This window comes from Pseudoduganella violaceinigra DSM 15887 (genome assembly GCF_000425385.1).
Taxonomy (GTDB): domain Bacteria; phylum Pseudomonadota; class Gammaproteobacteria; order Burkholderiales; family Burkholderiaceae_D; genus Rugamonas; species Rugamonas violaceinigra.
The window spans coordinates 22,579-79,318 of the sequence record NZ_KE384357.1 but is presented as its reverse complement, the minus strand read 5'-3'; the positions used below and the strand labels follow the sequence as shown (position 1 = coordinate 79,318).

Here is a 56,740-nt window from a genome sequence, read left to right as displayed (position 1 = left end):
CCAGGGCCCCGCCACGCCCGCGCTGGAGCAGCAGACCGTCGTGCTGGAACGAAGCGGCGATGCCGCGCTGGCGATCTTCATCGTGCCGCTCGGCCGCAATGGCGCCGGTGTGCAGTACCACGCAGTATTTAACAATTAAACCACCAGGAGCCCCTATGGCCGACCCATATTTGGGCGAGATCAAACTCGTCTCGTTTAACTTTCCGCCCAAAGGCTGGGCGCTGTGCAATGGGCAGTTATTGCCGATCAACCAGAACCAGGCCCTGTTCTCGCTGATGGGGACCTCGTACGGCGGCGATGGCCGGGTCACGTTCGCGCTGCCGGACCTGCGCGGCCGCACGCCGGTGCATATCGGCGACGGCATCACCCAGGGCCAGGCAGGCGGCGAGTTCGCGCACACCTTGAATGTGGCGGAAATGCCCGGCCACACCCACCGCCTGCTGGCCAGCACGGCGCTGGCGAGCAGCGGCGACCCCAACGGTGCGCTGCTGGCGCGCAAAGGCCGCCTGAGCGCCGACGCCTTCAACGGCACGCCGAACACCAGCCTGGTGGCTAACCAGGTGTCCAGCACTGGCGGTTCGCAGCCGCACGAGAACATGCAGCCCTACCTGACGCTGAATTTCGTCATCGCGCTGCAGGGTATCTTCCCTTCCCAAAATTGATCGGAGCCGTCCATGTCGCAACCTTATGTTGGTGAAATCCGCCTGTTTGGCGGCAATTTCGCGCCGGCCGGCTGGGCCATCTGCAATGGCCAGCTGCTGCCGATTTCTGAGTATGAAACCCTGTTCAACCTGATCGGCACCACCTATGGCGGCGACGGCCAGAGCACGTTCGCGCTGCCGGACCTGCAGGGCCGGGTTCCCGTCCATATGGGCACCCTGGGGGGGCGCACGTTCTCGATCGGCGAGAAAGCCGGCGTCGAAAGCGTGACCTTGACGACGCAGCAGATCCCCAACCACAGCCACGCGATCTGGGCCAGCACGGAACGCGGCAGCAGCGCCTTCAGCAACCTGACCGGCTTCCCCGCCGCGACGGTCAGCGCGGGCACCGCCGTCTACGGCAAGAGCAATAACGCGGTGCAGCCGATGGCCAGCAATGTCATCAGCGCTGCCGGCGCGTCGCTGCCGCACGAGAATATGGCGCCTTACCTCGGCGTCAATTTCATCATTTCGCTGTACGGCGTGTTCCCGAGCCAGAACTGAGGAGTATTCGATGAGTTCACCATTCGTAGCGGAAATCCGCATGTTCGCCAACACCGTCATTCCGCAGGGCTGGGCCGCCTGCGATGGGCAGCTGCTGCCAATCTCGCAGAACACGGCGCTGTTCTCCCTGTTGGGCACGATGTACGGCGGCGATGGCAAGAGCACCTTCGCCTTGCCCAACCTGAACGGCCGTACGCCGCTGCAGGCGGGCGAAGGGCAGGGCTTATCGCCGCGCCAGCTGGGCGAGGCCGGCGGCGCCGACCGCGTCACGCTGATCGAGAACGAAATGCCGCTGCATAGCCACCAGTTGCAGGCGACCACGGTGGGCGCCGACCAGCTGGTGCCCGGCCCGTCCAGCGGCTTTGCCAAGAACAGCCAGACCAACCAGGCGTTCAGCAAATCCGTGGCGACGACGCAGATGATGCGCCCGGATGTGCTGGCGGTCGCCGGCGACAGCCTGCCGCACAACAACCGCCAGCCTTACCTGGGGCTGTTGTTCTGCATCGCGCTGCAGGGCGTATTCCCGCCGCGCGGCTGATGAAGGCCGTATTGCGCGCCGAAACCGGGGCGGACGGCGCCTTCCTGCGCGCCTTGTTCGACCAGGTGCGCACGCGGGAATTGGGACTGGCCGGCATGGCGGAGGCCATGCTGCGTCCCTTGCTCGACATGCAGTTCACTGCGCAGCGGCAGTCCTACCTGCGGGACTTTCCCGGCGCCCGTTGCGACGTCGTCGAAGTCGACGGCGTGGCGGCCGGGCGGCAGCTGGTGGCGCGCGATGGGCATGCGCTGACGCTGGTCGACATCGCGCTGCTGCCGCAGTTTTGCGGGCGAGGCATCGGCAGCGCGCTGTTGCGCGGCCTGCAGCGCGAGGCGGCGGGCGCCGGCTTGCCGCTGCGCCTGCATGTAGCACTGAATAATCCGGCCGAGGCGCTGTATCGCCGCCTGGGCTTCAAAGAAAACGGGGTGTCCGGCATGTACCGGGCCATGGAATGGGAGAACGACAAATGAATGATCGAGTGACATCGCGACGCACCTTGCTGAAAGCGGGTGGCGGTTCGCTTCTGGTAGCGGGTCTGGGGCTGGCAGCGCCGGCGGTGCGCGCGCAGGCGAGCGGCAACGCCTTTGGCTGGAACCGTGCAGCGGCGGAAGGCCTGCTGGGCCAGGCTTTCTGGCTGAACCATCCGGAGTACCGCGCGCTGGAAATCCGGCTGGAAGCGGTCGAAGCGGCAAAGCTGGCGCCAGAGGGCGCCGAACAACTGCAATTTACCGTGGTGTTCTCTGCCGCCGCAACGCCTGCCATCAAGGCCGGCACTTACGAAATCGAAAATGAAGCGACGGGGCGCCAGCTGGTGTTCCTGCAGCCGGCGGCCCGCCAGGGCGCCCGCATGACGCTGCGCGCCGACTTCAACCTGCACGTTTAAGGAAACTCAATGCACAAACACGCCTCCGCCAACCGTTTTTACCGTCTTGTCTGGAGCACGGTGCACCGCTGCTGGGTCGCCGTGGCCGAAGGCACGCGCAGCCATGGCAAGGGCGCCGCCCGCCGTGCCGCCGCCGTGCTGGCGGGCAGCCTGGCCATGGCGGGAGCATCCGCCGCCGGGGCGCCGCCGCCGAACGCGCTGCCGACCGGCATGCAGCTGGTGGCGGGACAGGCCGGCGTGAATGTGCAGGGCAACAGCATGACGGTCAGCCAGGCCACGCAGCAGGCGATCATGAACTGGCAGGGCTTCAATATCGGCGCCGATGCGCAGGTTCGCTTCAACCAGCCCAACGCCTCGGCGGTGGCGCTGAACCGCGTGGTGGACGGCGAGGCCAGTGCAATCTTCGGCAAGCTGTCTTCCAATGGCAAGGTGTTCCTGGTCAACCCGCAGGGCGTTCTGTTCGGCGCCGGCGCTCAGGTGAACGTGGGCGGCCTGGTGGCTTCCAGTCTTGGCATTTCCGACCAGTCCTTCCTGTCCGGCAGTTATAGCTTCAGCGGCAAGGGAACCGGCGCTGTGCGCAACGAGGGCAGCATCAACGCCGGCGGCGGCGTGGTAGCGCTGCTGGCGCCGGCGGTGTCCAACAGCGGCAGCATCACGGCACAGGGCGGCAGCGTGGCGCTGGCGGCGGGCAATGCCGTGGGTCTGGATTTCCGCGGCGACGGCCTGATTACCGTCCGCGTGGAGCAGGGCGCGCTCGACGCGCTGGCCGAGAACAAGGGCCTGCTGCAGGCCGACGGCGGCCAGGTGCTGCTGAGCGCGAAGGCGGCCGATGCGCTGGCGCGTTCCACCGTGAACAATGCCGGCGTGGTGCAGGCGCGCGGTCTCGTGTCCGATGGCGGCGCGATCCGCCTGGTCGGCGATGGCCAGGTACAGGCGGGCCAGCTGGACGCATCCTCGTCCACAGGCCAGGGCGGCAGCGTGACAGTGCAAGGCGGCTTCGTCTCTCTGGATGGCGCGTTGCGTGCCGATGGCCTGCGCGGCGGCAGCATCGATGTCAAGGCTGGCGGCGACCTGTCGGTGGCCTCGGCGCTTTCCGCTGCGGGCAGTGCGGGGCAAGGCGGCAGTATCAAGCTCGTTTCCGGCGCCACTCTGGTGGAGAATAATGCGGCATCGGCCAGCGTGGCCGGCCCCACCGATGGCGGTACGATGTCGCTGCAGGCAGGCGGCAGCCTGCTGTCTTCCGGCCGCCATGATGCGCGCGGGATTACCGGGCAGGGCGGCCGCGTGGATATCAGCGGGGCCGACGTGCGCCTGCTTGGTGCCACCGCGAATGCCTCCGGCGCCACCCAGGGCGGCCTGGTGCGCGTGGGCGGCGCTTTCCAGGGCGGGGCCCAGCGCGAGGACGCGCCGGATGCGGACCGCTTCACCGCGCGCTGGGGCGCGACGGCGAACATCGCCAATGCCGACGCCACGTTCATCAATGACAGCACCGTGCTTGACGTCTCGGCGCGCGGCGCCGCGGGCAAGGGCGGAACGGCCATCGTCTGGTCGCAGAAGCAAACCACCATGCTCGGCGCGGTCGATGCTACCGGCGCCGTCAGCGGCGGTGCGGTGGAAATCTCTTCGCACGAGGACTTGCGGCATGTGGGCCTGGAGCGCCTTGCCATCGGCGCCGGCGGCCGGCTGTTGCTGGATCCGAAAAACATCGTGATCGGCAGCTTCCCCAATCAGTGGACTTATGAAGCCATCATCGGCAAGGGTTTCAGCGGCGGCAAAAACCGCGATGTAGCGGGACTGAAGTCGGGCGACGCCTTCGGCTACAGCGTAGCGCTGACGTCCGACGGCAAGGGCCTGGCGGTTGGCTCGCCCTACGATGACGGTACGACAGGCGCGGACGACGCGAATTATGGCGCTGTACGCTTGTTCACCTTCACCGACTCGGCCTTCAGCGGCGGCGCGTTGGTGAGCACCATCGGCCGCGGCTACACCGGCGGCAAGAACGTCGATATCTCGGCGCATCTGACGGGCGCCGACATGTTCGGCAGCTCGGTTGCCTTGAGCAAGACCGGCGACGTGCTGGCGGTGGGCGCCATCGGCAACGACCAGGTGGTGGGCAAGGTGTATGTCTTTGGTTTCGACGCCGGCGGTAGCTTCACGTCAGCGGCGCTGAATCAGACGATCAGCAGCAACTCGGCGAACTGGAATGCCTTTGGTTCGTCCGTGGCGCTGAATGGTGCCGGCGACAAGCTGGCCGTGGGCGCGCTGATGGAAAACACGGTTTCGCTGTTTTCTAAAACGAACGGCAATTTCGGCCTTGCCAGCACGATTGGCGGCGGCGCCACGTCCGACGCGCAGTTCGGCACCGCGGTTGCGCTCAGCGACGATGCTTCCCAGCTTGCCGTCGGCGCCCCCGGCGAAAATAGCGGCAAGGGCATGGTTTATTTGTACACCACGCCGTTCGGAACCCGGCAGCTGGCGGGAACCATTGGCCAGGGCGGTTCGAGCCTGAATATCAGCCTGAACGACGGCGAGCTGTTCGGCTCCTCGCTGGCGATGAACGACGCGGGCACGCGGCTGGCGGTCGGTGCGCCGGGCAATGGTGGCCTGAATAGTTCGACCACGGGCCCTGGCGCGGTGCGGGTATTCGATCACACCAATACCTTCGGCGCCATGAACCAGAGCGCGGTCATCGGCCGCGATTACACGCAGGGCGTGAATGCCAGCCTTGATCTCGACGATGTCGGTAACTTTGGCTTTGCTATCGCCATGAACGGCGCCGGCGATAGCCTGGTCGTAGCGCAGCCATTTTCCAACTCCTTCGATGGCAGCGAGGCCGCGACCGGCAGCATTGGCTTTTACCGCCTGCTGCCGGCACCGAATGCTTCGTCCCTGAGCTTTGATCAGGCTTATCCGAGCGCCAGCGTGAGCGCCTCGGTGGACGCGCAAAAGCTGGCGGCGGCGCTGAACGCTGGCACCAGCATTACGCTCCAGGCGAACAACGACATCACCTGGAATGCAGCCAACGCGATAGCCGCTGCCGGCAAGGGCAACTTGACGCTGCAGGCCGGGCGCAGCGTTGACCTCAATTCGAATATCAGCATGGGCGGTACGCTGACCGTGGTGGCCAACGCTGGCACCGGTGCCGGTGTGGTGAGCGCCCACCGCGATGCAGGCAACGCGACCATCGCCGTTGCCGGCGGCACGACCATCAGCGCCGACTATGTCAACCTGACTATCGATAACGGAGCGGGGCAGGCGCAGAAGGCCAGCGGCGATATCACGATTGCAGGTGCCGTCTCCGGGAAAAAAGTCACTGTCGTCAACCAGGGAACGTCTCCTGGCAGCGATGTCGTGATCAATTCCGGCGGCCGCCTGGTCGGTACGGGCGGCCCCGGCCAGGTGACGGTCCTGGTCGCGGCAGCGGGCAGCGGCGGCGGTACATTTATCAATAATGCCGGCGTCAGCGCACTGCAGCCAGGCTCCGGCTTTTACCATGTGTACGCCGATTCGCCGCTGAATGCGGTGGAAAACGTGACCGGCTATAACAAGCATTACGACCAATCTTATACCGCCGGCCAGACCCCTGGCTATGCGGGCAGCGGGAACTGGTTCCTGTACAAACTGGCGCCGACGCTGAATGTCAGCGCGCAAAACGTGTCCAAGGTGTATGACGGCACCGGTTCCATGCCGACACCTGTCTACAACGTTTCCGGCTACATCGACGGCGACACAGACAACTTTATCGGGTCGGTTGTCGCCACGGGGTTCAGCAAGAATGTCGGGACTTACTCGCTGGGCAAAGGGAGCCTCGCCAACGCGCAGGGCTACAAAATCAACTACACCAGCGGCGGCACGCTGACGGTGACGCCGAAATCGCTGACTGTGACCGCCACCGGCGTCAATAAGGTGTACGACGGCGTAACCACTGCCGGCGCCACCCTGGGCGACAACCGCGTGAGCGGCGACCAGTTGACCGTCAACGCTTCTTCCAGCACCTTTGGCGATAAGAATGCGGGCAACAACAAGGTCGTGAGCGTGAGCGGCATCTCCGTTTCCGGCGCCGATGCAGGCAACTACAGCCTGGCGTCCAACACGGCCAGTACCACGGCGACCATCAGCCAGCGCACCCTGAACGTGAGCGCCAGCGCCGCCAACAAGGTGTACGATGGCGGCGTATCGGCCAGCGCGACGCTGGGCGACGACCGCGTGGGCGGCGATGTTCTGTCGGTGGGCCAGGCAGGTGCGGCGTTCGCGAACCGGAACGCAGGCAACGGCAAGAGCGTGACGGTGAGCGGACTGTCCCTCTCCGGCGCGGATGCAGGCAACTACGCGCTGGCATCGGCATCTGTGTCGACAACCGCCAATATCACGCCGCGCCAGCTGACGGTCGGACTGAATGCCTCCGACAAGGTGTACGACGGTGCCTTGGCCGCAACTGGCAGCTATTCCGACGACCGCCTCAACGGCGACGTCCTGAGCGTTTCCGGCAACGCGGCCTTCGCCAACAAGAATGCGGGCAACGGCAAAACCGTGACGGCAACAGGGCTATCCCTTTCCGGCACCGATGCCGGGAATTACGCGCTGGCCTCGACGACCGCCAGCGGTACCGCTTCGATTACACCGCGCGCGCTGGCCGTGACGGCGAGCGGAAACAATAAGGTGTATGACGGATCGAATGGCGCCACCGTGAGCTTTGCCGATGACCGCCTGGCGGGCGATATCTTCGGCATCAGTGGTAGCGCGTCCTTCGGCGACAAGAACGCCGCTACCGGCAAGGCAATTTCCGTGACCGGCATCGCGCTGACGGGCGCCGATGCCGGCAACTATGCCTTGTCCGGCAACACCGCATCGGCAAGCGGCGATATTACCCAGCGTGTACTGAATGTCACCACCAGCGGCGGCAACAAGACTTATGACGGCAGCGTGGCTGCCACGGTTGGTCTGGTTGACGACCGCCTGAGCGGCGACAGCCTGTCCCTGGCCAGCGCCAGTGCCAGCTTCGCAAACAAGAATGCCGGTAGCGGAAAAGTCGTGAACGTTAGCGGCATCACGCTTGGCGGCGCCGATGCGGGCAATTACGCGCTGGCGTCGACCACTGCCACCGGCGCGGCCGATATCTCGGCGCGCAGCTTGACGGTGACCGCCGCCGGCATCGATCGGGTGTACGACGGCGGCACCATGGCCGGGGTGAACTTCGGCGACAACCGCCTGGGTGGCGACGTGCTGTCGGTCAGCGGCAGTGCCGCGTTCTCGAACAAAAACGCGGGCAACGGCAAGACCGTGAATGTCAGTGGTATCGCGATCAGCGGCGCTGATGCCGGCAACTACACGCTGACGTCCAATACCGCCAGCGCCACGGCAAATATCGGCCAGCGCACGTTGAACACGACTGCGACAGGCGTCAACAAGGTGTATGACCGAAGCACCACCGCCACCGTGAATTTTGGCGACGACCGCGTCTCCGGCGACTCGCTGGCGTATTCGTACGGCAGCGCCACGTTCGGCGACAAGAACGTCGGCAATGGCAAGGCGATCGGGGTGAGCGGGATTGCACTGTCCGGCACGGATGCTGGCAACTATGTCCTGGCTTCCACCAGCGCGACTGCCAGCGCAAACATCACGCAGCGCGCGCTGAATGTCGGTGCAAGCGCTTCCAGCAAGGTGTACGACGGTGGTTCGTCGGCGGCAGTGAGCTATTCCGACGACCGCCTGGCCGGCGACCTGCTGACGGTCAGCGGCAATGCTTCGTTTGCGAATAAGAATGCCGGCAACGGCAAGACCGTCACCGCCAACGGCCTCGCGCTCGGCGGTGCCGATGCCGGCAATTACGCCCTGGTTTCCGGCAGCGTGAGCACGACGGCCGATATCACCAAGCGCACGCTGTCTGTCACGGCCGATGGCATTAGCAAGGTGTACGACGGCAGTAAAGCCGCCACCTTGAGCTTCGGCGATGACCGCGTCGCCGGCGATACGCTGGTTCTGTCGGGTTCCGGCACCTTCTCCGATAAAAATGCGGGTACTGGCAAGACCGTGACGGTCTCCGGCATTTCCATTGGCGGTTCGGACGCCGGCAATTACCAGCTGTCGTCCACGACAGCCAGCGGCACCGGCGCCATCACGCCCCGGGCATTGACCGTGAATGTGGCCGCCAGCGACAAGGTCTACGACGGCAATACGTCGACCTCGGTGACCCTGGTCAGCGATGACCGGATTGGCGCCGACCAGCTGGTGCTGGGCGGCGGCACCGGTAGCTTCCTCGATAAGAATGCCGGTACCAACAAGGCGGTCTCCCTGACCGGCGTCAGCGTCGGCGGTGCCGATGCGGGCAACTACAGCATTTCGATCATTGCCAAATCCACCGCCAGCATTACGCCGCGCGCGCTGCACGTGAGCGCGGCGGGTATCGACAAGGTGTATGACGGCTTGCTGGGGGCGGGCGTGACCTTCGGCGACGATCGTCTTGCCGGCGACAGCTTGCAGATCAGCGGCAACGGCGCTTTCGCCGACAAGAACGTGGGCCAGGGCAAGGCTGTTTCGGTGTCCGGCATCGCCCTGAGCGGGACGGATGCCGGCAACTATTCGGTCAGCAACAGCACGGCAAATACCTTGGCGTCGATCACGCCAAAGGCCTTGACCGCCGTAATGAACGGCGCCTTGAACAAGATGTATGACGGCGGCACGTCGGCAATGGTGGATGCCGGTAAGGTCGGCCTGTCCGGCTTTGCCAGCGGAGAAGGCGCATCGGTCGGTACTTTGCAAGGCCAATACAACAGCGCCAATGTCGCAGGCGCCAATAGCGTTACCGCTCTGCTGCAAGGCGGTGCCGTGCGCGCGGACGCCGGCACGGCGCTGTCGAACTATGTGTTGCCGTCGAATGTGACGCTGCAGGGCAGCATCAATGCCCGCCAGGTATCGATCGGCGGCGCGGCAGCTGCAAGCAAGACCTACGACGGCACGACCAGTGCCAGCCTGACGAACATCGGCACGCTGTCCGGAATGGTCAACGGCGACACCTTGAACCTGCTGGCCCCCGTCAACGTGCAGTTCGATAACCGCAATGCCGGCAGCGGCAAGCAGGTGATCGCCAGCGGTTACCGCCTGGCCGACGGCAGCGGCCTGGCGTCGAATTACGTGCTCTCCAGCAGTAGCGCTACGGCCACTGGCACCATCACCGCTGCGCAGCTGGTGGTGAGGGCGGACGACAAGGTGCGCGCCGTCGGCGCCAACAATCCCGGCTTGACCTGGACCGTTACCGGCCTTGCCAGTGGCGACACGGCGGCCTTGCTGGACGGCGTGCACGCCAGTACCAATGCCAATCTGGAGTCGCCGGTCGGCGCTTACGCGATCGACATCAACGGCAACAGCCTGGCCAACTACACGGTGCGCTATGTCAATGGCGTGATGACCGTCATCCGTCCCGCCTCCCAAATTGACAACGTGATCGGCAATACCGTGCATCCGGTGCCGGCGGCGCAGCCGGGAACCGTGGGGCAAGGCGGCAATATGTGGGCGCAACTGGGCCCTGGCGAAGCCACGCTGGTCGCGATGCCGGCCCTGATTCCCCCTGTGAACGGCGCCGTCGCGCAGGTCAATATGGCCGGCTTGCTTCAGCGTGCCCAGAGCGACGCGCAGCAAGCCCAGGGCGCCAACCAGCGCCAGGGTACTGGCGAAGCGCGTGAATACATGATTGGCGGCGGCAGCCGCGTGATGGTGCGTGGCGGTGGCGTGAATTCCGTCGAAGCCCCTAACTGATTAGATGCAGGAACTAGCAAGTGCAGAAAATGAATAAAAAAAACTTGGCCCTGGCCATCCTCGGCGCTCCAGCCTTCGCCTTGGCCCAGGCGCAAACCCTGCCGGATGCCGGCCGTATCCTCGAACAGAACCGCCTGCCGGCGCTGGTGCTCCAGCCCGCAGCGAGCGCGAAAGTGGTGCCGGACGCGGCGCCCGTGCCTGGCGTGGCGCTGGAAGGCGCGCAAAAAGTAATGGTGCGCCGCTTTGTCCTGCAAGGCGTGAGCGCCTTCGCTCCGGCGCAAGTTGAGCAGGTGCTGACGCCTTACACAGGACGCGAGCTGACGTTCGCCGAACTGCAGCAGGCCTGTAATGCCGTCACCAATTACTACCGTTCCGCCGGCTACTTCGTGGCCAGCGCCATGCTGCCAGCGCAGGACGTCGGTAACGGCGAAGTGACGATCCAGGTCCTGGAGGGCCGCATCTCCCGCATCGGCATGGTGCCGGACGCGAAAGTGCGCCTGCAGGCCGATGTCGCGCGGCGCTACGTTGATGCGCTGGTGCCAGCCGGCCAGCCGGTCCAGGAAGACCGCCTCGAACGCGCGCTGCTGCTGACGCAGGATTTGCCCGGCATGGGCGCCCGCGCCGAGTTGAGCAAAGGGCAGGGCCTGGGCGAGTCCGAGCTGGCGGTGCAGCTGAATGAAGGTCCGCTGGCCAGCGGATCGGTCAGCCTGGACAATTCCAGCAACCGCTTCACCGGCGCCACGCGCCTGTCCGGCAGCGTGGCCTTGAACGACCTGGGCGGCATGGGCGGCCAGCTCTCGCTGCTGGGCGCCACCTCGGGCGACGGCTTCCGCTACGGCCGCGCGGCCTATATCGCACCGGTCGGCAGCGGCGGCCTGAAAGCCGGCGCTTCCTTCTCGCGCCTGCGCTACAAGCTGGGCGAAGAATTCGAGACGCTCCACGCGCACGGTGCCGCCAACGTCGGCCAGCTGATTGCCAGCTATCCCTTGCTGCGCACCCGCAGCACCAATATCCAGCTGCGAACCGGCTTTGACGACAAGCGCTACGAGAATTTCGCCAACGGCGCGCAGACCAGCGACAAGCATGTGAAAGTGCTGCCATTGGCGCTCACATTCAGCCGCCAGCAGGAAGACGCTTCGACCCAGGCCAGCCTGGAACTGAGCCTCGGCCATCTCGCGCTCGACGGCAATCCCGCTTCGGCGTCGGCCGATGCCGCCGGCGCCCGTACCGAAGGCCGTTTCGCCCACCTGGGCTATATGCTGGGACGCTTCCAGCGCCTGGGCGGCAATTTCGGCCTGCTGCTGAACGCCTCCGGCCAGTTCGCCTCGCGTAACCTGGAGTCCGGCGAGAAGTTTTCGCTGGGCGGTCCAGGCCGCGTGCGCGCCTATCCCGCCGGGGAAGCCAGCGGCGACGAGGGCCATGTGCTCACCTCCGAACTGCACTACGAGCTGGCGTCCGTCCGCACCGACCTGGCCGCCTTTGTCGACGTGGGCCACGTACGCCTGAACAACGGCCTGTACGCCGGCGCGCTCGCGGCCAATGGCCCCGGCAACAGCTACACGCTGAAAGGCGCCGGCCTCGGTGCAACCTGGCGCTCGGTCAATGGCGCGGCCCTGCAGGTGCAGGTGGCGCGCAAGCTCGGCAGCAATCCGGCGCCGGGCACCAAAGGCGAAGACGCGGACGGCAAGTCGTCGACAGTGCGGGCCTGGTTCAACGCCACCGTGCCGTTCTAAAGCCGTCAACCTAGTTATTTGATAGCTCGCCGTCCCTGCACTGAAGGGCTTTCCTGCCAATGTTGCCTATTTGTTCGGCAGCCGGGATACTGGAATGCTCCACAACAGGCAGGGATGGCCATGAGCAAATTTCATCATGTTACGCACTACGGTGAACTCGTCATGCCGGGCACCACGGCCCGCGGCGAACTGCCTGACGACTTCACCATGAACTCCCCGGTCGGCATCGCGCGCGACCACTACGACCACGTGTGGGTGTGCGATACCGGCAACAGCCGCCTGCTGGTCTTCACGGCGGATTTGAATACGCTGCTGCACGTGATCGATACGCCGGGCGAGGGCAGCGAGCAGGCGCGCCGTCTGCTGATGCCTTTCCATCTGTGTCCGCACCCCGAGCAGGACCTGATGTACTGCACCGACATGGGCAACGGCCGTGTGGTGGTGTTCGCGTACGACGAACATTCGATCGATTTCCAGTTCGCGTTCGGCGATGCGGCGGACGGCATCAACGGCAAGGGCTACCGTCCCTTGAGCGACCCGAACGGCATTACCATCGTGAAGGAAGCCGGCGGCCAGCATTTCGTCTACGTGTGCGATGAATTCTTCCACACGGCAGGCGATGACCGCAGCCGCTGCGTCAAGTTCACGCCGGAAGGCAAGTTCGTGCTGCAGTTCCGCACCATCGACGACGCCAATAGCGTGCACGACCTGCTATGGCCGCAGGGCCTGGCGTCCGACTCCAGGGGCAACATCTACCTGGCCAATACCGGCCACTACGAGGTGCTGAAAATCGACACCAGCTGGCCGATCAAGGACGAGCGCGTGCAGTGTCCAGGCGAGACGTCGCTGCTGCACAGCTTCGGCAACCCGGCCGGCATCGGCAAGTTCAACGTCATGCGCTCGGTCTGTGTGATCAACGACCGCATCTTCGTGCCGGGCCAGGTGGAAGACTCGATCACCGTGTACGACACCGACGGCAAGCTGCTGACGGTGGTGGAGGGCATGCTGCCCTTGTGGAACCACAAGCCGCAGGCCATGCATTCGATTTCCGACCTGGTCTACGGCGCCCTGGAAGACGCGGTCTTCGTCGGCCCTTACCAGATCTGCGCCGCGGCAGACGCCAATGTGTATTACGTGACCGAGCCGTTTGCCTCGACGGTGCTGAAGATGCGCATCGCCCCCGACCGCGACGGCGGCGACCAGAACGCCGTGCTGCTCGATGCCGTCGGCCACCGGCGCGACAGCCAGACGTCCAAGACGGCGACGTCGCAATTCAATTGCATGACGGCGGTGATCGGTGTCGATCCCAAACGCACGGGCAGCGGACACCTGCCGCAGACGAACTGGCTGGACAATTGGGCCACCGCCACCGCGAAGCTCTACCAGTACTGGTACGACCAGCTCAAGCATCATGCGCGCCTGGATCCCCTGGCGCACGCCGCCACGTCGTCCTTCAACATCGATTCCGGCAACTGGTGCATGAAGACCTTCAACACGGCGGCCGATCCGATCGCCCAGTTGCAGGACATGATGCGCGGCTTCTTCACGCCGGGCGGGCTGGCGATGGCGGTTTACTACCCATCGCAGCCGCTGCTGGGGCAGATCTGCCCGGGCACGCCGCTGGTGTTCGTCACCAACTTCAACGCCTGCACCGTATCGATGTTCCAGTTCGGTCCCGGCGGCCATTTGCTGAATTACGGCTTGCCGTTCGGCCGCGAAGGGCTGGGCGGTAATGGCACGCTGAAAGCCCCGCAGGGCCTGGAAGTGAACTGCCACGGTGAAGTCTATATCGCCGATTCGCTGAATAACCGCATCTCCATGTGGCAGCTGCAGCCGTCCGGCATGGTGTCCTTCGTCAAGAACTTCCAGTGGGTGGAAGATGGCGAACCGCTGGCCAGTTTCGCCCCGTGCGACGTGGCGATCGATGCCCAGGACCGGGTCTTCGTGTGCGACCAGTTCAACAACTGCATCCGCGTTTTCGACCGCGAAGGCAATAGCTTGTGGAGCTACGGCCGCGCGGGCTATTGCGACGATCTGGCACGGGATGCCGACAAGTTCTACCTGCCGGCCAGCTTGTGCGTGGACCAGGAAGGGCACCTGATCGTTAACGATCTGGTCAACCGGGCGCTGAAGATCTTCCGCATTGGCGAGGACACGCTAGAATACGTGACAGGGGAGCTTGTATTCAAGAAGTATCCCGAAGTTGGCGGCGTGTGGATGCCGTTCTTCATTTATGCGCGCGACCGGCGCGTGTACGTGCCCGACACCACCTTCAATGTCGTCAATATCTATGCCTACCAGCTAGAGTGACGGAGGGTTGCTATGGGGCATTCCTTGTTGGCCGTGCCGTTGGCGGCAGTGCTGTTCCTGGGCGCCGCGCAGGCGGCCGACAAGAAAACCTTCGCCGTAGGCGTCGAAGACTACAAGAACTGGCTGCCGTATTCCGAGGTGAAGAACGGGCAGTACGGGGGCTTGGGTAAGGACATCCTCGACGCCTTCGCCAAACAGATGGGCTACACCTTCATTTATGAGATATATCCGCTGAAGCGGCGCGACCACCTGTTCGTCGATGGCCAGGTCGACCTGGCCTTCCCGGACAATCCGAACTGGGTCGTGGCGATGAAGAAGGAGCTGAAAATCAGCTATGCCCCGGTATTGGAATTCACCGACGGGGTGCTGGTGCGGCCGGAAAACCTGGGCCGCGGCGTTGGCCGCTTGAAGAACCTCGGCATCCCGCTCGGTTTCACCCCTTATCCTTACCAGCAGTTGATGTCGCTCGGCGCCCTGCGTATCGAGGAAACCGCCGATTACGATGCGCTCTATGAAAAGCTGATCATGCGCCGCGTGGAGGGCGCCTACATGAATACCCGTATCGCCCGCCACTACTGGACGCGGATCCGCAAACTTCCGCAGATACCGGTGGTGTACGACCCGGACCTGCCGCATGCTTCCGGCCAGTGGTACCTGTCGTCGCACAAATATCCCAAGGTCGTTGAAGAATTCCGCCGCTTCATGCAATCCAACAAGGCGGAAGTGGAGGAGCTGAAGAAGAAGTACAACTTCGTCTCCTCGGACGACCAGTAATTACGCGGCTTTCAGGCCCAGCACCTCGATCGGTTCAATGCTGGGCGGCGCCGCGAACAGCTCCGGCGCCTGCGCCATCAGGGCCTGCGCGATCGGGCCGTTCAGGTGGCCCTGGCGCGCTTGCTCCGTTTCAAAGGCGTCGAACACGCCGAACACGCGTTCGGAAAGGCGCAGTGCGAACCAGTACTTGGTGCCGTCTTCCTGCTTGGCCAGCGCCAGGCCGGTGTGCAGGAAATCGGCAACGGCGGCTTCCTTGCCCGGTTTGGCTTCGAAACGGGCGAACAATGCGTACTTGATCATGGCTTTCTCCTTGTTGGGTTGATCGCGAAACTGCGATGGAGCTACTTTACCGGCGCTTCGAATGCCGTTAAATTGGCGAGATTGACATCTTTGGTATCAATCGCGCCATGAATATCACCGTGCTCGCTCTCGAAAGCGTGTTCGACACCGGGCTCTCGGCCGTTCTGGACGCCTTCACCACCGCCAATGAGCTGGCGCCCATGCTCGATGCGCCGCAGCCCTCATTCCAGGTCACGCTGGCAGGCTTGCGGCCAGCGGTCCGCAGCGCCCAAGGTATGCAGTTGCCGGTGAAATCGCTGGCTTGCGCGCCTGCGCCGGACCTTCTGATCCTGCCAGCCATTGGCCACAAGATGCCGGGCCCGCTGGAAGCGGCACTGGGCACGCCGGAGGTGGCCGACGCCGGCGATGCCCTGCGCGAGCTGGCAAGGGACGGCGCGCGTATTGCCGCCGCCTGCATCGGCACCTTCGTGTTGGCGGAAAGCGGTTTGCTCGATGGGCAGGAGGCGACGACGACGTGGTGGCTGACGCCCATGTTCCGGCAGCGTTACCCACTGGTGCGCCTGGACGCGCAGCGCATGGTGGTGGCGTCCGGCCAGTTCATGACGGCGGGGGCGGCGCTCAGCCACCTTGACATGTCGCTGGCCGTGATCCGGCAGGCGAGCCCGGACCTGGCGGCGATGGTGGCGCGCTACCTGGTGGTGGATACGCGGCCGGCGCAGTCGGCCTATGTGATCTCGGACCACCTGGCGCATGCTGACCCGCTGGTGGCGGGATTCGACCGCTGGGTGAGGCAAAACCTGGCGCAGGGATTCAATCTCGAGGCGGCGGCGGCTTCGCTGGCCACCAGCAAGCGCACGCTGGCGCGGCGCCTGCAGGAGGTGCTGGGCAAGACGCCCGTGAATTATGTGCAGGACCTGCGCATCGAACGCGCAGTCCACCTGCTCAAGACCAGCGACCAGAACGTCGACCGCATCGCTGAGCAGGTGGGGTATCGCGACGGCGTGACCTTGCGCACGCTGTTGCGGCGCAAGCTTGGCAAGGGCTTGCGCGAGATACGCAACTGAAACGCCTTACTGCACGTTCAGCGTGATGTCGTCCAGGATAAAGGACGTCGCCACCGTGGAGCCTTCCACGCCTTCGAAGTAGATGCGCACGGTCTGGCCCTTGTAGGCGCTCAGGTCGAAGGTGCGCTGCACGTAGCTGGTGCCCTTGTTCAGGTTCGAGTAGGTTGCCAGCGTGGACAGCACGGCGCCGCTGCTGTTGCGCACCTGGATTTTCAGCGTGTCGTAAGCCTGGGTGGTGGTGGTTTCATCGGACGGGATCTGCAGCCAGAAGCCCAGGGTGGCGCTGCTGGCGTTGGCAGGGATGGCCACCTGCTGGTACAGGGTGTCGGTGTGCGCGCTGCCATAACCGTTCAGCCATGCCTTCCAGTTGCCGCCGTGGCCGGCAACACTGGCGTCGTTGGTGATCACGCCGCTGCTGGCGCTCCAGACGGTGGCGCCCGATTCAAAGCCGCTGTTCTGCAGCAGCTGCTGCGCGGTGGCGTTGTTGACCGAGAAATTGACCGGTGCGGACAGCGTGCTGTTGCCGGCCGCGTCATAAGCCTTGGCGGTCAGAACGTGGCTGCCGTTGGCAACGGCGCTGGAGTTGAAGGCGTAGGTCCATGGCGAAGCGGTATCGGTGGCTTTCAGCGCGCCGTCCACGTAGAACTCGACCTTGGTCACGCCGACGTCGTCGCTCGCGGTGGCATTGAAGGTGACGGTGCCGCTGGTGCCGCTGCTGGAGGCGCTGACGGCTGGTGCCGTGGTATCGCCGCCACCGCCGCCCTGGGTCACCCACACCGGCGCCGACCACAGGATATTGCCGTCGTTTTGGGTGACTTTGGCGTAGTAGAAGTGGGCGCCGTCGGCTGGGGTAATGGTGGTGTTGGCGGTGTTGGACAGCAGGGTCACGGTGCCGTTGCGGCCCGGTACGCCTTCATAGACTTCCACGGTCGACACGGTCTTGCCGCTGGTGCTGCTGAAATCCGCTACCAGATTCAGCGCGCCGTTGTTGGTGAAGCGCTCGCCCATCATGTGGCCGTTGGCGGTCAACACCAGCTGCGATGTCTTGTCCATGGTGGCGAACACGCGGCGGGCGCGGATGGCGTCCATGAAGGCGGCGCTGCCCAGCGGGGTGCCGTTCGGAATCAGCACGCCGGTGCGGTTGGTGTAGGAGGCGCCCCAGTTCGCGCAGTGGTTGTCCTGGTCGGTGCTGAAGGCAACGTGGTAGCCCGCTTCCAGCGCCTTTTTGCACGCGCCTTCATAGTTGCTGCGGCTGGTTTCGGTCTCGGTGGTGTTGGTCGAGAAGGCCGAAGTATTCATCACTTCGCACAAGGCCATGGCCTCGTCGCCGTCCGCGGTGTAGCCGAGCGCGACGCCGTTGACCAGGAACTGGCCGCTCGACGACGGATGGTTGAACTGGCCCAGCCAGCCGCGCTGGCGCATCAGGGTGTACAGGCCGGCGTAGTCGTTCTTGGCGGTGTAGGTATCGGCGATCAGCTGGCCGGAGCTGTTGCTCTCCCAGCCCAGCAACTCGGTCGAGTTGAGGATGTTCATATGGCCGCCATTGTTGATGACGCCCCATTCCAGGCCGTAGATCGCCAGGAAGTTCGGGTTGGCGGCGTTGAAGTTGGCCGCCTCGCTCAGGCCGGACTGGTACAGCGCCTTGGCGGTGGCCGGGTTGGCGGAGGTGTTGGTGGAATCCGAACCGTCGTACATGTGGTTATGTTCGGACGCCATCAGGAAATCCAGGCCGTGCGACTTGGCGAAGTTGAAGGCATCGGTCGGGCCGTAAGCCGCCGATTGCGGGTTTTGCGCGCCGGTGCAGCTGGACAGGTTGCCGCCGCCGTCGCTGTGGTTGGTCTGGCTGTGCATGTTGCCGAAGTAGACGGTGTACGGCAGGGTGGCCGGCGCCGCCGCCATCATCGCCATTGGCGCAGCTGCCGCCTTGGCTTGCAACTGTTGCTGCTGGCCGACGGCGATGTCCCATTCCTGGACTTCGACGTCGCCCTTGAAGCCGTTCACGCGGCGCACCACGGCGTCGGTGCCGGAAGCGATGCTGCCGCCGGCGTTTTCGGTCATGGCACGCAGGCGCGCCTTGTAGATGCCGTTCGGCAGGGCGTTACGGCGGTTGCGGCCGGCCCAGTCGACGTTGACGGTCACCGGCTTGTCCTGCAGGCGTTCAACGCCGGCCCAGCGTTCCACCACGCTGCCGTTCGGCGCGACGACTTCGAGCACCCAGCTGACCGATTGCGCGGACAGGGTGTGCGGGAAGCTGAACTCGAGGGTGAAGCTGCGCGCTTCATTGGCGCCGGCGGCGGCGCGGTAAGGCGCGTGCAGCGTGGCTTCGAATTCCTGGTGGTCGGCGGTGGATGCCTGGGCGGCGCCGATGGCCGCGAGAGCGGCTGCCAGCGCCAGTTTGCGTAAAGCGAAAGTCATGGTTTTTCCCCGTGCAGTGATAGTTGGCGAGAATATGCAGCAGCGCGGAGAGACGGACAAATTCGGAAAACCTTGGGGATTAAGACGATCCGTTTATAAACCGGTTTGAAATGTCCTGATTTGGACAAAATGATCCTTTTGTCCAAATTCGATGAAGTAGTGTGACGGGGACGTCATAAATCTCTTGGCCTTGATGGCGCGGTTTGTGGTGATTTAACGTCAGTTTATTGCGGACGGAATACCAGTACCGGCACAGGTGTGTTAGGGAGCACGCGATGCGTTTCGCTCCCGAGCAGCATGCCGCGCACGCCTTTGTAGCCATGGCTCGCCATCGCAATCAGGTCGCAGCCATAATCGAGCGCGGTGGCGACGATGACTTCAAACGGCTGGTCCGAGCGCCGCTGCACCACATCGCATGGAACGTTGTAATCGTTGGCCGCCTCGGCTACTTCATCGAGGACCGATGCCGAGTGGACTTCGCTGTCCTTTAGGTAGACCCCACGCGTCTCTTCCAGCATGTCCGGATGGTAAGTGAAAATGTGGAAGTCCGGAATCACGTGCAAGGCCGTGACGCGCGCGCCAGCTTCCTGCGCGAACCTGATTGCGCAATGCAGTGCTTCGCTCGATGCTGGCGATCCGTCCGTGGGGAAGAGAATGTGCTTGTACATGAATGACTCCAGGGAGATTGATGCGTGCAGTCTCGTCCCCCCAGGGGCTGCGGGCCATGACATGGGTCAAGTTTGGGCCTGGAGCCGATGCTAGAATCCGCGCAGACCACTCTGGGGCATGACATGCTGAAACTCATTGGAAAAACGACGTCGATCAATGTACGCAAAGTACTTTGGACCCTGGCCGAAACCGGCTTGCCGTATGAGCGCCTTGAATGGCAGCCGGAACACGCTGCGCTGAATCCCAACGGACTGGTGCCGGTGCTGGTCGACGGCGATTTCGTGCTCTGGGAGTCGAACAGTATCTGCCGCTACCTGTGCGGCAAGGCCGGGCGCGATGATCTCTTGCCGGCCGAGCCGCAAGCCCGGGCCCGCGTCGAACAGTGGATGGACTGGCAGGCGACCGACTTGAACGCTTCCTGGCGCTACGCCTTCATGGCGCTGGTGCGGCAAAGCCCCGCCTTCGCGGATTCCGGGCAGGTCGCGGCCAGCGCGGATGCCTGGAACCGCAACGTTGGCATTCTTGACCGCCACCTTGCCGACGGCGGTCCTTTTGCCGTCGGCGGTCAGTTCACCGTGGCCGATATTGTGCTGGGTCTCTCGCTGAACCGCTGGCTGATGACGCCCATTGGGCATCCTCGCTTTGCGGCAATCGAAGCTTACGTTGAACTGCTTCTGGAACGTCCCGCTTACCGTGAGTTCGGCCGCAACGGCATCGCTTGATGCTGGATGCGTTTCACCGAAAGCGCCCACTGGATGTGCGGGCCATCAAGCTAGCCTTCTCGCAGCAGCACGCGGTATTCGCTGGGCGTTACGCCGACCGTGGCGCGGAACTGCCGGGTGAAGGCGCTGTGGTCGGCGTAGCCGCAAGCCTGCGCGATGTCCGACACGCTGGCATCGCCGGCCAGCATGCGCGAGGCGGCTTCCAGGCGCGTTTTGATGATCATCTGGCGTGGGGTGAGATGGAAGATGCGTTCGAAGTAGCGTTCGATCTGGGCCACCGACATATTGGCGGTGCGCGCCAGCTGCGGCAGCGTCAACGTCTCGCCGAACTTCTCATGGATCAATCGCACAGCGTCCGCCACCTTGTGATAGGCCGGGTTTTTGTTGTCCGCCATCGCCAGGTCGCGGGACACCCCGGCCAGGCCGACGATGGCGCCACGGGCGTCGCGCAGGGGGCGTTTTTGCGTCAGGCACCAGCCGGGATCGCGGTTGGGGTAAAGGTGCAGTTCCAGCTGGTCTTCGATCTGCACGCCTCCATCGAGCACCGACTGGTCCTGGGCCTGGAAGCGCTGGCCTAGTGGCGCGGCAAATACCTCATTTGCCGTCTTGCCCAGCAGGCCGGCCTTATCCTTCATCCCGCAGCGCCGGACCAGGGCCTGGTTGACCACCACATAGCGTCCGTCGCGGTCCTTTATAAAGAACACCACGTCCGGCAAGGCGTCGAACAGGGGCTCCGCGAAGAAGACGTCATCGATCCTGGCGCCTAGATCGCTGCGCGCTAAGGTATTTAACAGGTTTGCTGGCATGGGTCCTCCCGGTGAATATGTTAATTCTTACATGACTATGCAGATTTCGTCACCTTCAATGTGCCGGCAATGCAAGACGGAGGAAGCGCTTAGGCATAAGATGTGAAGCATGAAAACCATAGCCATTATCGATTCCCACACCGGCGGCGAACCGACCCGCCTGGTGATAGACGGCGGCCCCGACCTGGGCAGCGGCCCCCTGAATGAGCGCCTGGAGCGCTTCCGCAGCGAACACGATGGTTTCCGTTCCGGCGTGGTGTGCGAACCGCGCGGCTCGGACGTGCTGGTGGGTGCATTGTTGTGTGAACCGCACGCGCCGGATTGTGCCGCAGGCGTCATCTTCTTCAATAATGTCGGCTACCTCGGCATGTGCGGCCACGGTACCATCGGGCTGGTGGCTTCGTTGGCGTTTATGGGGCGCCTGAGCGCGGGCGTGCACCGCATCGACACGCCGGTCGGCGTGGTGGAGGCTGAGCTGCATGAAGACGGCAGCGTGACGGTCAATAATGTGCCGTCGTGGCGCAAAGCTGCTGCCGTACCGGTCGAAGTGCCGGCGTATGGCGTGGTGCGGGGCGACATTGCCTGGGGCGGCAACTGGTTCTTCCTGGTATCCGATCATGGGCGCCAGCTCGACCTCGCCAATGTGCGCGAGCTGTCGAATTACACCGCCGCCATCAAGGATGCGCTGGAAGCGCAGGGCATCACCGGCGATAACGGCGCCCTGATCGACCACATCGAACTGTTTGCCGATTCCCGCAGCGGCGCCGGCGACAGCCAGAACTTCGTGCTGTGCCCCGGCAATGCTTACGACCGCTCGCCGTGCGGCACCGGCACCAGCGCCAAGCTGGCCTGCCTGGCGGCCGACGGCAAGCTGGCCGAAGGCGAGGTATGGCGCCAGGAAAGCATCGTCGGCAGCGTATTTGAAGGCAGGTACCGCCGCGACGGCGAACGTGTGCTGCCTAGCATCCGCGGCAAGGCCTGGGTGAACGCCACCTCGACCCTGGTGCTGGACCAGAGCGATCCATTTGTCTGGGGCATTCGTTGAGCATGAAACCGGACGTCCTGATCGTCGGCGCGGGGATGATTGGCGCAGCTTGCGCCGATGCCCTGTCGGCCTGCGGCATGCGCGTGACCATCGTCGAGCGCGATGCCGTCGGCAGCGGTGCGACGGCGGCCGGCATGGGCCACCTGGTGGCGATGGACGACAACGCGGCCGAATTGGCCTTGAGCTCCCACTCGCTGGCGCTGTGGAAGGATCTGGTCGAAGGCCAGCCTCGGCGCCACGAATATAGCCGCTGCGGCACCATCTGGGTGGCGGCGGATGATGAAGAACTGGAAGCGGCGCGCGCCAAGGCTGCCACCATGTCGGCCCATGGGCTGGAATGCGGCGTGATCGGCGCGCAAGAGATGTACCAGCTGGAGCCCCAGCTGCGTCCCGGCCTTGCCGGGGGCCTGCTGGTGCAGGGCGACGGGCTGGTATATCCGCCCAAGAGCGCGCGCATTTTGCTGGCCCGCGCTGTTGCGCGCGGTGCGACGCTGGTGATGGGCGAGGTCGTCACATTGGAAGAGGGCGCTGTCCTGTTGGCCGACGGTTCGCGCCTGGGCGCCGGACAGATCGTCCTGGCGGCAGGCACGCGTTGCCTGGCGTTGGCGCCCGAATTGCCGCTGCGGCCGAAGAAAGGCCACGTCATGATCACCGACCGCTACCCGAACTTTATCCGGCACCAGCTGGTGGAATTGGGGTATATCAAGAGCGCTCACGCGTCGGACGGCGAATCGGTGGCGTTCAACCTGCAGCCGCGCCCGACCGGCCAGATCCTGATCGGTTCTTCGCGCCAGTTCGATACGACCGACCTGGAAGCCGAGCCTTCCATGATGGCGCGCATGCTGAAGCGTGCGGTGGAATACGCACCGGCGCTGGCCGGCCTGAACGTGCTGCGCTGCTGGACCGGGCTGCGGGCGGCAACGCCCGATGGCCTGCCCTTGATCGGGCCGGATCTTTCTCGCCGCAATGTGTGGCTGGCGACCGGTCACGAGGGCCTGGGCATCACGACGTCGCTTGCGACGGCGGAATTGCTGGCAGCGCAAATGGCCGGCGCGAAAGCCGGCATCGATGCGCGCCCCTACTTGCCGAACCGCTTTGAAGCGCAGGGGAGGGCTTATGGCTGAAGCGATCAAGCTGAGTATCGATGGACGCAGCATCAGCGTCGCAGCGGGCACCACGGTCGCCGCCGCCATTGCCATCGCCGCCGCGGCTGTCACGCGCCGCTCGGTCAGCGGGCAATTGCGCGCGCCCTTGTGCGGCATGGGCGTTTGCCAGGAATGCCGTGTAACGATCAATGGCCGGGCGCATGTGCTGTCCTGCCAAGCGCTTTGCCAGCCCGGCATGGACGTCATCACTGGAGCTGCGGCATGAAGGACTCTTTCGACATCCTGGTGGTCGGCGCAGGGCCGGCCGGACTGGCGGCGGCGCATGCCGCGGCGCAGGGTGGAACGCAGCAAGTCGCCATCGTCGACGATAACCCGCTGGCCGGCGGCCAGATCTGGCGCGGCGCTCCGGCCAAGCAAAAGGACCAGCGAGCCCGCCAGCTATGGCACGCGCTGGAGGACGCCGGTAACGTCAGCATTCTGCAGGGTACCCGCGTGCTGATGCAAACCCAGCCTGGCGAATTGCTGGTGCAGGACGCCCGGCAGGCGCGCACTTTGCGCTACAAGCAATTGATCCTGGCAACCGGCGCACGCGAATTGCTGCTGCCATTCCCCGGCTGGACGTTGCCCGGCGTGACCGGCGCCGGTGGCCTGCAAGCGCTGGCGAAGGGCGGCTACCCCGTGCAAGGCAAGCGCGTTGTCGTCGCCGGCACCGGCCCACTGTTGCTGGCCGTGGCCGCAACGCTGAAGGAGCGCGGCGCCATTGTCGCGGCGATCGTTGAACAGGCGGCCATGCCTGCACTGGCGCGCTTTGCCGCAGGCCTGGCGTTGACTCCGTCGAAGGCGATGCAGGCGGTGGGCCTGGCAGCGGGCTTGCGCGGCATTCCTTACTACACCAACAGCTACGTCACGATGGCGCGCGGCCAGGCGCAATTATTGTCTGTCCAGGTACAGCGCGCCGGCGACAAGCTGGATATCGACTGCGACTATCTGGCCTGCGGCTACGGCCTCCTGCCGAACACTGAATTGGCGCGTGCGCTGGGCTGCGAGATCGAACAGGGCGCGGTGAAAACGGATCCTTGGCAGCACACCAGCGTCGCCAATGTGCTGTGCGCCGGGGAAGGTACCGGCGTCGGCGGCGTCGACCTGGCCCTGGTGGAAGGCCACATCGCCGGCCTGGCCGCAAGCGGCCATACAAACGAGGCCCTGGCCTATTTTGCGGCGCGCGACAAATGGCGCGGCTTCGCCTCCAGGCTGGCGCGCGCTTTCGCACCGCGCGACGCGCTGCGCGCGCTGGTGCAGCCCGACACCATTGTCTGCCGCTGCGAGGACGTCTGCCACGACGAATTGCGCCAGCAGCCAAGCTGGCGCAGCGCCAAGCTGCACACGCGCTGCGGCATGGGGCCCTGCCAGGGCCGCATCTGCGGCAACGCAACCGATTTCCTGTATGGATGGCGTCCGGACGCCGTGCGTACACCGATCTCGCCGGCCCGTGCCGGCAGCATTATCACCCTCGAACTTCACAAGGAGACTTGAAATGGCAGCAATCAAATGGGAAGGCATCTTCCCCGCAGTAACCACCAAATTCCACGCGAATGAGGAGCTGGATCACGCGGAAATGGAGAAGCACTTCTCCTTCATGATCGACAGCGGCTGCCACGGCCTGGTCACCTGCGGTTCCCTGGGCGAAGCGAGCACCCTGTCGTTCGAAGAGAAGCTGGCCGTCGCCAGGACCGCCGTCAAGGTGGCCAACGGCCGCGTCCCGGTGCTGGCCAACGTCAGCGAAACCCGCACCGCCAACGCCGAGCGCTATGTGCAGGAAGCGCGTGACCTGGGCGTGGACGGCTTCATGGTGATGCCTTCCGTGCTGTACGCGGCCGACGCCTATGAAGCCAAGGCCAACCTGCGCGTGATCGCCAAAGCCGCCAAGCTGCCGATCATGGTGTACAACAACCCGGTCACCTACAAGGTCGACCTGACCCCGGCCGACTTCAAGGAGCTGTCGGACTGCGAAGAGCTGGAAGCGATCAAGGAATCGACCGACAACATCCGCCGCGTGACCGACCTGCGCAATGCCGTGGGCAACCGCTACGCCATCTTCATGGGCGTGGACGACCTGGCCTTCGAAGGTTTGGCGCTCGGCGCCGATGGCCTGCTGGCCGGCCTGGTGGTCGCCTTCCCGAAAGAGACTGTGGCACTGTACAACCTGGTCAAGGCCGGCCGCCTGGCTGAAGCCCTGAAACTGTATCAGTGGTTCATGCCGCTGCTGCACCTCGACGTTTCGACCAAGCTGGTGCAAAATCTGAAACTGGTGGAAGCACTGGTCGGCGTCGGCAACGAAAACGTACGCCGTCCACGCCAGCCACTGCGCGGCGCCGATCGTGAGTTCGTGGTGCAGGTGGTACAGCAGGCGCTGGCTACCCGTCCTGACGTCAGCGCTTACCTGTAACAGGTCCAAGCCATGCCGGGGACGAATGCCGATCAATTATGTAAGACGCCTCACCGGGCGGCAGCGCGCCGCCCAGGCTAATCGCCACCTCGGCATCGCCCTGGCCTTCGTGGCCGGGGCGGCCAATGCTGGCGGCTTCCTCGCCGTCAAGCAGTACACCTCCCATATGACGGGCATTGTGTCGTCGGCCGCCGATGACATTGCACTGGGCGCCTTTGACGCGGCCCTTGACTGCGCCGGTGCCTTCCTGGCCTTTCTGGCCGGCGCCGCCTGCTGCGCCATCATGGTCAATTTTGCCCGCCGCCGCCAGCTTCACAGCGAGTTCGCCCTGCCGCTGCTGCTTGAAGCGGTATTGTTGCTGGCGTTCGGCGTCATGGGCGCGCGCCTGCAGGCGATCGACGTGATCGTGCTGCCGGCCACGGTGACCCTGCTGTGCTTCATGATGGGCTTGCAGAACGCGGTGATCACCAAATTGTCCAACGCCGAAATCCGCACCACCCATATGACCGGCATCGTCACCGACCTGGGAATCGAGGCGGGCAAAGCGCTTTACTGGAACCGGGACAGCCAGGCCGTCCCGCGCGTGGCAGCGGACTGGAGGCGCATGCGCATTCTCGGTGCGCTGCTATTGTCCTTCTTTATCGGCGCGCTGGCGGGCGCATTCGGCTTCAAGCTGGTCGGCTTTGGGGCGACCTTGCCGTTGGCGGCCGTGTTGCTGTTGCTGGCCATCGTGCCAATTCTCGACGACCTGCGTTCACGCCCGCATTAATCAACCTTCACGGAATACCAGCACTGGAATCTTGCTGTGCGTGAGTACCTTCTGCGTCTGGCTCCCCAGCATCAGGCTGGCCAGGCCGCTGCGGCCGCGCGATGCCATGGCGATCAGGTCGCAGCCGCGCTGCAGGGCGGTGGCGATAATGGCGGCGTGCGGCTGGTCCGCATGCACTTCCAATGTCGTACAGTCGACGTGAAGCGTGGCGGCCTGGCGTGCGATATCGGCCAGGATTGAATTTTCTTCCGGCGTCTCCGCGGTGCTGGCCAGCGCCGGCTCTTCCGGAAGCACGTGAACCGCCGTGACACGGGCGCCGCTTTCGCGGGCCATGCGCAGGGCGGCATTGACTGCAAGTTGGGAAGCGGCGGAACCGTCGCTTGGGATCAGGATGTGGCGGAACATTTTTCGGGTTCTCCTTCAGGTGCTGCAGTCTAAAGTGTCCCGCCACATCGCCGCAACCGCTTACGCGGCGCGCAGGGCGGACGGGGTGCGGCGGGCGTCGAGGCTCAGGCTACCGGCGCCGAATGCGGCAATCTGCAGCAGGCCGCCGGCCATCGCGAAGTTCTTCATCAGGTGGATCATCTGGTTCTGGTCAGCAATCGCGCTATGGAAGATCACGCCGGTGACGACGGAGAACGCAGCCAGCGCCAATGCGACAGGACGGGTGTACAGGCCTGCCAGCAGCAGCAAGCCGCCGACTACTTCGATGCCGATGGCCGCCGCCAGCCCCAGTTCGGGGAAGGGCAGGCCCATTGCGCTGATATAGCCCATGGTGCCGGCCGGATTGGCGATCTTGCCGATGCCGCTCAGGACGAAGATCGCGGCCATCAGGATGCGGGCGGCCAGCGGCAGGGCGGAAGTGTTGGTCTGCTTGTTCATGGTATGGCTCCTTCAAGGAATGTGTTGTTGATGGAGGCATGTTATGCCGCACTGACCTATTCCGGAAGCCAATATATTTAGATGTGATGTATCTTGAATTCAGATGGATCGTTGTTCCTGTAACAGCTGCGACAGTTGCTGGCGCAGCTTGGCGCGCGAGGGTTGGCTGTGGGGATGGCTGGTGTTTTCCACGGCGACGGCCAGCGGCAAATCCATGGCGCTCAGGTGGCCGAGGAACCAGCGCGGCAGGCGTTCGAGCAAAATGCGTGCGCCAGCCGGGTTTTCCTGGGCGACCGGCAGGGCGTGCTGAAGTGCGGCAAGCGCGCGCCGGTGGGCGGCGCGGTGTTCGTGGTCGGTGGGGTAATACAGCTGGTCCATCAAGGCTTCCTCTTCCGCGAAATCCAAGGCGAGGATGTTGAGCAGTTCGGCGATGCGGATGCTCAGCGAACTATCGTCCGCGTCGATGGTTGCGTGGATGGCTTGCAGCAGGGAGCGGTGGGATGCATCCATTTCGGCCACTCCGGTTTCCAACAGTGGGCTCCACTCTAGGCGTTGCATGGCGGTCTCCTTGTCAATTCCGCCAGTTTCGCTTGGCGAGGGCGGGGAATCCATGACGCAGATCAATTGCGGGTTTACTTGCATCCTTTTCTCCTGTCGCAACGCACTTCCCCATGCACGCACGTTCCGGAAAACCCATTGATTTACTCGCGAACTCGCTCATCGAAAATTTATTGTTTCTGATCCAATGGATCTAATTGTTGGCAATCGCCGTGGCGTTTGCTTTGAAAAGGTGCTTCGGTACGAGAAAAGGCTGTGTGCGTGATGCCCGATGCAAAGTCTGGTGCACATCGGTCAATGGCGGCAACGAGAACGACTCTGCCATTTGAAACAAAGATACTGAATAACGATCCAGCGTCTTGATATTTATCAAAGAAGCAGTGCGCGTGTCCGAATGACAGACCTGACCCCGACTTTTGGCTCTAGAATCTTGGGAAATGATGGTGTCTTATTCAACCCAAATCAAACTTATGGAAAAAATCTTGATCGTGACAGGCGCCAGCCGGGGCATTGGCGCTGCTATCGCCCGCCGTGCGGCGGCGGATGGCTGGACGGTGGCGGTGAATTACCTGCGCGATGCCGATGCGGCGGCGCGTGTGGTGGCGGCTATTCAAGCGGCTGGCGGCCGGGCACTGGCGGTGCAGGCCGATGTGGCGCGCGATGAGGATATTGAGCGCCTCTTCGCCACTGTCGAACGCGAACTTGGTCCGGTGTCCGGCCTGGTGAACAATGCCGGCATCACGGGCGGATTGCGCACATTCACCGAGACCGGTCCCGCTGTCGTGGAGCAGGTGTTCCGTACCAATGTCCTGGGCCTGATGCAGGCCAGCCGCCGCGCCATGGCGGCATTCCGCGCGCACGGGCAGGGCGGGGTGATCGTCAATATCAGTTCCACCGCCGCGACGGCGGGTAGCCCGAATGAGTATGTGACTTATGCGGCCAGCAAGGCGGCGGTCGATACCTTCACCATGGGCTTGGGTAAGGAAGTGGCGGCGGAGGGCATCCGCGTGTGCGGGGTGGCGCCTGGCACGACGCAGACCGATATCCACGCAACGTCCGGCGATGCTGGCCGGCCGGCGCGTGTAGCGGCGCGCATTCCGATGCTGCGCGTGGGTGAGCCCGATGAAATTGCGGAGGCGGCGGTGTGGCTGCTGTCGCCTGCGGCGCGCTACGTCACCGGCACGACGCTGCGCGTGTCCGGCGGCGCTTGATCACCAGTCGATGGACAGGAGCCGCGACGCCATGCGCGGCCAGCACAGGGAACTGAGTTCGTCGCGCGAAGCCCAGCGGAAGCCGTCCGCTTCCGGCGTTGGTTCGCCGGTGCGCTGGTGCGGGAAGAAGCTGGTGCAGCGCAGGTGGTCCAGGCTGCACAAGTCGTCGCCGGTTTCCACTTTGAACAGGTGCAGGCGCTTGTCGGGGCGGTAGCTGAATTCACCCAGATCTTCAAAACGCCCGGCGTCGAAGTCGAGGCCCGCTTCTTCGAACAGTTCGCGCCGCGCCGATTCCAGCGGGGTTTCGCCTTCATCCTGCAGGCCTTTGGGGATGTCCCAGCTGGCGGTGCCTGTGACGTGGCATAGCAGCACCTGGCGGGCGGCGTTCAACACCAGGGTGCCGCATGAAACTTGCTGCATGTCCTTGTTTCCTTTGCTTTTATTACAGCTTTGAATATTACTAAATAGATAGAAACGGTACTCTAGGGAAACTTCTCGACAGTTTAGGCTTGCTGCTATAAAGTGTGGCAACTCCAAGGGTGGCGTCTCGACCGCCCGTTCCGCCCATTTCCACAGTCATCGCGCACGCAAGCCCTCACGGCAGGCGGCGCTATTTTATTGCCGACGTTTCTTGCCAAGAGTGCCATTATGCCAAAGCTGCACCAGACGCCTTTCCTGTTCGCCCTTGCCGCAACGCTGCTGATGCAGTCTGCGGCGCATGCGGGTGCCCAGGACCAGGAGGGGGCCTGGACTTTCGGCGGCTTTGGCACGTTGAGCGCCGTTCATTCGAGCGAGAAGCAGGCCGACTTTTCGGCCACCCCCCTGAACCCTGGTGCTGCCGGCGCTTCGAACGATTGGAGCTTTGGTGTGGATAGCCGCGTCGGCTCGCAGCTTTCTTACAACGGCGGCCACTGGTCGGCCGTGCTGCAGGTGGTGGCGGAACGCAATCTCACGCATTCGTGGAAGCCGGTGATCGAGTGGGCAAATGTGCAATACCAGGTGACGCCTGAATTGAGCCTGCGTTTCGGCCGCATCGCCTTGCCGTTGTTTCTGTCCGGCGATTACCGCAAGGCCAGCTATGCGCTGACCTGGGTGCGGACCCCGGTCGAATTGTATGGCGCGCTCCCGATCAGCAATAACGACGGCGTGGACGCCAGCTACCGCTGGAATGCCGGCGCCGTGAAGAACACCACGCAGGTGCTGTATGGCGGTACGGAGCTGCGCCTGTCCGATACGCGCCGTGCCGAGGCGCACAAGCTGGCCGGTATTTCCAACACCAGCACCGTTGGCGCCTTGACCGTGCGCGCCTCTGCCATCAAGGGCGAGCTGGAGATGAAACTGGCGGATGACCTTTTCACGGGTTTTCGCCAATTCGGCCCGCAGGGCGAGGTTGTGGCCCGCCGTTATGAAACGGACCGCAAGCAGGCCACGGTATTGAGCATTGGCGCGTCCTACGATCCGGGCAACTGGTTTGTGATGGGCGAGATCGGCCGGATCAATGCGCGTTCCTTCCTGGGCGACAAGACGGCCGGCTACATCAGCGGCGGTTACCGCCTTGGCACCTTCACGCCCTATGCCACTTTCAGCAAGGTGGCGGCCAATACGCCCACCCGTGCCGACGGGCTGGATTTGTCCAAACTGCAGCCGCCTTATCTGCAGGCCGCGCAGCGCCTGAATGCCGAACTGAATGGCCTTCTGAGCATGATCGCAGTGCAGGACAGCACCAGCATCGGTGTGCGCTGGGATGCGGCCAGCAATACTGCACTCAAGCTGCAATTCGATCATGTGCGCCCGCACGGCGGCACCAGCGGTACGCTGGAAAATATCCAGCCAGGCTACCGTTACGGCCGCAGCTTCGGCGTGCTGAGCGCTTCGCTGGACTTCGTATTCTGACGGGGAGCTTGAGATGATCAGGAAACTCCTCTTTTGCCTGTTATTGGGGCTGTTTGCCGGAACCGCCGCCGCTGCCGAACTGGTGGTGGTGGTGTCGGCGCGCAGTCCTATCACGTCGCTGCGCGCCGAGCAGGTGGCCGATATTTTTCTTTCCGAGGCAACCCGTTTCCCGGACGGCGGAGAAGCGGTGGCGCTCGATTTGCCGATCGGTTCCCCGATGCGCGACGAGTTTTACCTGAAGGTCACCAACCGTACGCCGGCGTTGATGAAGGCTTACTGGACCAAGAAGGTCTTTACCGGCCGCGGCCAGCCTCCGCGCGAGCTGCCCAACAGCCAGGCGGTGCGTAAGCTGGTGGCCGATAATCCGACCTTGATCGGCTATATCGAACGCAGCGCGCTCGATGCGAGCGTGCGTCCTGTCCTGGTGGTGCACTGATATGAAGCGCTGGCTCAGAATGTGCCTGGAGACGCAGGTCTCCCTGCCCCTGTTCACCATTGTCCTGCTGGCGGTGGTGTGGGCGACTACGCTGCATTTCATCGACAGCGAGGAGGCGGCCGCCCGCCAACTGGCGTCGGATTCGTCCAAGGAACTGATCGCCACCTATGAGGCGCAGGTGGCGCGCAGCGTCAACGGTATCGAACAGACTTTGCAGATGCTGAAGTACAGCGCCGAACGCGAGGGGCCGCTGGGCGCGCTGCCCGAGCTGCAGTCGCACGGCTTGCTGCCTTCCGGCCTGGTCTTTGTCGTCAGCATCGTCGATGCCCAGGGCGACACGGTGGCCAGCAATCCGGTGGCGCGGCCGATCAATGTCGGCACGCAGGAGTATTTCCGCTTCCATCAGGAGCACCGCAGCAGCTATACCTTCATTTCGCGCGCGATGCGCGATCAGGCGAACCTGGACTGGCACCTGCACTTCACGCGCCGGCTGGAAGATGCGCGCGGCGAATTCGCCGGCGTGGCCATCGTGGAAGTGGAGCCGACGTACTTCACCAGCGGCTATGAGCGCAGCCGCCTGGGCGAACACGGAATGCTTGGCCTGGTCGGCGACGATGGCGTGGTGCGTGCACTGCGCGTGGGCGACAAGCAATCATTCGGCCAGCAGCTCGACATGACGGCGCTGCAAACACCGCGTTCGACGCCGGTGGCCAGTATCGGCGACGGCGTCAAACGCTATACGGCCGTGCGCCAGATGGCGGGCCTGCACCTGAGCGCGCTGGTTGGCCTGGCGGAAGACGAGCAGATGACCGGCTTCGCGGCGCAGCGCCGCCAGCTGCTGCTGGACGCCAGCATCGCCACGGCGGTCCTGATCCTGCTGGCGGCGCTGGTCTGGGCCTGCGTGTGGCAGGGCGCCAAGGCGCGCCGCCGTATCCGCCGCGCCCAGGAAACCTATGCCGCCGCGTCGGAATCGAATATGGATTCCTTCTTTGTGCTGCGCGCAATCCGCAACAAGGAAGGCGTGATCACCGACTTCAAATTCAGCGCCGTCAATTCGCGCGCCGAACAGCTGACCGGCCGTACGCGCAGCGAACTGCGCGCTCAGACGCTGTGCAACTGGATGCCGTCGGCACGCCATAACGGCATGTTCGAGCGCCTTGTGCTTGTCACGCAGAACGGCGGCGTGCACCAGGAAGAAGGGCCGAATATGGTGCCGCAATTGCATGCGGATTGGCTGCACTGGCAGGTGGTCGGCGTCGAAGGCGGCGTGGTGGCCATCCTGCGCGACATCTCCGAGCGCAAGCGCGCCGAGGAACGCATTTACCACATGGCCCATCACGACACGCTGACCGGCCTGCCCAATCGTAGCCTCACATGCAGCCGCCTGGAGCAAGCCATCGCGCACGCCGAGCGCACCCAGGAGTCCGTGCTGGTGGCTTTTATCGATCTGGATAGCTTCAAGCTGGTGAACGATACGCTGGGCCACAATGCCGGCGATGAACTGCTCAAGGAAGTGGCCGGCCGCATGGTTCGCTGCGTGCGACGCGACGATACCGTGGGCCGCTTCGGCGGCGACGAGTTCGTGCTGGTGCTGCCGCATGTGAACGAGGATCCGCAGGTCCTGGCCCCGGTGCTGGACAAGATCCTGGCGGCGGTGGTGCGGCCGATCGAGCTGGAAGGCCAGAAGATGCAGGTGAGCTGCTCGATCGGTGTTGCCGTCTATCCGCGCGATGGCCAGGATTCGGACACGCTGATGTTGCACGCCGACGCGGCCATGTACCGCGCCAAGGAGAGCGGCAAGAACAATTGCCAGTTCTACGACCATGAAATGAACGCGGGCCTGGAAGAGAAGCTGGCGCTGACGGAGGGCTTGCGCAAGGCCCTGGAAGAGCAGCAGTTGTTCCTGGCCTACCAGCCCAAGGTGAGCCTGGCATCGGGCCGCATGTTCGGTGTCGAAGCTTTGCTGCGCTGGCAGCATCCGCAGCGCGGCCTGGTGTCGCCGGCCCAGTTCATTCCGCTGGCGGAAGAGAACGGCCTGATCATCCCGATCGGCGAATGGGCCTTGCGTGAAGCCTGCCGCCAGGCCTGCGCCTGGCTCGATGCCGGCTTGCCGCCGATGGTGGTGTCGGTCAATGTGTCGGCGCGCCAGTTCGACGATCCGCGCCTGGTCGAACGCGTTGCCGAGGCCTTGGAGTGGAGCGGCCTGTCGCCGCAATGGCTGGAGCTGGAGCTCACGGAAAGCATGATCATGCGCGACGTCGGGAAATCGGTCGAGAAAATGCGCCAGCTGGAAGCGATGGGCATCGCGCTGGCGATCGACGATTTCGGCACCGGCTATTCCAGTCTGGCGGCGCTCAAGTCCTTCCCGATCAGCCGCCTGAAGATCGACCAGTCCTTCGTGCGCGACCTGGCCGGCAGTTCGGACGACCAGGCCATCACCTGCGCCATTATTTCGCTGTCGCACCAGCTCGATATGCGTGTCATCGCGGAAGGGGTGGAGACGGAACAGCAGCGCAGTTTCTTGCAGCAGCACGGCTGCGACGAGATCCAGGGCTACCTGTTCAGCCGTCCGGTGCCGCCGCAGGAAATCACGGCCATGCTGATCGCCGAGGATACCGATTCCGGCATTGAGGCGCTCGCGCCCTGACCGGGCAGCAAGGGTCAGCTGCGCTCCGCCGCTGCCTGGCCGGCCAGCGCGGGCAACTGCCACACGCACCAGGCGGCGGCTATGCCGATTGAGGCCACGACCAGGCCGACTCCGGTCACGACCTGGTCGTCAAGCGAGTAGGCGTTGCACAGGCGCTGCGGCACCTCCTGGTAAAGCATGCCGGCAATCGCCATCATGGCGCAGAGATTCCCAAGGAAGAACAGCTGGATGACGGTTGCCGCACGCGCCAGCGCACCGGGGAGCAGGAAACCCAGCAAGAACAGGCTGGCGAACTTGCCGGCTTCCGCCAGCGGCATCGCCAGCGCCTGTTCCAAGGCGCGCGGCACCATCCAGTAAGCGCTCGCCAGCAGCAGCCAGGCCAGGCCTGACAAGCCGTGCGCATCCCAGCGCGCAAGACGGGCGCGGATGCGCGTGCTCGAGGCGGGCGAGGCTGCCGCGAGGGAGCCGCTGATGGCGATCATCGGCAGCTGGACTGTCATGTGCAGCGCCATGGATGCTTCCAGGGGCGCGCGCAGCAGCGCCGCGGCGATCAGGAATGCCGCCGCCAGCGCCCGGCTGTCCCCGGTATTCACTGGTTTGGCCCCAGCGCCGCCCGCAGCGCGGCATCGGGCTGCTCGTAGTCCACCACCTGCTGCAGCTTTCCGCTGGCGCTGACTAGATGGAAGGCTGCATTGTGCTGGAATTCGCCCAGCTCCGCCGGAAGCACGGTAATGCCGATTTGCTCCAGCAAGGACTGCAGCTGCGCCGCATCCGGCACCGCCGCAAACTGCCAGATCTCGGGATCGGCGCGCATCCGTTCCGCGTAGAGCGCCAGGTCCGCAGGCGTATCGCGTGCGTCAAATGAGATCGAAAGCAGCCGGACTTTCTGTTTCAGGCCGCGCGCCAGGATGTCCCGCTGTATTTGCTGCAGTTCGGAGCCTTGTGCCGAGCACACGGCATTGCAGCGCGCATAGAAGAAGGTCACGATGGCCGGCCTTCCGTCCGCCGCCAGCAAGGCCTGCAAAGTGACGGGATGCCCGGCGCCTGGCTGGGCGAGCGTGGTGCGGGGCAGGGCAAGCGGCGCTTCGGCGATCGCCAGGCGCCGGCCTTCTTCGGTCGAGACGACGCGCAATCCCATGGTCGCCTGGTACAACGCGAGGCCGGCGGCTGCCAGCATCAGGGCGATAAGCGCTGCGGTTCGCCGCAAATCCGCGCTAGTTGGCCGGCTTGGCGAGCTTGGCGAGATCTTCATCTCCATTGAAGGAATCCTTGCGTTCGGCCGACGCATCGCGCGCCGCTTTGACGGCGTCGGGCGCCACCTTGGCCGAACTGTTGCCGAAATTGCTGCGGATATGGCTCAACACGGCCGCGATCTCCGCATCGCCAAGCTTGTCCTTGAATGCCGGCATCTGCCCGTTGTATGCGCTGCCTTTCACAGTCAGCTTGCCCGTCACGCCGTGCAGCAGGATGGACGCCACGACCTGCTCGGCGCCATTCACCCACTCCGAGCCGGCCAGCGGCGGGAATATGCCCGGCAGCCCCGCGCCGGAAGCCTGGTGGCATGCCACGCATTGCGCCGCGTAGACCTGCGCGCCATCCACTGCGCCGCCGGCACCTGCCGCGCCGCCCGCCTTGGCCTGCAGCGTTGAAATCGTGCGGCGGTCACCCAGCGCCGGATCGTCGTCGCGCACGGTCAGGATATAGCTGATCGCCCACGCCAGCGCCACGCCGACGCCAAGCAGCACAAACCAGGGGATTGGCCGGTTCTTCTCGGTTGGATCGGGATGCTCGCGCTGTTGGGCGCCATATTCATTTTGCGGCATGGGGCGCTCCTTCCTTCTTCACCTGCGGCGCAGGCAGCACCGGGTACGTATGGTCGAGCGACTGCAGGTAGGCCACCAGGTCCAGCACTTCCGGCTTGGCCACCACTACCTTGCCCGGCGGTTTGAAGCCGGGCGGCAGGTTGACCACCCGGTCGCCCGGTTCGGCGGCATCCTTGTAATCGAACAGGAAGGGATAGGAGGGCATGATCGACCCCGGCACATAGGCGCGCGGTTGGAACATATGCCCCAGGTGCCAGTCAGCGCTCGGCTGGCGCGCGCCGATATTGAACAGATCGGGGCCGGTGCGCATGGTGCCCAGCAAATGCGGCGAGTCGTAGTAATAGTCCGCCGCCACCGACGCCCGTCCCCAGCCGCGCTGGTCGTCCGGCGCCTGCGCTTTGTCGCGCGGCTGCTGCGAATGGCAATAAATGCAGCCGTTCCTGATATACACCTCGCGCCCGCGCAGCTGCTGCGCCGTGTAGGGCTTGAGGGCGGCCGGTGCCTCGATTGCGCGCAGCTGTGCGTGCGGGACGATGACCAGGGCCGACGTGGCGAGGGCCAGCGTCACCATTGCGCCGCCCAGCAGTTTGAGTTCGTCTTGCATATCAGGCCCCCGCGAGCTTGCTGGCTGGCGCGGCCGCATTGCCGCGGGCATGCAGCAGCGCCGCGCCGACACGGCGCGGGCCATGGCGCAGGGCCATCGCCGCGAAATGCCAGGCGAAGACCAGGTGGCCGATGGTCATGACGGCGCCGCCGATGGAGCGGCTTTTCAGCCACGGGATCGTCACGTTGACCGAATCCATGAAGGGCCGGCCCGCATCGAGCATGGCCATGCCCTGCAGCCAGCCGCCGATGGTCAGGCCGACGAAGTAGATGGAGAAACCGAACACCACCAGCCAGAAGTGCCAGGCGATCAGTTTCGGGTAAGGCCATTCCCAGGCCATCACGCGCGGCATCACGAAGTAGATCGCGCCGAACATCACCATCGAGAAGAAGCCGTACAGCCCCAGGTGGGCATGGGCCACCGTGAAATGGGTGAAGTGCGTCACCGTATTGATGCTGCGCAGCGCTTCGAGCGAACCCTGGATGGAGCTCAGGGTGTACATCATCCCGCCCAGGACGATAAAGCGCAGCGTCGGCGAGTACACCAGCTTCGAGAAGTGCCCGCGCATCGTCATGTGCTGGTTGATCGAGAAGGAAATCACGGGGACTACCATCATCACGCTCTGCACGATCGACAAGGTGACCAGCCAGCCCGGTACCGGCCCGCCGATCAAATGGTGGCCACCGACCTGGCCGTAGAAGAACGCCAGCGTCCAGAATCCCAGCAGCGACAGGTTGTACGACTGCACCGGCCGCCCGATAATCTTGGGCAGGAAGTAGTACACCGAAGCCACCGCCATCGGCGTGTAGAACAATCCCAGCACGTTATGCCCGAACCACCAGTTCATCGCCGCCTGCTGCACCCCGAAGTGCACCGCCGGCAGGTTCCCGATCAGGAACAGGATGGGGAACCAGAACAGGGCCGCGCCCATGTACCAGATCGATACGTACAGGTGGTGCACCTTGCGGCTTTGCAGGGTGTACACCAGCGGCAGTCCGACCAGGGCGCCGCCCGCCACCAGCAGCAGGTCTACCTGCCATGGGATTTCCAGCCACTCCATGCCGTCGCTGATGCCTGCCGCGATGCAGCCCAGCCCAGCGATCAGGCCCGCATTCCACAGCATGGCGCCGAAAATGGCGAAACGCCCGCCGACCAGGTGGGTCTTCAGCAGGCGGGGGAGAAGCCAGATCGCGATGCCCAGCGCCGCCATGGGCGCCCAGCCATAGGCCACGGCGTTGAGATGAATGGTGCGGATGCGCCCGAAGGTCAGCCAGGGATATTGCACCAGCCAGTCCGGTTCGTGCAGCTTGATGGAGCTGGTCAGCCCGGCCGCCGTCGCCACCAGCAGCCAGACCACCGAGCAGGATAGGAAGACAAAGGTCACGAAGGCGCTGGAGCGGTCGGCCTCGACGCGCTCGGCCAGCTCCTGGTGCATGGCCACCAGTTCGGCCGCGTTGGCGCCGTGCCGGTGCTCGCCCGGCACGGGCAGCGACATCCCTTCGCGCTGCTGCGGCGTGGCCGCCGGCTCTTCGCCGTGGCCCACTTCGCCGGGAGAGAAGATCACATTTGCCGCCACCGACGTGGTGTCAAACAATCGATGCCGCAACGACCAGATGAAAACCAGCAGGCCGGTAACTGACAGGATGAAAGAAGACAGGAGTATGGTGACGGTATCCACTGCTATCCTTCCCGCCCGTCGATGCGGGCCTGGCTCAAATATGGGGCATACACCAACAGGTAGAGAAGGAAGGCGACCGACCAGGCCAGCGCGGAGGCAGCTAACAGGTAATCACGAATCCCAGCGGGAATAATATTGGCACACAAACGGGCCAGAGCGCCAGCTTGCAGCAAAAGATACATTGCGCTTTCGGCAAGGCCGGCGCGCAGCATGCGGCCGGTATGTCCCAGCGCGGTGCGCGTGATCATGCCCAGGATCAGACCCGACATGCCGCCCACCGCCAGCGCGTGGAAGGCGCTGCTGGCCGAACCGATGCCCAGCGCGGCAAAGCCCAGAAGCACCAGTCCAGCCACGATCCAGGCGTAGGCCAGGTGCAGTATCCACAGCAGGGGCACGCGCACGGTCGCAAATGGCGCCCAGCCGGCCAGGCGCACGGCGTTCGAGCCGGCTGCCGCGAAAGCGAGCGTCGCCACCAGCAAGCCCGCCAGCCCGGCGACCCAGGCCACAGCCGTCGCCAGCAGCAGGGCGATGCTGGCCTTCTCGCACCAGGCTACGCTGACAGGCTGGCTGCCCGGCGCGCCATTGCGGGTGAACATCGGGATGACGCGGCCGCCGATCACCGCTTCCAGTACGGTGATCATCAGGATGGCGCCGTGGACGGGAGTCAGGGCAGACAAGGTAATCCAGCCGTTGGCGGCCGCGTGGCACAGCAGGTTGGCCACCGACAGCAGCACCAGGATGCCGCAGATCGGGTAATTGCGCTTGCTCTGCGCCTGCATCAACACGCGCCCGAAAGCTGCCGCGCACAAGGGCAGGAACAGCCCGTCCACAAGCAGTGCCGGCAGGCCCGGCGCCAGCAGCATGGCCGCGCGCCCGGCGATCCACAGGACTGCCAGCGCCGCCAGTTGGCCGCCCTGCGGGGTTTGCAGGTTGGTCCAGTTGCGGCCCGCCGTAAACAGGAAGCCGACGATGACGGCGCCGCCGAAGCCAAATACCATTTCATGCATATGCCACAGCACATTGGCTGCGGGCAGGATGGTGAGCATGCCCATGTAGGCAGCCAGCCAAAGCGGCACCGACAATACCGCCAGCGCGGACGCCAGCAGATAGAAAGGGCGGAAGCCCAGTCGCAGCAGGGGATGCGGCTGCCCGGCTGGCGTGGATTCGATGGGCAAATGGATGCTGCGCATGGCGGGCCTCATGATCTAAAGACGTATAATGGATGCTACATTACCGCCCCTGGTAAAGCAATATTTCGTATACATCTTTACGTGACGTAGATTATGAGACTCACATCTTTCACCGACTACACTCTGCGCTCGCTGATGTACCTGGGCATGCACCGCGACAAGCTGGTCACGATCCAGGAGATCGCCGACGTGCATGACATCTCCAAGAACCACTTGACCAAGGTAATCCATCAGCTGGGCGCCAGCGGCCTGGTGGAGACGGTGCGCGGCCGGCACGGGGGCTTGCGCCTGAACCGCGAACCGCAGGACATCAATATCGGCGACGTGGTGCGCGATAGCGAATCGGACTTCCACATCGCCGAATGCTTCGAATCCGATCCCGGCCACTGCGCCTTCCTGCGCGATTGCGCGCTGAAACGCAAGCTGAACGAAGCCACCGAAGCCTTCCTGCATGTGCTGGATGGCATGACCCTGGCCGATATTCTTCCCGGCCCGAAGGGCAAGGGTAGTGTGCATCCTTTGACCCTGCATAAAAAAAGCATTTGATTTGCATCTTTATTGACTCAGCCCATTTTAAACATGTATTATTAGTGCATGTTTAAGCGTGAAGGAGTCGTATCCATGCTGTCCGCCGAACATCGCGCCATCGTCACCGCCACCGTTCCGATCCTGGAGCAGGGCGGCGAAGCCCTGACGCGCCACTTCTATCAGACCCTGTTCACCGACTTCCCCCAGGTGAAGCCCTTCTTCAACCAGGCCCACCAGTACAGCGGCGAGCAGCAGCGCGCCCTGGCCAACGGCATCCTGATGTACGCGAAGAATATCGAGCGCCTGGAAGCACTGGGCCCGCTGGTCAACACCATCGTGACCAAGCACGTCGCCTTGCAGATCATGCCGGAGCATTACCCGATGGTCGGCGCCAGCCTGTTGAAAGCGATCCGGGAAGTGCTGGGCGCCGAAACCGCCACCGACGCGGTGCTGGAAGCCTGGGGCGCCGCCTACGGCCAGCTGGCGGACATCCTGATCGGCGCGGAAGGCCGTACGTACGAAGCCGCGGCGGCAGCGCCGGGCGGCTGGAAAGGCGCGCGCCGCTTCATCGTTGCGGCCAAGCGCGTGGAAAGCGGCGAGATCACCAGTTTCGTGTTCCGTCCCGAGGACGGGCAGCCCGTGCTGGGCTTTACGCCGGGCCAGTATATCGGCATCCGCGTGACGGTGGACGGCGAAGAGCAGCGCCGCCAGTATTCGCTGTCGGCCGCACCGAACGGCCAGACTTACCAGGTCAGCGTCAAGCGCGAAGCGGGCGGCAAGGTGTCGGGCTTCCTGCACACGCAGGTGAAAGAGGGCGATACGGTGGAGCTGTTCCCGCCAACCGGCGCCTTCACGCTGGCGGCAGGCAGCCGCCCGATCGCGCTGATTTCAGGCGGCGTCGGCATCACCCCGACGCTGGCCATGCTGGAGCAGGCGCTGCAAACGGGCCGCGAAATCCGTTTCATCCACGCTGCGCGCCACGGCGGCGTACATGCGTTCCGCGATCATATCGAAGGCCTGGCCGAACGCCACCCGCAGTTGAAGCGCCATTACATCTATGCGGAGGAGCGCGCAGGACAGCCGGCCGCCGACGCGCTTGGCCTGCTGGGCAAGGAACAGCTGGGGGAATGGTTGCCGCAGTCGCGCGACATCGATGCCTACTTCCTCGGCCCGCTGCCGTTCATGCAGGCCGTGAAACGCAGCCTGCGCGAACTGGGCGTGCCGGAAGCGCAGACCTATTACGAGTTCTTTGGACCGGCCAAGGCGCTCGATTAAACCAGCAGCGCCGCGGCCATGGCGGAAGCGTCGGACGCCGCCTCTTCCAGCATCTCGGCGCGCTTTTCGGCGTCGATGAACAGGTCCATCACGGAATCCTCGTGCGGGGCCTGTTGCGTTTCCGGGTTGGTCAGCGGCGAGGAGATTTCCGCGAAATGGTTCGCCAGCAGCAGGGTATCGAGCAGGGTGTCGGGCGGGATTTGCAGCATGCCGTTGCGCAGGCCTTCGATGGCTTCCGCCACTTCAGCCGGGATGCCGAGTTTCTTCATCACTTCGCGCGTGATGATTTCCTCGCTGGCGGTTTGCCAGTTCTCCGGATCGGGCTCCAGCAGGCCGGGGAATTCGTCGGCGCGCGACAGCAGGTAAAAGCCGCCCACTTCATGCACGATGGCCGCGAACAGCGCGGTGTCCGGATTCACGCCGGTGACTTCGCGCGCGATGATGCGCGCCAGGCAGGCGACGTGGATGGTGTGCTGCCAAAGCTGTTCGGCCTTGGCGCGCAGGCCCGGATCGACGATCTTGCTGCCGAAGGCGCGCACCACCATGGCTGCCGCCAGCGCGTACAGGTTGTGGTAACCGACGCGCATGATGGCATTGCGCACATTGGTGATATCCGGCCCGCCGGTGCGGTTGAACATGGCGGAGTTGGACAGGGAGACGGTGCGGGCGGCCAATTGCGGCTCGGCCAGCACCAGCTTGATGGCGTCCTCCATCGGACAATCGGGATCGTCCAAGGCGAGCTGTACCCGCAAGGCGGCGTTAACGCTGGTAGGAAACACGAGGTCTCCGCGGATCGCCAGCGCGGCGACGTGTCCGAAGGCTTCCAGTTTATTCATGCCGAAAATTATACGGCCCCGGCGGCATTCCTGCCAAATGGAAGCCGGGGACTTTAACTTAGGCGCCGGCCAGCTGCGGCTGACGGACGTTTTGTTCCTGGCTATAACGTGCAGCCGACAAGTCATCGGCGAAGATGGCGGGACGCTTGGCGGACATGATGTCGGCCAGCAGCTGCGCCGAACCGCAGCTCATGGTCCAGCCCAGGGTGCCGTGGCCGGTATTGGTGAACAGGTTGCGGATGGCGGTGCGGCCCACCACCGGCGTGCCGTCCGGGGTCATCGGGCGCAGGCCGGTCCAGAAGCTGGCTTCGGCCGTGTTGCCGGCGCCGGGGAACAGGTCGTTCACCACCATTTCCAGGGTTTCGCGGCGGCGCGGGTTCAGCTTGGTGTTGTAGCCGGCGATCTCCGCCATGCCGCCAACGCGGATGCGGTCGTCGAAGCGGGTCACCGCAATCTTGTAAGTCTCGTCGAGGATGGTCGAGGTCGGGGCTTTGTCGCCGGCCACGATCGGGACGGTGATCGAGTAGCCTTTCAGCGGGTAGACCGGGATTTCGAACAGCGCTTTCAGGAACGGCGTCGAGTAGGCGCCCAGCGCAACGACGAAGGAGTCGGCTTCCACCAGCTCGGCGCCGCATTGCACGCCCTTGACCTTGTCGCCTTCGACCACCAGCTTGTCCATCGTGACGCCGTAGCGGAACTTGACGCCCAGTTCCTTTGCCATCGCTTCCAGGCGGGTGGTGAACATCTGGCAGTCGCCGGTCTCGTCGTTCGGCAGGCGCAGGCCGCCGACCAGCTTGTGCGCCGACGCGGCCAGGCCGGGCTCGGCCTTGATCAGGTCGGCGCCGGTCAGCAGCTCGTACGGCACGCCGGTTTCTTTCAGCACTTCGATATCCTTGGCGGCGCCATCGAGCTGCGCCTGGGTGCGGAACAGCTGGGTGGTGCCTTGCTGGCGGCCTTCGTATGCGATGCCGGTGGCGGCGCGCAGCGCTTTAAAGCAGTCGCGGCTGTATTCCGCCAGGCGCACCATGCGTTCCTTGTTGATCGCATAGGATTCGGCATTGCAATTGCGCAGCATCTGCCACATCCACTTGAGCTGGAAGCTGGTGCCGTCAGGCGTGATGGACAGCGGCGCATGGCGCTGCAGCATCCATTTCATGGCTTTCAGGGGGATGCCCGGGGCGGCCCATGGCGAGGCGTAGCCCGGCGAAATCTGGCCGGCATTGGCGAAGCTGGTTTCCAGGGCAGGGCCAGGCTGGCGATCCAGTACGGTGACATCGTGGCCGGCCTGGGCCAGGTAATAAGCACTGGTGACGCCGATAACGCCGCTGCCAAGGATAACTACGCGCATGAATTGCCTCCGGAATATTTGTTGCCGATTATTTTGCTATGATATTTAAGTTCTCCTAGTATTTGTTACTATATGGAGCCACCAAAACAGTAAAAATTCATGCGAATCCAAAAAGAATCGGTCCGGGGCCTGGATAAGATTGACAGGAAAATACTGCGCATCCTGCAGGAGGACGCGCGCATCGCCATGAAAGACCTGAGCGAGCAGGTCGGGCTGTCGATCACGCCCACCATCGAACGGGTCAAGCGCATGGAACGCGATGGGGTGATTGCCGGCTATCACGCGCGCCTCGATCCGCGCGCCCTGGGCGCCAGCCTGCTGGTGTTCGTGGAGATCACGCTGAACCAGAAATCGGCCAGCCATTTCGAGCACTTCCGCCGCGAAGTGCTGCGTATTCCGGAGGTGCAGGAGTGCCACCTGGTGTCGGGCGATTTCGATTACCTGATCAAGGCCCGCATCCATGAAATGGCGGAATACCGCAAGCTGCTCGGCGACATGCTGTTGAACCTGCCTGGCGCGGCGCAGTCCAAGTCCTATGTCGTCATGGAGGAAATCAAGGAGACCTTGATTTTGCCCACGGAGCCGGCACAGTAGCAGCGATGTCTGACCGCAAGGAATTGCAGCTGGAACTATTGCTCGAAAGGGCAAAGCGGCGCTCTGAGATTTTGCGCTGGATGCCGGCCCAGACCTTGACACTGACCGGAGCGATGGCCGCGCTTAAATTGTTTGGGTGATGCCAACACTTGGTCTAGAATGCCATTAGCCTGGACTGAGCGAACGGAGTATTTGTGCAAAGCACTTATGGAGCCGCGAGCATCACCACACCAGCCGCCCCTGCGCCGGCTGCCCCCGAGCACGCAGTCTTGTTGCGTGGCCTCGACGAACATCTTTCCACCGATCAAAGTTTCACCTCGGCCCTTGCGCGCACGGTCGGCGCCATCGCCAGCACCGATGGTGCGCTGACCCTGGCCCAGTTTGCCGCCGTGACCGACCTGGCCGGCGACGGCCGCGCCTCCGCCGTGTTCACCGCCCTGATGCTGAACGCCATCGAATGCGGCGTGACGGTCGACTGGGCCTTGCACGCCTTGGCCCGCTCCAGCCATACCGTGGGCGAGCCTGCGCGGCACAGTGCCTTCAATTTGATGAAGCCGCTCTTGGCGCTGCAGGGCACGGCGTCCCGGCCGCTGGCGCAGAATGTTGCCAAGGCCCTGCACATCAAGCTGGCGCCGGAACAACTGTTCGGCCTGCCGCCTGAAGCGGAGCGCCGCCTGCTAAGCAACCTGGGCAACCAGGCCCGCAAGCTGGTGAAGGGCAGGGGGCTGGCCGACGCCGTGGCGGATTTTGGCCGCAGCATGGGCCACGCCGAGCTTCTGAACCATGCGCGCGCTTATAACGGCGGCCTCATGAGCCAGGACGAGTTACACGATGCGGTGGAACGTGCCGTCACAGCCATTTGCAGCGGCATTGAGAGCTATCGCGAACACGAGCATTCCATGCTGGCCTGTGAAGCCGGTGCGGCCAGCCTGCTCGCGACGGCCCAGCAGCTGCACCACCAGGTGCAGCAGCGCCTGGCACTGGTGGATGCGCGCATCGCCTATGAGCGCAGCGTGCTGACCCAGGATATCGAGGATGCGGTGCACGACGCCGGCAACGCCATTGAGCTGGCCCTGATCGCCCATCCGGAAGTCAACGAGCACGCCAGCGGCACCCACTTCGGCAAGGAGATGGAATCGCGCCTCGACCGCGTGGTGCGGCGCAAGGAGGAAGTGCTCGATTTGCTGCAGCATGACCTGTCGCTGTTCCAGTCCGACATCCGCCTGACCCAGAGTACCGTCTTTGAACGCCAGCACCATGCCACGCTGGCTCGCCTGATGCCGCGCATGCGTGTCGGGACCCGCGTGGCGCAAACCGTGGATACCGCCGCCAACATTACCTTGATGGGCAGTGCAGTCGCCGCTGCGGGCACCGGTACGGCGGCCTATCTGTTCGGGGTCGCGGTCGTGCTGCCGGTGGTCGCGCCCGCCGCGCCCTTCGTCGGCGGCGCCGTGCTGCTGGCCGGCGCTTTCAAATGGTTCGCCGATGCGGGTCGCCGCAAGCGCTCGGAAATCCAGGACCGCCGCTGCGCCTTCGAAGACGAATTGCGCAAGCGCCTGCAGGAAGTGCAGGCTGCCTTCGGACGCCAGCTCGACCGCGTCGCCTCCAGTTTCCATGAGTCGGCCACCCAGCTGCTGACCCCCCTGATGCTGGAAGCGGAAGCGGCCGGCCGTGTGCAGGCGGTGCGCAAACGCATTGCCGATAAGGTGATTGCCCAGGCCCAGCACGCCATTGCCCAGCTGCGGGCGGCCATGACCGCCCATGCCTGATGTGTTGCAATTGGTGAGAATTGTTCGTTGCCGCACGCAAATTGCCCTGTTGCCTTGATACAATAGTCGGTAGGCAACGCCTTTTTTTTACAACTTATATAATTACGATTATGAAGACCCAGCTCTTAGCCGCCGCCATGCTGGCGCTCAGCACTTCTGCTTTCGCCCAAGACGTTGGCGTTTCCGTCACCGTCGGCCAACCAGGCTTTTTCGGCCGCATCGACATTGGCAATACGGCGCCGCCACCGGTGATTTATCCGCAACCGGTGATCATCCAGCGCCCGGCCCGCGTCATTGCCGAGCCGCTCTATCTGCGCGTTCCGCCTGGCCACGCCAAGGACTGGGGTAAACATTGCGGTCATTACAATGCTTGCGGCCGCAATGTGTATTTCGTGCGCGACGAGTGGTACACCAATGAATACGCGCCGCGCTACCGTGAGGAACACCGCGGCCGCGGCCGTGACCGCGACGACGATGATGATGACCGTGGTCACGGTCACGGTCATGGTCACGGCAAGGGCCACGGCAAGCACAAGCACGACGATTGACCGGGGCGGCCGGGGTCGCCGCCGACATTAGGAGAACTGTTTGCAGAGCAAATATGTGATCGTAGGTGGAGGGGCGGGCGGCCTTGAGCTGGCTTGCAAACTGGGCCGGCAACTTGGCCCGCAACAGGTGATGCTGGTCGATAGCCGGCTTTACCACATCTGGAAGCCGTCGCTGCACGAGGTGGCGGCAGGCACCCTGGATATCCACCAGGAGGGCCTGTCCTACCAGATGCTGGCGCATGACAATGGCTTCACCTATGTCTACGGCGCCATGACGGCGCTCGATAGCAGCAACAAGCACATCACCGTGGCGGCCATCACCAGCGAAGGCGGTGAAACCGTCTTGCCCGAGCGCCGCATCGGCTATGCAGCGCTGGTCCTGGCGGTGGGCAGCACTTCCCATTACTTCGGCGTGCCGGGTGCGGCCGAACATACCATTTCCCTCAATGCCACCGAAGACGCGGAGCGCTTCCGCCTGACCCTGCTCAAGCTGCTGACGCGCGCGGCGCTGCAGAAGGGCGCCCGCGAAGGAGCGGCCGGGGTCGATGTCGTCATCATCGGCGGCGGCGCCACCGGCGTCGAGCTGGCGGCGGAATTGCGCGAAGCCAGCGGGGTGTACACCTCGTATGGCTTCGGCCACCTGGATCCGGTGCGCGACGTGCGCATCACCCTGCTGGAAGGGGCGCCGCGCATCCTGGCCCCCTTGCCGGAGCGCGTTTCCGGGGCGGCGCTGAAGCTGCTCAATGAGCGTGGCATCAAGGTGGTCACCGACTGCCGCGTGACGGCGATTGCACAAGACCATGTCACGGTGGGCGAGCAGAGCTATCCGTCCGATATCGTGGTCTGGGCCGCGGGCATCAAAGCGCCGGCCTTTTTGGCCACGCTCGGCCTGCCGACCGCCAAGGGCGGCCAGATTGAAGTCACCGGCGAGCTGCAGGTCAAGGGCGTGGCGGGCGTCTATGCGCTGGGCGATTGCGCCCAATGCCTTGGCGCCGATGGCAAGCCGGTGCCGCCGCGCGCCCAGGCCGCGCACCAGCAGGCCGACTACCTGCTGCAAACCTTCCTGCGCCAGGCGCGCGGCAAGACGCCGCAAACCAAGCCCTATGCCTACCGCGATTACGGTTCGCTGGTGTCCTTCGGCCAATCCACGTCGGTGGGCAGCCTGATGGGCTCTTTGCGCGGCTTTAGCTGGTTCGTGGAAGGCTTCTTTGCGCGCATGATGTATGTCAGCCTGCACCTGCTGCACCACCAGGCGGTGCTCGGCACCATCCGCACCGGTGTGCTGGCGCTCGCGCGCTTCCTCGTCAAACGGGCCACGCCGCTGGTCAAGCTGCATTGAAGGCGCGGGCGGCGATCCTGGCCGGCGCGCTCCTGCTGGGCGGCTGCTATAACCGCGCCACGGAGTTGGCCGAACTGTCGCGCCATCACGCGACCGCGATCGGCCGGGTCGCCGCGCTCGATTGCGGCAACAACGGCAGCTGGTGGTATGAGTTCGAGTTGCAAGGCAAGCGGCGGCGCGGGCCGGCGCAAGATCCGGCCGGCTGCCGGCAGCGCAAACCCGGCGATCGCGTGACCGTGTATTACAGCCCGGCCGATCCCGAGGTGCATCGCGCCGTTGCGCCGGCTGTGGCGTATGAGGCGGAGCATGGCTTCCATATGCCGCTCTGGCTGTGGTTCGGCATCGGCGCGCTGGCGTTGCCGCTGTCGGCCTGGATGGCGCTCCAGCGCAGCGGCGGACGCTAGCTGATCGGCGGCTTGGGCAGGCTGACCATCAGCACCGCGCCCTGGCTGCCATTGGCGGTCAGCGACAGGGAGCCGCCCAGGAAGATGGCGCGTTCGCGTATCATGCGCAAGCCGTGGTGCTGGTGCCAGTCGCCATCGGCCACTTCGGCCTGGCCCAGGCCGACGCCGTCGTCCTTGACCAGCAGCGTAATGCTGTCATCCATATCGTCGACGATCACATCGACGCTCTTGGCGCGGGCATGGGTGGCGACATTGCGCAAGCCTTCCTCGGCCGCGCGCAGCAGCACCACGCGGTGCGAGCGTGGGCAGGCCGGTTCGTCCTCGGGCAGGCTGCTGCGGGCCGTCATCAGCTGTTCACTGCCGAACTGGGCCACCAGTTCGCCCAGTGCCACGCGCAGGCCGAGGAATTCCAGCTTGTCGTTCCACAGCTTGTGCTGCATATCGCGGTTGGTTTCGATGATGGTGTGCAGCAACTTCTTCATCTGCGCGGCACGCTCGAGCAGGGCGGGTTCCTGCGGCAATTTGGAGGTCAGCAGGCCCAAATGCATGGTCAGCGCCGTCAGCGAGGAGCCCAAGCTGTCGTGCATCTGGCGCGACAGGGCGCGCCGCTCGTCGTCCCAGCAATTGCTGACGTAACCCAGCAGCTCCCTTAGCTCAGCAGCGTCCGTGGTGGCAGACATATGTTTGGTAGTCCATGTTTATTGCCCCGATCATACATGAGGATGGTCGTGGGGTGGCGCACATACAGTCTGCAGTGCGCCTGTCAAGCTGGTGCTTCACAACGTGGAGGTGACATATGAAAGACGCCATTGCATTGCTGAAAGAGGACCATGCCGAGGTAAAAGCCATGTTCAGGGAGTTCGAAGGCCTGGGCCAGCGTGCCTTTGCGAGCAAGAAGAAACTGGCCGACAAGATCTGCCTGGAATTGACCAGGCATGCCACCGCCGAGGAAGAAATCTTCTATCCCGCCGTGCGTTCGGCATCGAAAGAAGCGGAAGATCTGGTCGACGAAGCGACGGTCGAGCATGCCAGTGCCAAGGACCTGATTGCGCAGATCGGCGCCATGGAGCCGCAGGACGAGCTGTTCGACGCCAAGGTCAAGGTGCTGGGCGAATACATCGCCCACCACGTGGGCGAGGAGGAGGGCGAAATATTCCCCCTGGCCAAGAAGGCCGGCCTCGACCTGCAAACCCTGGCACGCGAGATCGAAGCGCGCAAGGACGAGATCGATTTCGTCCCGCCGCGCCTGCCGCCCACGGGCGCTGGCCGCAGCGGGCGCGCCCGGGCCTGATCAGGTTCGGACGGTGGCCGGCGTGCGCGCCAGGCATTGGTCGATGGCGCGCAGCAGCTGTTCGACATCGACCGGCTTCACCAGGTGCATGTCGAAGCCCGCATCCATGACGCGGCGCTGGTCGTCGGCCAGGCCGTAGCCGGTCAGGGCGATCAGCTTGATGTGATGGGTGTCCGGATTGGCGCGCATGCGGCGCGCCACTTCGTAGCCGTCGATACCCGGCAGGCCGATGTCGACCAGGGCGATGTCCGGTTTGGCGGCGGCGGCGGTGGCCAGGCCCTGGAAGCCGTCGGCGGCGTGCTGTACCGGGTAGCCATAGCAGCCCAGCATCATGGCCATCATCTCGCGGCCGTCGTCATTGTCCTCCACCAGCAGCACGGCTGGCTTCGGCTGTTCGCTTGTATCCATGGAAGGTGCCTTTGCTTCACTCACGTGGTCGATGCAGGGGAGGTGCAGGGTGAAGGTGCTGCCTTCGCCCGGACCGTCGCTTTCCGCGTATACATTGCCGCCGTGCAATTCCACCAGGCGCCGCACCAGCGACAAGCCGATGCCGAGCCCGCCTTGCGCGCGGTCGAGCGTGCTGGCGCCCTGCACGAAGACATCGAATACCTGGGGCAGCAGGTCGGCCGAGATGCCGACGCCGCTGTCGTGCACGCTGATCGTCACTTCGCCTTCCTCCACATCGCTCAGCACTTCGATGCGGCCGCCCGGCGGCGTGTACTTGAGGGCGTTATCGAGCAGGTTGCTGACCACCTGTTCCAGCCGGGTGGCATCGCCATTCACCCAGCACGGCGCGATTTCCACCACCACATCATAGTCTTCCAGGCGGCCGGTGGTGCGGAAGGTTTCCACGGTGGTCTTGAGCAGCGCCGACATGTCGATCGGCAGGCGGTTCAGCAGGATCTTGCCGGACATGGCGCGGCTCAGGTCCAGCAGGTCGTCGACGATGCGGCCCAGGTGGCGGCTCTGGCGCTGGATGATTTTCTTGGCGTGCGCCATGCTGTCGGCGGTCACGCCGGGCAGGCTCATCAGCGAGGCGGCACTGCTGATGGCGGACAGCGGATTGCGCAGCTCGTGGCCCAGCATGGCAAGGAATTCGTCCTTGGCGTGGCTGGCGCGTTCGGCCGTCTTGCGTTCTTCGATTTCGCGCAGCAGGCGCTGGTTGCTGGCGATCAGGTCGGTGGTGCGCTGGCTCAGCTGGCGTGCCTGGCGCTGTAATTCCTCGTTCTTGCTGGCGAGCGACACAAAGACACTGATCTTCGCATACAGCACTTGTGGGATGACCGGCGTGAACAGGAAATCCACCGCGCCTTTCTGGTAAGCCTTGAGCCGGTCCAGTTCGTCGGCCACGAAGGCGGTGATGAAGATGATGGGGATGTCGGCCGAGCGTGGGCGCTGGTGGATCGCTTCCGCCGTTTCAAAGCCGTCCATCCCGGGCATGTTCACGTCGAGCAGGATCACGGCGAAATCGTGCGTAAGGACTTGGCGCAACGCTTCCTCGCCGGAGCGCGCGGCGATCACTTCAAAATTCTCTTGCGCGGCCCACTGTTCGAGCAAGTTGGTCAGCGCAAAAAGCGAATTGGCGTCGTCGTTGACGACGAGGATCTTGGGCTTGTCCACCAGTCTGATCATAGCGTTGCCCATTTACCCTGTCAAAAGAACAGATTCCAATCGAACACGCCTTGTGTTCGCCCGCGCACAGTCAGGCCCTGCCTGCGCTGACATAGTGAAAACTCGTCCAATGGAGGAGCCGCCATGAATATCGATACCATCGTAGACAAAGAGTATGTGGGCAAAAGTTTCCGCGAATTGGCCGATGCGCCGGTCAGCGCCTTGCGCGGCCTGAGCCCGAAGGATGCCAAGGCCCTGCATACCGCGTTCGGCGTGACGAGCGTGCGCGACTTCGCGCAACTGAACTTCGTGCGCTGGGCCTGCGCGATTGCCATCCTGGCCGACGAGGAGCAATTGGCGCCCGCGGAAAAAGCCAAGGAGGAATTGCTGGACGATGCTGTCGAGATGACCTTCCCGGCCAGCGATCCGATCTCGGTCGATGCCGGCATCACCCGCATCGAGGTGGCGCCCGATAAAGTCGACGCGCAGCAAGACCACCAGCACGCCGGTAAGGTCGAGGAATCAACGGAAATCGGCCGCGAAACCGAGACCGCCTCCTGAGCGGAACGGCGGCCTGGATGGTGCATCAGGCCGCGCTGACCTGAACCTGCGGCGCCAGCGCCGTATCGGACGCGGCGCAGTAGCGGTTCTTGCCGGTGCGCTTGGCTTCATACAGGGCCGCATCGGCAACGTGCATCAGGTTGTCGACCGTGGTGGCGTCATCGGGGTAGAGCGCAATGCCCAGGCTGGTGGACAGCTGCAAGGTCAAGCCGTTCACCTGGTAGGGCTGGGCCACCACCTCGATCAGCTTGCTTGCCGGTTCCTGCGCATCGGCCAGGGTGCCGATTTCGCCCAGCACAATGACGAACTCATCGCCGCCGATGCGCGCCACGGTGTCTTCGCGCCGCGCGGAGTGGACCAGGCGCTGTGCGACCTGTTTGAGGATTTCGTCGCCGTAGGCATGGCCATGGGTATCATTGACGGCCTTGAACCCATCGAGGTCGAGGTACATCACGGCGGCGCGGCGCTGCTGGCGCGCCGCATGCTGCAGGGCGTTGGCGATGCGGTCCTCCAGCAGGCGGCGGTTGGGCAGGCCGGTCAGCGGGTCGTGCAGCGCCAGTTCCTGCTGCTGCTTGCTGTAGGAGGCCAGCTCCCGGTACAGCAGGCGCACTTCCAGCATATTGTGGATGCGCTTGTGCACCTCGAGCAGGTCGAAGGGCTTGCTGATGAAGTCGCGCGCGCCCGCTTCCAGGGCGGCGATCTTGAAACTGGGCTGGGCGGTCAGGGCCAGGACCGGCAGGTAGCCTTCCTGTTCGATTTCCTTCAAGCCTTTCATGACCTGGAAACCATTCAGTCCCGGCATCTGCAGGTCCAGCAGGATGAGGTCGTAGCAATGCTGGCGATGCAGGGGGCATACCTGTTCTGGCAACATGGTGGCCGTGACATTGGTATAACCGGCATCGCGCAGTATCTCCAACATCAAGTCGATATTGTCTGCACAATCGTCAACTACCAGGATCTTGGCATTCAGGATCTCATCGGGGCTTGGCATGGCGGTCTCGGGAACTGGAGTCCTAGTGTAGCTTGCGACAGTTTGCCGTGGCGCACGTGTCATTAACCAGTCTAGCAAAAAATTTCGGCAGTTGCTTGTAGGATAGTTTCCCGTGTTGCGGTAGTCCTCAGCCACTCTTGCTTGCAACACAAACGCGCTCGATTGCAGCTACCAACTCTGAAGGCTCGATGGGTTTTGATACATGGTCAAGAAAGCCCGACTCCAGTGCCCGCAGGCGGTCTTCGGAGCGGGCGAAAGCGGTCAGGGCAATGGCGGCGACCGCGCCGCCGCGCGCCGGCCCCAGGGCGCGTATGCGCGACAACAATTCAAAACCGTCAACATCGGGCATGCCGATATCGCTGACCAGCAAATCATAGTTGCCGCAACGCGCCAGCGCCAGGGCTTCGGCGGCATTGGCGGCGGCCTGCACCTGGCAATTGCAGTCGCGCAGGATGCTGCCGATCAGTTCGCGCGCGTCGGCTTCGTCATCCACCAGCAAGACTTTCAGGCCGCGCAAGTCGCGCAACTCCATCTCCGGCAGGGGCGGGCGTTCGCAGCGCGGCGGGCTGTGCATGCGCTGCACGCGGATCTCGCCGCTTGCCAGTGGCAGGCGCACGGTGAAGCTGGAACCCCTGCCTTCGCCCTCGCTGGCGGCCGACACCGTGCCACCGTGCTGCTCCACCAAGTGCTTGACGATGGACAGGCCCAGCCCGAGGCCGCCATGGCGCCGCGTGGTGGAGGCATCAGCCTGGCGGAAACGCTCGAAGACATGGGGCAGGAATTCCTGGCGGATGCCGAGGCCGTTGTCGCTCACCGTGATGTCGGCATGGCCCTCGTGCCGGCATACCGCCGCGCGCACGATGCCGCCGCGCGGCGTGAACTTGAGCGCATTGGTGAGCAGATTCCAGACCACTTGCTGCAGGCGGTTGGCGTCGCCCGCCACGTGGCCGGTCGGCGAGAAATCGCGCTCCAGGCGGATGCCCTTGGCTTCCGCGGCCGGGCGCACCGCTTCCAGCGCGGCGTCGACCACGATGGAGGGCATCAGCAGCTTCATGTCGAGCAGCACCTTGCCGGAGGTGATGCGGCCCATGTCCAGCAAATCTTCGATCAACTGGGCCTGGGCGCGGGCATTGCGTTCGATGGTTTCCAGGCCGCGCAGCTGCTCCTCCGGCGAACGGTTGCCGCGCCGGAGCACCTGGGCCCAGCCCAGGATGGCCGTCAGCGGCGTGCGCAGTTCATGCGACAGCGTGGCCAGGAATTCGTCCTTCATCTGGTTGCTGCGCTCGGCCTCCGCGCGCGCGTTGCGTTCGCGGTCCAGCAGCACCTCGCGTTCTTCGGCGGCGCGCCGGGCCGCATCCACCATGCGCGCATTGTCGATGGCGATGCCGGCCTGGGCCGCCACGCCGCCAACCAGGCGCTCCGTGCGCTCATTGAACATATGCGGTTCGGGGTGACCGAAGAACAGCGTGCCCACCACTTCGCCGGCGCGCGCCAGCACCGGTACCGCCAGGCCGCTGCGCACCTGCGGATGCGGCAGGCCCTGGAAATCGTCCGGCGGTGCGCCGGACAGGGTGTGCATGGCCTGGCCGCCGCCGGCGCCCGCTCCATGGTAGAAGAAGGCGCCGAAGCGGGCGCCGGAAATGCTGGTGGCGGCATCGGTCACTTCCTGCAGCAGCGAGCGCAGCTCGCGGTTCTGCACCAGGGCCGAGCCGGTGCTGTTCAGCAGTTCGAGGATATTGGTTTCGTCGCGCAACTGCTCCTGCACGCGCTTGACCTGGTCGACGTCGGTGCTGGTGCCAAACCAGCGCAGGATACGGCCGCTGGAATCGCGCATCGGATTGGCGCGCGTCAGGAACCAGCGGTACTGGCCGTCGCGCGCGCGGATCGGGAATTCCATTTCAAACGGCCGCCCGCTCTCCACCGACAGGTGCCAGTGCGACAACATGGCGGGGATGACTTCCGGCGCATACACCTGTTTCCAGCCCTCGTCCAGCATATGCCGTTCGTCCATGCCGGTATATTCCTGCCAGCGCTCGTTGTACCACGTTATCGCGCCATCGCTGCCGGCGATCCAGGCCAGCTGGGGGATGCTGTTGGCCAGGGCGCGCAGCTCTTCTTCGCTGTTGCGCAAGGCGTCCTCTGCGGCCTTGCGTGGTGTGATGTCCTGTACCATGCCGATCACGCCGCGCAGCGCGCCGTCCTCGCCGAAGTCGCTATGGCCGATCACGGACAGCCAGCATGGTTCGCCGTCGCGCCGCCGCACGCCGCACTCGATATTGAAGTCGCGCCGCGCCAGGCAGGCATCGATGAAGGCTTGTTCGACCGCGGCGAAATCGCCGGGTGCGATGCGCTCGCGCAGGACCGGCCAGGTGATCGGGATTTCAGCCGGCAGCTCGAAAATTTCGGCGGCGCGCCGGCCCAGGCGCACCATATTGCTGGCAGCACTCCATTCCCAGTCGCCGAGGCAGCCCGCAGCCAGCGCAACCTGCAGGCGGTGGGTGCTTTCGCGCAGGCCCCGTTCGTGCAGCTTGCGCTGATGGATGTCGAGCAGCAGGCAGCTCATACCGGTTGGCGAAGGCCAGGCGCGCACTTCGAGCCAGCGCTGGCTGGGCTGGTACAGCACCTCGCAGCTGGCGGGCAGTCCCTGCTCGAGGGTGCGCCGTAGCGGGGCTTCCAAGGCCCCGGCCAGGGCCGGGAAGGCCTGCCACAAAGGTTGGCCGCGCGGATTGCGCAGGGTAGGGACGGGCGGCAGCAGCATCTCCGCCGCCTTGGGATTCAGGTATTGGATGGTCCAGTCCTTGGCGATGACGGCAAAGCCGTCACCCAAATCATCCAGTACGTTGTGTGCGTGCGGATCGGGACTCATAACTATCGATTGTAACCTTGCCAACCATCCGGCCGCCACACCATTGCCTAGTGCAAATCGCGCAGGATTTGCTGCAGCTGCTCGATGTCGTAGGGCTTCTGCATGGTGATGGCAGGGAAATCGAGCTGGCTGGTCAGTGTCTGGCTGTAGCCGGTTGCGAAAATGATGCGCAGGCGCGGCTGGCGCTGGAGCGCGGTGCGCCCCAGTTCGACCCCGCTCATGCCCGGCAGGCTGACATCGCTGAACAGGACGTCATATTCTGCGCCGGCCAGCAACTCCAGTGCGCCTTCGGCGCTTGCCGCGGCGCTGACTTCATGGCCGAAGGCGCGCAGCATTTCGCACACCAGGAACTGGGCATCCTGATTGTCCTCCACCACCAGGATGCGCAAGTGGCCGTCGTTGGCAGCAGCGGCGGGCAGGGCGGGGGCGCTGGCGGGCGCCAGGGTGCAGAGGATGCCCGCGACTGCGCCATCGGCGCCGCGCAGCGGTGTGTAATGGAGGTCGAAGGCCGCCTCCAGCATATGGCCGTCGCGCCAGAGCTTGAGCGGCTGGCGTGTGAACACCAGGCTTTGCCCGCTCCAGGCCTGTTCGATCGCCTGCGCATTCCAGCTCCATGCGGACGGGGGAACGGCGGGCACATTGCCGCCGGGCGGGGCGGCACTGGCGGTGCCGACGTTGCTGGCATAGGCTTGGTTATAGAGCATGATTTGCCGGCGGCTCCACATCAGCAGCATGGGCAGCGGCGTATTGAGCATGATGTCGAGGGCCAGCTGCAAGGCTTGCGGCCAGGTCTCCTGCGGGCCGAGCTCGGCTCGCGACCAGTCCTGGGTTGCCGTGCTTTCACCTGCGATTTGCGCCATGTCTGTGCCAGTGCCCGGTTGTCAATATGGACAATGCTACACCAAGGACGGGCAAAAAAAAGGCCCGCAATCCGCGGGCCTGAATTCTATTTTCTTGGAGGAGAATAGAGGAGACAGGTGAATGATGAGGCATCGCGGCATGCGGGTCCAATTTTGATTCATGATGAGAGAAATGCGATTCATGAATGAAGTAATAGTGTCGACAAGGCAAGGAAAAGAATTTGTGTCCAATGCTGGACAAGCGCGACACATCAACATAGAATACTGCCTCCTTGCACAGGATACTGCGCAGGAAAGAGCCGGAAACGCCGTTTTCGCCTAGGAAAGTTAAGTAGTTCGAAAGCTTTCCAAGACGAAATTCATGCGATATAATCCTGCTTCTTAAGCGGCTGTAGCTCAGCTGGATAGAGTACTTGGCTACGAACCAAGGGGTCGTGGGTTCGATTCCTGCCAGCCGCACCAG

General features: G+C 64.2%; 53 protein-coding genes and 1 tRNA gene (1 of these 54 cut by a window edge). 33 read left to right on the top strand and 21 right to left on the bottom strand.

Translation table 11 applies throughout. From position 1 onward, the window contains the following. The 10 genes from H597_RS31710 to H597_RS0119830 all read left to right on the top strand — a co-directional run. Window positions 1–139, top strand: the 3' portion of a protein-coding gene (locus H597_RS31710) for a DUF6916 family protein (protein ID WP_051293948.1). 116 nt of this gene lie to the left of the window's left edge; 139 of the gene's 255 nt are visible here — the last part of the coding sequence; the start codon falls outside the window, past its left edge; it ends in the stop codon at window positions 137–139. Between the two features lie 16 nt (window positions 140–155). Continuing rightward, window positions 156–662 (top strand): phage tail protein, encoded by a 507-nt coding sequence (locus H597_RS0119870; RefSeq protein WP_028103670.1) that lies wholly within the window; start codon window positions 156–158, stop codon window positions 660–662. Window positions 663–674: 12 nt separating this feature from the next. Further along, window positions 675–1,202 carry a phage tail protein gene (locus H597_RS0119865; RefSeq protein WP_028103669.1) on the top strand — a complete coding sequence of 176 codons (528 nt, stop codon included), beginning with the start codon at window positions 675–677 and terminating at the stop codon, window positions 1,200–1,202. A 10-nt stretch (window positions 1,203–1,212) separates the two neighbouring features. Continuing rightward, complete coding sequence (locus H597_RS0119860; protein WP_028103668.1) at window positions 1,213–1,740, top strand: phage tail protein; 528 nt, start codon at window positions 1,213–1,215, stop codon at window positions 1,738–1,740. Then, complete coding sequence (locus H597_RS31705; RefSeq protein ID WP_051293947.1) at window positions 1,740–2,210, top strand: GNAT family N-acetyltransferase; 471 nt, start codon at window positions 1,740–1,742, stop codon at window positions 2,208–2,210. Before H597_RS0119860 ends, H597_RS31705 begins: the two co-directional genes overlap by 1 nt. 8 nt (window positions 2,211–2,218) lie before the next feature. Further along, entirely contained in the window at window positions 2,219–2,623 is a 405-nt protein-coding gene (locus tag H597_RS0119850) for a DUF6916 family protein (RefSeq protein ID WP_154668183.1), read from the top strand. A 9-nt stretch (window positions 2,624–2,632) separates the two neighbouring features. After that, the gene (locus tag H597_RS0119845) at window positions 2,633–10,375 is read left to right on the top strand and encodes a YDG domain-containing protein (RefSeq protein WP_028103666.1); all 7,743 of its coding nucleotides are present in this window, start codon (window positions 2,633–2,635) and stop codon (window positions 10,373–10,375) included. 29 nt (window positions 10,376–10,404) lie between these two features. Beyond that, window positions 10,405–12,108 carry a ShlB/FhaC/HecB family hemolysin secretion/activation protein gene (locus H597_RS0119840; protein ID WP_028103665.1) on the top strand — a complete coding sequence of 568 codons (1,704 nt, stop codon included), beginning with the start codon at window positions 10,405–10,407 and terminating at the stop codon, window positions 12,106–12,108. Between the two features lie 120 nt (window positions 12,109–12,228). Next, the gene (locus tag H597_RS0119835; RefSeq protein WP_154668182.1) at window positions 12,229–14,418 is read left to right on the top strand and encodes an NHL repeat-containing protein; all 2,190 of its coding nucleotides are present in this window, start codon (window positions 12,229–12,231) and stop codon (window positions 14,416–14,418) included. A gap of 12 nt (window positions 14,419–14,430) precedes the next feature. Beyond that, the gene (locus tag H597_RS0119830) at window positions 14,431–15,192 is read left to right on the top strand and encodes a substrate-binding periplasmic protein (protein WP_028103663.1); all 762 of its coding nucleotides are present in this window, start codon (window positions 14,431–14,433) and stop codon (window positions 15,190–15,192) included. Here the strand turns inward: H597_RS0119830 and H597_RS0119825 are convergent, their stop codons facing one another. Then, window positions 15,193–15,492, bottom strand: coding sequence for a putative quinol monooxygenase (locus tag H597_RS0119825; RefSeq protein WP_028103662.1), 300 nt, complete (start codon window positions 15,490–15,492; stop codon window positions 15,193–15,195). It lies immediately after the preceding gene. 107 nt (window positions 15,493–15,599) lie between these two features. Between H597_RS0119825 and H597_RS0119820 the strand changes: the two genes are divergently transcribed. Further along, complete coding sequence (locus tag H597_RS0119820; protein ID WP_028103661.1) at window positions 15,600–16,556, top strand: GlxA family transcriptional regulator; 957 nt, start codon at window positions 15,600–15,602, stop codon at window positions 16,554–16,556. Between the two features lie 6 nt (window positions 16,557–16,562). Here H597_RS0119820 and H597_RS0119815 read toward each other — a convergent pair whose 3' ends face one another. Beyond that, window positions 16,563–18,971: a CehA/McbA family metallohydrolase gene (locus tag H597_RS0119815; RefSeq protein WP_028103660.1), complete on the bottom strand. Its 2,409-nt coding sequence runs from the start codon at window positions 18,969–18,971 to the stop codon at window positions 16,563–16,565. 224 nt (window positions 18,972–19,195) lie between these two features. Then, complete coding sequence (locus tag H597_RS0119810; RefSeq protein ID WP_028103659.1) at window positions 19,196–19,639, bottom strand: universal stress protein; 444 nt, start codon at window positions 19,637–19,639, stop codon at window positions 19,196–19,198. A gap of 123 nt (window positions 19,640–19,762) precedes the next feature. Between H597_RS0119810 and H597_RS0119805 the strand changes: the two genes are divergently transcribed. Next, window positions 19,763–20,362, top strand: coding sequence for a glutathione S-transferase family protein (locus H597_RS0119805; protein ID WP_028103658.1), 600 nt, complete (start codon window positions 19,763–19,765; stop codon window positions 20,360–20,362). A 50-nt stretch (window positions 20,363–20,412) separates the two neighbouring features. Here H597_RS0119805 and H597_RS0119800 read toward each other — a convergent pair whose 3' ends face one another. Beyond that, a complete protein-coding gene (locus H597_RS0119800; protein ID WP_028103657.1) occupies window positions 20,413–21,168 on the bottom strand; it encodes an AraC family transcriptional regulator in 756 nt (251 codons plus the stop codon). A 109-nt stretch (window positions 21,169–21,277) separates the two neighbouring features. Between H597_RS0119800 and H597_RS0119795 the strand changes: the two genes are divergently transcribed. From H597_RS0119795 to H597_RS0119770, 6 genes are read left to right on the top strand one after another with little or no spacing between them, the layout of a single operon-like run. After that, window positions 21,278–22,213 carry a 4-hydroxyproline epimerase gene (locus H597_RS0119795; RefSeq protein ID WP_028103656.1) on the top strand — a complete coding sequence of 312 codons (936 nt, stop codon included), beginning with the start codon at window positions 21,278–21,280 and terminating at the stop codon, window positions 22,211–22,213. Between the two features lie 2 nt (window positions 22,214–22,215). Beyond that, on the top strand, window positions 22,216–23,337 hold the full coding sequence (locus tag H597_RS0119790; RefSeq protein WP_035374790.1) for an NAD(P)/FAD-dependent oxidoreductase: 1,122 nt from the start codon (window positions 22,216–22,218) through the stop codon (window positions 23,335–23,337). Next, window positions 23,330–23,584 carry a 2Fe-2S iron-sulfur cluster-binding protein gene (locus H597_RS0119785; protein WP_028103654.1) on the top strand — a complete coding sequence of 85 codons (255 nt, stop codon included), beginning with the start codon at window positions 23,330–23,332 and terminating at the stop codon, window positions 23,582–23,584. The genes H597_RS0119790 and H597_RS0119785 overlap by 8 nt, the downstream gene beginning before the upstream one ends. Further along, window positions 23,581–24,852 carry an NAD(P)/FAD-dependent oxidoreductase gene (locus H597_RS0119780; protein WP_028103653.1) on the top strand — a complete coding sequence of 424 codons (1,272 nt, stop codon included), beginning with the start codon at window positions 23,581–23,583 and terminating at the stop codon, window positions 24,850–24,852. Before H597_RS0119785 ends, H597_RS0119780 begins: the two co-directional genes overlap by 4 nt. Window position 24,853: 1 nt before the next feature. Then, window positions 24,854–25,765, top strand: a complete 912-nt coding sequence (locus H597_RS0119775; protein ID WP_028103652.1) for a dihydrodipicolinate synthase family protein — start codon at window positions 24,854–24,856, stop codon at window positions 25,763–25,765. A 25-nt stretch (window positions 25,766–25,790) separates the two neighbouring features. Then, window positions 25,791–26,534, top strand: a complete 744-nt coding sequence (locus H597_RS0119770; protein WP_028103651.1) for a YoaK family protein — start codon at window positions 25,791–25,793, stop codon at window positions 26,532–26,534. Here the strand turns inward: H597_RS0119770 and H597_RS0119765 are convergent, their stop codons facing one another. The 3 genes from H597_RS0119765 to H597_RS0119755 all read right to left on the bottom strand — a co-directional run bounded on the left by H597_RS0119765 (window position 26,535) and on the right by H597_RS0119755 (window position 27,974). Beyond that, a complete protein-coding gene (locus H597_RS0119765) occupies window positions 26,535–26,939 on the bottom strand; it encodes a universal stress protein (RefSeq protein ID WP_028103650.1) in 405 nt (134 codons plus the stop codon). A 60-nt stretch (window positions 26,940–26,999) separates the two neighbouring features. Beyond that, window positions 27,000–27,416, bottom strand: coding sequence for a DoxX family protein (locus tag H597_RS31700; protein ID WP_035374788.1), 417 nt, complete (start codon window positions 27,414–27,416; stop codon window positions 27,000–27,002). A gap of 99 nt (window positions 27,417–27,515) precedes the next feature. Further along, entirely contained in the window at window positions 27,516–27,974 is a 459-nt protein-coding gene (locus tag H597_RS0119755; protein WP_161630627.1) for a hemerythrin domain-containing protein, read from the bottom strand. Window positions 27,975–28,444: 470 nt separating this feature from the next. Between H597_RS0119755 and H597_RS0119750 the strand changes: the two genes are divergently transcribed. Beyond that, window positions 28,445–29,185: an SDR family oxidoreductase gene (locus H597_RS0119750; protein WP_028103648.1), complete on the top strand. Its 741-nt coding sequence runs from the start codon at window positions 28,445–28,447 to the stop codon at window positions 29,183–29,185. On the opposite strand, the gene H597_RS31695 is transcribed toward H597_RS0119750, so the two are convergent. After that, the gene (locus H597_RS31695; protein ID WP_051293946.1) at window positions 29,186–29,605 is read right to left on the bottom strand and encodes an NUDIX hydrolase; all 420 of its coding nucleotides are present in this window, start codon (window positions 29,603–29,605) and stop codon (window positions 29,186–29,188) included. Between the two features lie 228 nt (window positions 29,606–29,833). On the opposite strand from H597_RS31695, the gene H597_RS0119740 reads away from it, so the two are divergent. The 3 genes from H597_RS0119740 to H597_RS31690 are packed head-to-tail and all read left to right on the top strand — an operon-like array spanning window position 29,834 to window position 34,161. Next, window positions 29,834–31,078, top strand: coding sequence for a hypothetical protein (locus H597_RS0119740; protein WP_035374787.1), 1,245 nt, complete (start codon window positions 29,834–29,836; stop codon window positions 31,076–31,078). Window positions 31,079–31,091: 13 nt separating this feature from the next. Next, the gene (locus H597_RS0119735; RefSeq protein WP_028103646.1) at window positions 31,092–31,514 is read left to right on the top strand and encodes a type 2 periplasmic-binding domain-containing protein; all 423 of its coding nucleotides are present in this window, start codon (window positions 31,092–31,094) and stop codon (window positions 31,512–31,514) included. A gap of 1 nt (window position 31,515) precedes the next feature. Then, window positions 31,516–34,161 (top strand): bifunctional diguanylate cyclase/phosphodiesterase, encoded by a 2,646-nt coding sequence (locus H597_RS31690; protein ID WP_229632216.1) that lies wholly within the window; start codon window positions 31,516–31,518, stop codon window positions 34,159–34,161. A 14-nt stretch (window positions 34,162–34,175) separates the two neighbouring features. On the opposite strand, the gene H597_RS31685 is transcribed toward H597_RS31690, so the two are convergent. The 6 genes from H597_RS31685 to H597_RS0119700 are packed head-to-tail and all read right to left on the bottom strand — an operon-like array spanning window position 34,176 to window position 39,456. After that, window positions 34,176–34,754 (bottom strand): hypothetical protein, encoded by a 579-nt coding sequence (locus tag H597_RS31685; RefSeq protein ID WP_051293944.1) that lies wholly within the window; start codon window positions 34,752–34,754, stop codon window positions 34,176–34,178. Then, on the bottom strand, window positions 34,751–35,419 hold the full coding sequence (locus H597_RS0119720; protein WP_211232069.1) for an SCO family protein: 669 nt from the start codon (window positions 35,417–35,419) through the stop codon (window positions 34,751–34,753). The genes H597_RS31685 and H597_RS0119720 overlap by 4 nt, the downstream gene beginning before the upstream one ends. Further along, a complete protein-coding gene (locus H597_RS0119715; RefSeq protein WP_028103644.1) occupies window positions 35,376–35,984 on the bottom strand; it encodes a c-type cytochrome in 609 nt (202 codons plus the stop codon). The genes H597_RS0119720 and H597_RS0119715 overlap by 44 nt, the downstream gene beginning before the upstream one ends. Further along, the gene (locus tag H597_RS0119710; RefSeq protein WP_028103643.1) at window positions 35,971–36,588 is read right to left on the bottom strand and encodes a cbb3-type cytochrome c oxidase subunit II; all 618 of its coding nucleotides are present in this window, start codon (window positions 36,586–36,588) and stop codon (window positions 35,971–35,973) included. Before H597_RS0119710 ends, H597_RS0119715 begins: the two co-directional genes overlap by 14 nt. A gap of 1 nt (window position 36,589) precedes the next feature. Beyond that, window positions 36,590–38,266, bottom strand: a complete 1,677-nt coding sequence (locus H597_RS0119705) for a cbb3-type cytochrome c oxidase subunit I (RefSeq protein WP_028103642.1) — start codon at window positions 38,264–38,266, stop codon at window positions 36,590–36,592. A gap of 2 nt (window positions 38,267–38,268) precedes the next feature. After that, entirely contained in the window at window positions 38,269–39,456 is a 1,188-nt protein-coding gene (locus tag H597_RS0119700) for an NnrS family protein (protein ID WP_035374783.1), read from the bottom strand. Window positions 39,457–39,549: 93 nt separating this feature from the next. Here H597_RS0119700 and H597_RS0119695 point away from each other — a divergent pair, with 93 nt between their 5' ends. After that, window positions 39,550–40,002 carry an RrF2 family transcriptional regulator gene (locus H597_RS0119695; RefSeq protein ID WP_035374782.1) on the top strand — a complete coding sequence of 151 codons (453 nt, stop codon included), beginning with the start codon at window positions 39,550–39,552 and terminating at the stop codon, window positions 40,000–40,002. 75 nt (window positions 40,003–40,077) lie between these two features. Next, window positions 40,078–41,259, top strand: coding sequence for an NO-inducible flavohemoprotein (gene hmpA / locus H597_RS0119690; RefSeq protein ID WP_028103639.1), 1,182 nt, complete (start codon window positions 40,078–40,080; stop codon window positions 41,257–41,259). Here the strand turns inward: hmpA and H597_RS0119685 are convergent. Further along, window positions 41,256–42,095 carry an HDOD domain-containing protein gene (locus H597_RS0119685; RefSeq protein ID WP_028103638.1) on the bottom strand — a complete coding sequence of 280 codons (840 nt, stop codon included), beginning with the start codon at window positions 42,093–42,095 and terminating at the stop codon, window positions 41,256–41,258. The two genes, hmpA and H597_RS0119685, sit on opposite strands and share 4 nt — an antisense overlap. A 58-nt stretch (window positions 42,096–42,153) precedes the next feature. Beyond that, complete coding sequence (locus H597_RS0119680) at window positions 42,154–43,443, bottom strand: D-amino acid dehydrogenase (RefSeq protein ID WP_028103637.1); 1,290 nt, start codon at window positions 43,441–43,443, stop codon at window positions 42,154–42,156. Window positions 43,444–43,542: 99 nt separating this feature from the next. On the opposite strand from H597_RS0119680, the gene H597_RS0119675 reads away from it, so the two are divergent. From H597_RS0119675 to H597_RS0119650, 6 genes are all read left to right on the top strand, one after another. Then, window positions 43,543–44,037, top strand: coding sequence for an Lrp/AsnC ligand binding domain-containing protein (locus tag H597_RS0119675; protein ID WP_028103636.1), 495 nt, complete (start codon window positions 43,543–43,545; stop codon window positions 44,035–44,037). A 5-nt stretch (window positions 44,038–44,042) separates the two neighbouring features. Next, a complete protein-coding gene (locus H597_RS36130; RefSeq protein ID WP_267871893.1) occupies window positions 44,043–44,177 on the top strand; it encodes a hypothetical protein in 135 nt (44 codons plus the stop codon). Between the two features lie 54 nt (window positions 44,178–44,231). Then, window positions 44,232–45,806, top strand: a complete 1,575-nt coding sequence (locus H597_RS31680; protein WP_229632215.1) for a hypothetical protein — start codon at window positions 44,232–44,234, stop codon at window positions 45,804–45,806. A gap of 110 nt (window positions 45,807–45,916) precedes the next feature. Further along, window positions 45,917–46,354, top strand: a complete 438-nt coding sequence (locus H597_RS0119660; RefSeq protein ID WP_028103635.1) for a hypothetical protein — start codon at window positions 45,917–45,919, stop codon at window positions 46,352–46,354. Window positions 46,355–46,394: 40 nt separating this feature from the next. Then, on the top strand, window positions 46,395–47,693 hold the full coding sequence (locus H597_RS0119655) for an NAD(P)/FAD-dependent oxidoreductase (RefSeq protein ID WP_028103634.1): 1,299 nt from the start codon (window positions 46,395–46,397) through the stop codon (window positions 47,691–47,693). Then, the gene (locus H597_RS0119650; RefSeq protein WP_028103633.1) at window positions 47,690–48,097 is read left to right on the top strand and encodes a DUF3592 domain-containing protein; all 408 of its coding nucleotides are present in this window, start codon (window positions 47,690–47,692) and stop codon (window positions 48,095–48,097) included. Before H597_RS0119655 ends, H597_RS0119650 begins: the two co-directional genes overlap by 4 nt. Here the strand turns inward: H597_RS0119650 and H597_RS0119645 are convergent. Then, a complete protein-coding gene (locus H597_RS0119645; protein ID WP_028103632.1) occupies window positions 48,094–48,777 on the bottom strand; it encodes a sensor histidine kinase in 684 nt (227 codons plus the stop codon). The two genes, H597_RS0119650 and H597_RS0119645, sit on opposite strands and share 4 nt — an antisense overlap. Before the next feature lie 116 nt (window positions 48,778–48,893). On the opposite strand from H597_RS0119645, the gene H597_RS31675 reads away from it, so the two are divergent. After that, window positions 48,894–49,388, top strand: coding sequence for a hemerythrin domain-containing protein (locus H597_RS31675; RefSeq protein ID WP_051293942.1), 495 nt, complete (start codon window positions 48,894–48,896; stop codon window positions 49,386–49,388). Here H597_RS31675 and H597_RS31670 read toward each other — a convergent pair whose 3' ends face one another. Further along, window positions 49,389–51,020 (bottom strand): response regulator, encoded by a 1,632-nt coding sequence (locus tag H597_RS31670; protein WP_035374879.1) that lies wholly within the window; start codon window positions 51,018–51,020, stop codon window positions 49,389–49,391. It abuts the gene before it with no gap. A 123-nt stretch (window positions 51,021–51,143) separates the two neighbouring features. On the opposite strand from H597_RS31670, the gene H597_RS0119630 reads away from it, so the two are divergent. Further along, window positions 51,144–51,560 carry a hypothetical protein gene (locus H597_RS0119630; protein WP_028103631.1) on the top strand — a complete coding sequence of 139 codons (417 nt, stop codon included), beginning with the start codon at window positions 51,144–51,146 and terminating at the stop codon, window positions 51,558–51,560. A gap of 25 nt (window positions 51,561–51,585) precedes the next feature. Here H597_RS0119630 and H597_RS31665 read toward each other — a convergent pair whose 3' ends face one another. From H597_RS31665 to H597_RS0119615, 3 genes are all read right to left on the bottom strand, one after another. Beyond that, window positions 51,586–52,551 carry a diguanylate cyclase domain-containing protein gene (locus tag H597_RS31665; protein ID WP_035374781.1) on the bottom strand — a complete coding sequence of 322 codons (966 nt, stop codon included), beginning with the start codon at window positions 52,549–52,551 and terminating at the stop codon, window positions 51,586–51,588. Between the two features lie 127 nt (window positions 52,552–52,678). After that, window positions 52,679–55,417: an ATP-binding protein gene (locus tag H597_RS31660; protein ID WP_154668179.1), complete on the bottom strand. Its 2,739-nt coding sequence runs from the start codon at window positions 55,415–55,417 to the stop codon at window positions 52,679–52,681. A gap of 47 nt (window positions 55,418–55,464) precedes the next feature. Further along, window positions 55,465–56,277, bottom strand: a complete 813-nt coding sequence (locus H597_RS0119615) for a response regulator (protein WP_028103630.1) — start codon at window positions 56,275–56,277, stop codon at window positions 55,465–55,467. Window positions 56,278–56,662: 385 nt separating this feature from the next. Between H597_RS0119615 and H597_RS0119610 the strand changes: the two genes are divergently transcribed. Further along, window positions 56,663–56,739: transfer RNA gene (locus tag H597_RS0119610), tRNA-Arg, on the top strand. The last annotated feature ends 1 nt before the right edge of the window (window position 56,740 follow it).

Coding starts and splice junctions, on each gene's coding strand:
- H597_RS0119870 (WP_028103670.1), top strand. CDS start 156: ATGGCCGACCCATATTTGGGCGAGATCAAACTCGTCTCGTTTAACTTT.
- H597_RS0119865 (WP_028103669.1), top strand. CDS start 675: ATGTCGCAACCTTATGTTGGTGAAATCCGCCTGTTTGGCGGCAATTTC.
- H597_RS0119860 (WP_028103668.1), top strand. CDS start 1,213: ATGAGTTCACCATTCGTAGCGGAAATCCGCATGTTCGCCAACACCGTC.
- H597_RS31705 (WP_051293947.1), top strand. CDS start 1,740: ATGAAGGCCGTATTGCGCGCCGAAACCGGGGCGGACGGCGCCTTCCTG.
- H597_RS0119845 (WP_028103666.1), top strand. CDS start 2,633: ATGCACAAACACGCCTCCGCCAACCGTTTTTACCGTCTTGTCTGGAGC.
- H597_RS0119840 (WP_028103665.1), top strand. CDS start 10,405: ATGAATAAAAAAAACTTGGCCCTGGCCATCCTCGGCGCTCCAGCCTTC.
- H597_RS0119835 (WP_154668182.1), top strand. CDS start 12,229: ATGAGCAAATTTCATCATGTTACGCACTACGGTGAACTCGTCATGCCG.
- H597_RS0119830 (WP_028103663.1), top strand. CDS start 14,431: ATGGGGCATTCCTTGTTGGCCGTGCCGTTGGCGGCAGTGCTGTTCCTG.
- H597_RS0119825 (WP_028103662.1), bottom strand. CDS start 15,492: ATGATCAAGTACGCATTGTTCGCCCGTTTCGAAGCCAAACCGGGCAAG.
- H597_RS0119820 (WP_028103661.1), top strand. CDS start 15,600: ATGAATATCACCGTGCTCGCTCTCGAAAGCGTGTTCGACACCGGGCTC.
- H597_RS0119815 (WP_028103660.1), bottom strand. CDS start 18,971: ATGACTTTCGCTTTACGCAAACTGGCGCTGGCAGCCGCTCTCGCGGCC.
- H597_RS0119810 (WP_028103659.1), bottom strand. CDS start 19,639: ATGTACAAGCACATTCTCTTCCCCACGGACGGATCGCCAGCATCGAGC.
- H597_RS0119805 (WP_028103658.1), top strand. CDS start 19,763: ATGCTGAAACTCATTGGAAAAACGACGTCGATCAATGTACGCAAAGTA.
- H597_RS0119800 (WP_028103657.1), bottom strand. CDS start 21,168: ATGCCAGCAAACCTGTTAAATACCTTAGCGCGCAGCGATCTAGGCGCC.
- H597_RS0119795 (WP_028103656.1), top strand. CDS start 21,278: ATGAAAACCATAGCCATTATCGATTCCCACACCGGCGGCGAACCGACC.
- H597_RS0119790 (WP_035374790.1), top strand. CDS start 22,216: ATGAAACCGGACGTCCTGATCGTCGGCGCGGGGATGATTGGCGCAGCT.
- H597_RS0119785 (WP_028103654.1), top strand. CDS start 23,330: ATGGCTGAAGCGATCAAGCTGAGTATCGATGGACGCAGCATCAGCGTC.
- H597_RS0119780 (WP_028103653.1), top strand. CDS start 23,581: ATGAAGGACTCTTTCGACATCCTGGTGGTCGGCGCAGGGCCGGCCGGA.
- H597_RS0119775 (WP_028103652.1), top strand. CDS start 24,854: ATGGCAGCAATCAAATGGGAAGGCATCTTCCCCGCAGTAACCACCAAA.
- H597_RS0119770 (WP_028103651.1), top strand. CDS start 25,791: ATGCCGATCAATTATGTAAGACGCCTCACCGGGCGGCAGCGCGCCGCC.
- H597_RS0119765 (WP_028103650.1), bottom strand. CDS start 26,939: ATGTTCCGCCACATCCTGATCCCAAGCGACGGTTCCGCCGCTTCCCAA.
- H597_RS31700 (WP_035374788.1), bottom strand. CDS start 27,416: ATGAACAAGCAGACCAACACTTCCGCCCTGCCGCTGGCCGCCCGCATC.
- H597_RS0119755 (WP_161630627.1), bottom strand. CDS start 27,974: ATGCAACGCCTAGAGTGGAGCCCACTGTTGGAAACCGGAGTGGCCGAA.
- H597_RS0119750 (WP_028103648.1), top strand. CDS start 28,445: ATGGAAAAAATCTTGATCGTGACAGGCGCCAGCCGGGGCATTGGCGCT.
- H597_RS31695 (WP_051293946.1), bottom strand. CDS start 29,605: ATGCAGCAAGTTTCATGCGGCACCCTGGTGTTGAACGCCGCCCGCCAG.
- H597_RS0119740 (WP_035374787.1), top strand. CDS start 29,834: ATGCCAAAGCTGCACCAGACGCCTTTCCTGTTCGCCCTTGCCGCAACG.
- H597_RS0119735 (WP_028103646.1), top strand. CDS start 31,092: ATGATCAGGAAACTCCTCTTTTGCCTGTTATTGGGGCTGTTTGCCGGA.
- H597_RS31690 (WP_229632216.1), top strand. CDS start 31,516: ATGAAGCGCTGGCTCAGAATGTGCCTGGAGACGCAGGTCTCCCTGCCC.
- H597_RS0119720 (WP_211232069.1), bottom strand. CDS start 35,419: ATGGAGATGAAGATCTCGCCAAGCTCGCCAAGCCGGCCAACTAGCGCG.
- H597_RS0119715 (WP_028103644.1), bottom strand. CDS start 35,984: ATGCCGCAAAATGAATATGGCGCCCAACAGCGCGAGCATCCCGATCCA.
- H597_RS0119710 (WP_028103643.1), bottom strand. CDS start 36,588: ATGCAAGACGAACTCAAACTGCTGGGCGGCGCAATGGTGACGCTGGCC.
- H597_RS0119700 (WP_035374783.1), bottom strand. CDS start 39,456: ATGCGCAGCATCCATTTGCCCATCGAATCCACGCCAGCCGGGCAGCCG.
- H597_RS0119695 (WP_035374782.1), top strand. CDS start 39,550: ATGAGACTCACATCTTTCACCGACTACACTCTGCGCTCGCTGATGTAC.
- hmpA (WP_028103639.1), top strand. CDS start 40,078: ATGCTGTCCGCCGAACATCGCGCCATCGTCACCGCCACCGTTCCGATC.
- H597_RS0119685 (WP_028103638.1), bottom strand. CDS start 42,095: ATGAATAAACTGGAAGCCTTCGGACACGTCGCCGCGCTGGCGATCCGC.
- H597_RS0119680 (WP_028103637.1), bottom strand. CDS start 43,443: ATGCGCGTAGTTATCCTTGGCAGCGGCGTTATCGGCGTCACCAGTGCT.
- H597_RS0119675 (WP_028103636.1), top strand. CDS start 43,543: ATGCGAATCCAAAAAGAATCGGTCCGGGGCCTGGATAAGATTGACAGG.
- H597_RS36130 (WP_267871893.1), top strand. CDS start 44,043: ATGTCTGACCGCAAGGAATTGCAGCTGGAACTATTGCTCGAAAGGGCA.
- H597_RS0119660 (WP_028103635.1), top strand. CDS start 45,917: ATGAAGACCCAGCTCTTAGCCGCCGCCATGCTGGCGCTCAGCACTTCT.
- H597_RS0119645 (WP_028103632.1), bottom strand. CDS start 48,777: ATGTCTGCCACCACGGACGCTGCTGAGCTAAGGGAGCTGCTGGGTTAC.
- H597_RS31675 (WP_051293942.1), top strand. CDS start 48,894: ATGAAAGACGCCATTGCATTGCTGAAAGAGGACCATGCCGAGGTAAAA.
- H597_RS31670 (WP_035374879.1), bottom strand. CDS start 51,020: ATGATCAGACTGGTGGACAAGCCCAAGATCCTCGTCGTCAACGACGAC.
- H597_RS0119630 (WP_028103631.1), top strand. CDS start 51,144: ATGAATATCGATACCATCGTAGACAAAGAGTATGTGGGCAAAAGTTTC.
- H597_RS31665 (WP_035374781.1), bottom strand. CDS start 52,551: ATGCCAAGCCCCGATGAGATCCTGAATGCCAAGATCCTGGTAGTTGAC.
- H597_RS31660 (WP_154668179.1), bottom strand. CDS start 55,417: ATGAGTCCCGATCCGCACGCACACAACGTACTGGATGATTTGGGTGAC.
- H597_RS0119615 (WP_028103630.1), bottom strand. CDS start 56,277: ATGGCGCAAATCGCAGGTGAAAGCACGGCAACCCAGGACTGGTCGCGA.